This is a genomic window from Deinococcus soli (ex Cha et al. 2016) (assembly GCF_001007995.1).
Taxonomy (GTDB): domain Bacteria; phylum Deinococcota; class Deinococci; order Deinococcales; family Deinococcaceae; genus Deinococcus; species Deinococcus soli.
The window spans coordinates 1,937,501-1,995,171 of sequence record NZ_CP011389.1; the positions used below are offsets into that span (position 1 = coordinate 1,937,501).

General features: G+C 69.7%; 46 protein-coding genes, 4 tRNA genes and 1 riboswitch (1 of these 51 cut by a window edge). Of the genes, 33 read left to right on the forward strand and 17 right to left on the reverse strand.

Annotated features, from left to right (window positions below; all coding sequences use genetic code 11):
- Positions 1-50: 50 nt before the first annotated feature.
- The 3 genes from SY84_RS09625 to SY84_RS09635 all read right to left on the reverse strand — a co-directional run bounded on the left by SY84_RS09625 (position 51) and on the right by SY84_RS09635 (position 336).
- Positions 51-127, reverse strand: a tRNA-Arg gene (locus SY84_RS09625).
- Positions 128-160: 33 nt separating this feature from the next.
- Positions 161-234 (reverse strand) — tRNA-Gly (locus SY84_RS09630).
- Between the two features lie 25 nt (positions 235-259).
- Positions 260-336, reverse strand: a tRNA-Pro gene (locus SY84_RS09635).
- Between the two features lie 98 nt (positions 337-434).
- Here SY84_RS09635 and mqnP point away from each other — a divergent pair.
- The 6 genes from mqnP to SY84_RS09665 all read left to right on the forward strand — a co-directional run bounded on the left by mqnP (position 435) and on the right by SY84_RS09665 (position 5,296).
- Positions 435-1,316, forward strand: a complete 882-nt coding sequence (gene mqnP, locus SY84_RS09640; RefSeq protein WP_046843832.1) for a menaquinone biosynthesis prenyltransferase MqnP — start codon at positions 435-437, stop codon at positions 1,314-1,316.
- The gene (locus SY84_RS09645) at positions 1,298-1,630 is read left to right on the forward strand and encodes a hypothetical protein (protein WP_081424561.1); all 333 of its coding nucleotides are present in this window, start codon (positions 1,298-1,300) and stop codon (positions 1,628-1,630) included. Before mqnP ends, SY84_RS09645 begins: the two co-directional genes overlap by 19 nt.
- A gap of 10 nt (positions 1,631-1,640) precedes the next feature.
- Positions 1,641-2,102, forward strand: a complete 462-nt coding sequence (locus tag SY84_RS09650; RefSeq protein ID WP_046843833.1) for a hypothetical protein — start codon at positions 1,641-1,643, stop codon at positions 2,100-2,102.
- A gap of 124 nt (positions 2,103-2,226) precedes the next feature.
- Positions 2,227-2,844, forward strand: a complete 618-nt coding sequence (locus SY84_RS09655; RefSeq protein WP_245621309.1) for an adenylate/guanylate cyclase domain-containing protein — start codon at positions 2,227-2,229, stop codon at positions 2,842-2,844.
- A 45-nt stretch (positions 2,845-2,889) separates the two neighbouring features.
- Positions 2,890-3,567, forward strand: a complete 678-nt coding sequence (locus SY84_RS09660) for a response regulator transcription factor (RefSeq protein WP_010887388.1) — start codon at positions 2,890-2,892, stop codon at positions 3,565-3,567.
- A gap of 70 nt (positions 3,568-3,637) precedes the next feature.
- Entirely contained in the window at positions 3,638-5,296 is a 1,659-nt protein-coding gene (locus SY84_RS09665; protein ID WP_046843834.1) for a sensor histidine kinase, read from the forward strand.
- Positions 5,297-5,366: 70 nt separating this feature from the next.
- On the opposite strand, the gene SY84_RS09670 is transcribed toward SY84_RS09665, so the two are convergent.
- The 3 genes from SY84_RS09670 to SY84_RS09680 form a co-directional block, all read right to left on the reverse strand.
- Positions 5,367-6,269 (reverse strand): ROK family protein, encoded by a 903-nt coding sequence (locus tag SY84_RS09670; protein WP_046843835.1) that lies wholly within the window; start codon positions 6,267-6,269, stop codon positions 5,367-5,369.
- A 158-nt stretch (positions 6,270-6,427) separates the two neighbouring features.
- Complete coding sequence (locus SY84_RS09675; RefSeq protein ID WP_157882948.1) at positions 6,428-6,775, reverse strand: hypothetical protein; 348 nt, start codon at positions 6,773-6,775, stop codon at positions 6,428-6,430.
- Entirely contained in the window at positions 6,775-7,215 is a 441-nt protein-coding gene (locus SY84_RS09680) for an acyl-CoA thioesterase (protein WP_046843836.1), read from the reverse strand. The genes SY84_RS09675 and SY84_RS09680 overlap by 1 nt, the downstream gene beginning before the upstream one ends.
- Before the next feature lie 221 nt (positions 7,216-7,436).
- Here SY84_RS09680 and SY84_RS09685 point away from each other — a divergent pair, with 221 nt between their 5' ends.
- Complete coding sequence (locus SY84_RS09685; RefSeq protein WP_245621310.1) at positions 7,437-7,814, forward strand: cell division protein FtsB; 378 nt, start codon at positions 7,437-7,439, stop codon at positions 7,812-7,814.
- A 67-nt stretch (positions 7,815-7,881) separates the two neighbouring features.
- On the opposite strand, the gene lon is transcribed toward SY84_RS09685, so the two are convergent.
- From lon to SY84_RS09710, 5 genes are all read right to left on the reverse strand, one after another.
- Positions 7,882-10,317 (reverse strand): endopeptidase La, encoded by a 2,436-nt coding sequence (gene lon / locus SY84_RS09690; protein WP_046843838.1) that lies wholly within the window; start codon positions 10,315-10,317, stop codon positions 7,882-7,884.
- A 139-nt stretch (positions 10,318-10,456) separates the two neighbouring features.
- Positions 10,457-11,665: an ATP-dependent Clp protease ATP-binding subunit ClpX gene (gene clpX, locus SY84_RS09695; protein WP_046843839.1), complete on the reverse strand. Its 1,209-nt coding sequence runs from the start codon at positions 11,663-11,665 to the stop codon at positions 10,457-10,459.
- Positions 11,662-12,273 (reverse strand): ATP-dependent Clp protease proteolytic subunit, encoded by a 612-nt coding sequence (gene clpP, locus SY84_RS09700; RefSeq protein WP_157883080.1) that lies wholly within the window; start codon positions 12,271-12,273, stop codon positions 11,662-11,664. Before clpP ends, clpX begins: the two co-directional genes overlap by 4 nt.
- 66 nt (positions 12,274-12,339) lie before the next feature.
- Positions 12,340-14,064, reverse strand: a complete 1,725-nt coding sequence (locus tag SY84_RS09705; RefSeq protein ID WP_157882949.1) for a hypothetical protein — start codon at positions 14,062-14,064, stop codon at positions 12,340-12,342.
- Positions 14,065-14,290: 226 nt separating this feature from the next.
- Positions 14,291-15,964 (reverse strand): ribonuclease J, encoded by a 1,674-nt coding sequence (locus SY84_RS09710; RefSeq protein ID WP_046843842.1) that lies wholly within the window; start codon positions 15,962-15,964, stop codon positions 14,291-14,293.
- A 260-nt stretch (positions 15,965-16,224) separates the two neighbouring features.
- Between SY84_RS09710 and SY84_RS09715 the strand changes: the two genes are divergently transcribed.
- Genes SY84_RS09715 through SY84_RS09725 form a run of 3 tightly spaced genes read left to right on the forward strand, consistent with a single transcriptional unit; the run spans position 16,225 to position 19,609 of the window.
- Entirely contained in the window at positions 16,225-16,890 is a 666-nt protein-coding gene (locus tag SY84_RS09715) for a response regulator transcription factor (protein ID WP_081424562.1), read from the forward strand.
- 2 nt (positions 16,891-16,892) lie between these two features.
- On the forward strand, positions 16,893-19,163 hold the full coding sequence (locus tag SY84_RS09720) for a PAS domain-containing sensor histidine kinase (RefSeq protein WP_245621311.1): 2,271 nt from the start codon (positions 16,893-16,895) through the stop codon (positions 19,161-19,163).
- Positions 19,160-19,609: a response regulator gene (locus SY84_RS09725; protein WP_046843844.1), complete on the forward strand. Its 450-nt coding sequence runs from the start codon at positions 19,160-19,162 to the stop codon at positions 19,607-19,609. The genes SY84_RS09720 and SY84_RS09725 overlap by 4 nt, the downstream gene beginning before the upstream one ends.
- A gap of 349 nt (positions 19,610-19,958) precedes the next feature.
- Here SY84_RS09725 and SY84_RS09730 read toward each other — a convergent pair whose 3' ends face one another.
- On the reverse strand, positions 19,959-20,969 hold the full coding sequence (locus tag SY84_RS09730; protein WP_046843845.1) for a serine hydrolase domain-containing protein: 1,011 nt from the start codon (positions 20,967-20,969) through the stop codon (positions 19,959-19,961).
- A 132-nt stretch (positions 20,970-21,101) separates the two neighbouring features.
- On the opposite strand from SY84_RS09730, the gene SY84_RS09735 reads away from it, so the two are divergent.
- The 3 genes from SY84_RS09735 (at position 21,102) to speA (ending at position 24,396) form a co-directional block, all read left to right on the forward strand.
- The gene (locus tag SY84_RS09735; protein WP_157882950.1) at positions 21,102-22,163 is read left to right on the forward strand and encodes a sensor domain-containing diguanylate cyclase; all 1,062 of its coding nucleotides are present in this window, start codon (positions 21,102-21,104) and stop codon (positions 22,161-22,163) included.
- Between the two features lie 13 nt (positions 22,164-22,176).
- Positions 22,177-22,252 (forward strand) — tRNA-Asp (locus tag SY84_RS09740).
- A gap of 236 nt (positions 22,253-22,488) precedes the next feature.
- Positions 22,489-24,396, forward strand: coding sequence for a biosynthetic arginine decarboxylase (speA, locus tag SY84_RS09745; protein ID WP_046843846.1), 1,908 nt, complete (start codon positions 22,489-22,491; stop codon positions 24,394-24,396).
- Between the two features lie 46 nt (positions 24,397-24,442).
- Here speA and SY84_RS09750 read toward each other — a convergent pair whose 3' ends face one another.
- From SY84_RS09750 to SY84_RS15910, 5 genes are all read right to left on the reverse strand, one after another.
- Positions 24,443-24,730: a hypothetical protein gene (locus SY84_RS09750; RefSeq protein WP_046843847.1), complete on the reverse strand. Its 288-nt coding sequence runs from the start codon at positions 24,728-24,730 to the stop codon at positions 24,443-24,445.
- A gap of 171 nt (positions 24,731-24,901) precedes the next feature.
- The gene (locus SY84_RS09755) at positions 24,902-25,315 is read right to left on the reverse strand and encodes a hypothetical protein (protein WP_046843848.1); all 414 of its coding nucleotides are present in this window, start codon (positions 25,313-25,315) and stop codon (positions 24,902-24,904) included.
- A gap of 1 nt (position 25,316) precedes the next feature.
- Positions 25,317-28,388, reverse strand: a complete 3,072-nt coding sequence (gene carB, locus SY84_RS09760) for a carbamoyl-phosphate synthase large subunit (RefSeq protein WP_046843849.1) — start codon at positions 28,386-28,388, stop codon at positions 25,317-25,319.
- Between the two features lie 96 nt (positions 28,389-28,484).
- Positions 28,485-29,099, reverse strand: a complete 615-nt coding sequence (locus SY84_RS09765; protein WP_046843850.1) for a LysE/ArgO family amino acid transporter — start codon at positions 29,097-29,099, stop codon at positions 28,485-28,487.
- A 20-nt stretch (positions 29,100-29,119) separates the two neighbouring features.
- On the reverse strand, positions 29,120-30,175 hold the full coding sequence (locus SY84_RS15910) for a GGDEF domain-containing protein (protein WP_052751103.1): 1,056 nt from the start codon (positions 30,173-30,175) through the stop codon (positions 29,120-29,122).
- Positions 30,176-30,295: 120 nt separating this feature from the next.
- Between SY84_RS15910 and SY84_RS09775 the strand changes: the two genes are divergently transcribed.
- From SY84_RS09775 to ung, 20 genes are all read left to right on the forward strand, one after another.
- Positions 30,296-31,420 carry a pyridoxal phosphate-dependent aminotransferase gene (locus SY84_RS09775; protein WP_046843851.1) on the forward strand — a complete coding sequence of 375 codons (1,125 nt, stop codon included), beginning with the start codon at positions 30,296-30,298 and terminating at the stop codon, positions 31,418-31,420.
- 81 nt (positions 31,421-31,501) lie between these two features.
- Positions 31,502-31,978, forward strand: coding sequence for a hypothetical protein (locus SY84_RS09780; RefSeq protein ID WP_046843852.1), 477 nt, complete (start codon positions 31,502-31,504; stop codon positions 31,976-31,978).
- A gap of 279 nt (positions 31,979-32,257) precedes the next feature.
- Positions 32,258-33,046: an IS5 family transposase gene (locus SY84_RS09785; protein WP_046844987.1), complete on the forward strand. Its 789-nt coding sequence runs from the start codon at positions 32,258-32,260 to the stop codon at positions 33,044-33,046.
- Positions 33,047-33,077: 31 nt separating this feature from the next.
- Positions 33,078-33,551 carry a hypothetical protein gene (locus tag SY84_RS09790; RefSeq protein WP_046845109.1) on the forward strand — a complete coding sequence of 158 codons (474 nt, stop codon included), beginning with the start codon at positions 33,078-33,080 and terminating at the stop codon, positions 33,549-33,551.
- A gap of 305 nt (positions 33,552-33,856) precedes the next feature.
- Positions 33,857-35,083: an argininosuccinate synthase gene (locus SY84_RS09795; RefSeq protein ID WP_046843853.1), complete on the forward strand. Its 1,227-nt coding sequence runs from the start codon at positions 33,857-33,859 to the stop codon at positions 35,081-35,083.
- A gap of 462 nt (positions 35,084-35,545) precedes the next feature.
- Positions 35,546-36,028, forward strand: a complete 483-nt coding sequence (locus SY84_RS09800; protein WP_046845110.1) for a GNAT family N-acetyltransferase — start codon at positions 35,546-35,548, stop codon at positions 36,026-36,028.
- The gene (locus tag SY84_RS09805) at positions 36,025-36,540 is read left to right on the forward strand and encodes a GNAT family N-acetyltransferase (RefSeq protein ID WP_245621312.1); all 516 of its coding nucleotides are present in this window, start codon (positions 36,025-36,027) and stop codon (positions 36,538-36,540) included. Before SY84_RS09800 ends, SY84_RS09805 begins: the two co-directional genes overlap by 4 nt.
- The gene (locus SY84_RS09810) at positions 36,537-36,938 is read left to right on the forward strand and encodes a hypothetical protein (protein WP_157882951.1); all 402 of its coding nucleotides are present in this window, start codon (positions 36,537-36,539) and stop codon (positions 36,936-36,938) included. Before SY84_RS09805 ends, SY84_RS09810 begins: the two co-directional genes overlap by 4 nt.
- Positions 36,939-37,111: 173 nt before the next feature.
- Complete coding sequence (argH, locus tag SY84_RS09815; protein WP_046843855.1) at positions 37,112-38,509, forward strand: argininosuccinate lyase; 1,398 nt, start codon at positions 37,112-37,114, stop codon at positions 38,507-38,509.
- A gap of 54 nt (positions 38,510-38,563) precedes the next feature.
- Complete coding sequence (locus SY84_RS09820) at positions 38,564-39,049, forward strand: GNAT family N-acetyltransferase (RefSeq protein ID WP_046843856.1); 486 nt, start codon at positions 38,564-38,566, stop codon at positions 39,047-39,049.
- Positions 39,050-39,193: 144 nt separating this feature from the next.
- The gene (locus SY84_RS09825; RefSeq protein ID WP_046843857.1) at positions 39,194-39,643 is read left to right on the forward strand and encodes a GNAT family N-acetyltransferase; all 450 of its coding nucleotides are present in this window, start codon (positions 39,194-39,196) and stop codon (positions 39,641-39,643) included.
- A gap of 25 nt (positions 39,644-39,668) precedes the next feature.
- The gene (locus tag SY84_RS09830) at positions 39,669-40,196 is read left to right on the forward strand and encodes an N-acetyltransferase (protein ID WP_046843858.1); all 528 of its coding nucleotides are present in this window, start codon (positions 39,669-39,671) and stop codon (positions 40,194-40,196) included.
- A 71-nt stretch (positions 40,197-40,267) separates the two neighbouring features.
- Positions 40,268-41,932 carry a hypothetical protein gene (locus tag SY84_RS09835; protein WP_245621313.1) on the forward strand — a complete coding sequence of 555 codons (1,665 nt, stop codon included), beginning with the start codon at positions 40,268-40,270 and terminating at the stop codon, positions 41,930-41,932.
- A gap of 76 nt (positions 41,933-42,008) precedes the next feature.
- Positions 42,009-43,193 (forward strand): glutamine-hydrolyzing carbamoyl-phosphate synthase small subunit, encoded by a 1,185-nt coding sequence (carA, locus tag SY84_RS09840; protein WP_046843859.1) that lies wholly within the window; start codon positions 42,009-42,011, stop codon positions 43,191-43,193.
- Between the two features lie 132 nt (positions 43,194-43,325).
- Positions 43,326-43,411: riboswitch (cyclic di-GMP riboswitch) on the forward strand.
- A 55-nt stretch (positions 43,412-43,466) separates the two neighbouring features.
- Positions 43,467-43,988, forward strand: a complete 522-nt coding sequence (locus SY84_RS09845; protein WP_046843860.1) for a hypothetical protein — start codon at positions 43,467-43,469, stop codon at positions 43,986-43,988.
- Between the two features lie 29 nt (positions 43,989-44,017).
- Entirely contained in the window at positions 44,018-46,009 is a 1,992-nt protein-coding gene (locus SY84_RS09850) for a DUF11 domain-containing protein (RefSeq protein WP_046843861.1), read from the forward strand.
- 142 nt (positions 46,010-46,151) lie between these two features.
- On the forward strand, positions 46,152-49,043 hold the full coding sequence (locus SY84_RS09855) for a DUF11 domain-containing protein (protein ID WP_052751104.1): 2,892 nt from the start codon (positions 46,152-46,154) through the stop codon (positions 49,041-49,043).
- Positions 49,044-53,861 (forward strand): DUF11 domain-containing protein, encoded by a 4,818-nt coding sequence (locus tag SY84_RS09860; protein WP_046843862.1) that lies wholly within the window; start codon positions 49,044-49,046, stop codon positions 53,859-53,861.
- Between the two features lie 13 nt (positions 53,862-53,874).
- A complete protein-coding gene (locus SY84_RS09865; RefSeq protein ID WP_052751105.1) occupies positions 53,875-56,490 on the forward strand; it encodes a DUF11 domain-containing protein in 2,616 nt (871 codons plus the stop codon).
- A gap of 128 nt (positions 56,491-56,618) precedes the next feature.
- A protein-coding gene (gene ung, locus SY84_RS15915; protein WP_052751106.1) for a uracil-DNA glycosylase crosses the window boundary here: on the forward strand, positions 56,619-57,671 show its beginning. It continues 1,224 nt past the right edge of the window; only the first 1,053 of its 2,277 coding nucleotides appear in the window; the start codon lies at positions 56,619-56,621; its stop codon lies beyond the right edge, outside the window.

The following is a 57,671-nucleotide window of genomic DNA, read 5'->3' on the forward strand; positions in this document are numbered from 1 at the left end:
TTCCAGTCATGCAGCGCACCCTCCGCCCGGTGAAGGGGGAGGGTGCCGCGTGGCGCGCCCTGTAGGACTCGAACCTACGACCGACCGCTTAGAAGGCGGTTGCTCTATCCAGCTGAGCTAAGGGCGCATGAAAAAGGGCTCCCGGGTGGGGGAGCCTTCCTGGAGCGGGATCACGGATTCGAACCGAGGCCAGAAGCTTGGAAGGCTGCTGTGCTACCACTACACCAATCCCGCTGGGTGCGTCGTGTCGTCGGGGGGATGGTCGAGGCGACAGGATTCGAACCTGCGACCCCTTGGTCCCAAACCAAGTGCGCTACCGGCCTGCGCTACGCCTCGTCACCTGCTTCCCCGTCGAACGCGCGTCGTGAACTATAGCAGACATTGCGCGCCGGGAGGGGGTGTTGTGTGGGTGTGGGGCGTATGCTGCGTGACTGATGAGTGGCGTGCGCGTGAAGACGTTCCTGGATCTGGTGAAGTTCGAACACACGGTGTTCGCCCTGCCCTTCGCGTACGCGGGCATGCTGCTGGCGAGCATGCAGGCCAGCGGGACGGGCTGGCCGGGGTGGCACGTGCTGGTGTGGGTGACGGTGGCGATGGCGGCGGCGCGCACCGCGGCGATGGGGGCGAACCGCGTGATCGACCGGTTCATCGATGCGCGCAATCCGCGCACGGCGGGGCGGGAGGTGCCGAGCGGGAAGGTCAGTCCGGCGCAGGCGTGGGCGCTGGTGGTGGTGAGTCTGGTGGTCATGGCGTTCGCGGCGGCGCAGCTGAACCCGCTGTGCCTGGCGCTGCTGCCGCTGGCGGTGGTATTCCTGATCGGCTACCCGTACACGAAGCGTTTCACGTGGCTGTGCCACGCGTGGCTGGGCGTCACGGACGGCGCGGCGGCGGCCGGAGGCTGGATCGCGGTGACGGGGGAGTTCGCGCCGGGCACGTGGGTGCTGTGGGCGGTCGTGATCTTCTGGATGATCGGCCTGGACGTGATCTACGCGACGATGGACCGCGACTTCGACGTGGCGAACGGCATCCGGAGTATTCCGGCTCGGTTCGGGATTCCCCGCGCGCTGCGCATCGCGGCGGCCAGTCACGCGCTGACGTTCGCGCTGCTGCTGCTGGTGGGGGTGGTGACGGGCGCGAGCTTCTGGTATTACCTCGCGGCGCTGGTGATGGGCGGCATCCTGCTGTTCGAGCACCGGATCGTGAATCCAGGGGATCTGGCGCGGGTGAACGTGGCGTTCTTCGACGCGAACATGTGGCTGGCGCTGACCATGCTGGCCGGTGTGGTGGTGGACGTGGCGTGGCGCACCCTGACCTGAGCGCACCTGACCTCCCGGCGGGGCAGGAGAGCCTGGACTGGGTACCGCTGGACGCCGCGCGGGCCTTCGTGGACGGCGACGAGCGCTGGGCGGCGGTGCTGCTGGCCCGCGCCCGCGACGCGCAGGCGGCCGGGAGTGTGGCGTGGGCGCGGCTGGAGCGCCTGCACGGCCTGAGCCTGATTCACGTGCAGCGCGAGGTCGAGGGGACCTTCGCGCTGGAGCGGTCGGACGCGCTGCTGGACGCGGCGGGTGCCGCGCGCCCAGATCTGGAGGTGCTGGAGGCGCGGGCCGCGTCGGGCGCGGCCGAACGCTAGACTGGCGCGCATGACGGAAGCGGCGCGGGCGGGCGTGACCCTGGAGACCTCGGAGCGGGAGTTCGCGGCGCGGTACGCCGAGTTCGCCGCCGAGGGCACACTGTACCCGTCGCGGGAGGGCAGTCCGCTGCTGGAGTTCGGGGTGGCAGGCCGGGTACTGTACCTGTTTGACCGCAGCGGGCCGTACGCGGCGGCGCCCGGCGCGGCGCGGCTGGTGGTGCACGGCGTGCTGGAACCTGCGGGGCTGCGGCTCCTGACGGCGCAGGAAGAACTGCGGGAGCAGCTGCACGCGCTTGGGGTCTCCGGCGTGGAGGGCCGTGGGGTGGTGCTGTCGGTGGGGCGGCAGGTGGTGGTGGTGCGGGCGCGGCTGCCGCTGGTACTGGGCGCGTTCGGGCCGCTGCCGGGGGTGCAGCCGGGCGACTGGGTGGTGTTCCGCACGGTGCCGCCACTGCACGGGTTCATGGCGCCCTGAGGGGCGGGTGGTTCAGACCTGTTGGCGAATGGCAGGCCTCTGTATCCACTTGGGTGACGGAATGGGGAATTTATCGCAACAAGTCACTTTAACGTTGAAATGAAAAAAGCTTCCCTTTCCCCTCATGCTCATTCATGATGAAAGCACCTCCATGAACGAGTCGCTGCTTCCCCTCCCCGGTCCCCAGGACCAAGCCACCCCGGCCTGCATGGTGCTGGTCGATCTGGTGGGCAGCACACGTCTGGCACGTCACCTGCCGCTGGGCAACTACACCGCGCTGATGGCTGAATTCGTGCAGGTCATGATCCTGACCCTCGAAGCGCGCGGCGGGCAGGTCCTACAACACCAAGGTGACGCCGTGCTGGCCTGGTGGCCCGCCGCGCAGGCCGCGCACGCCTGCGCCGCCGCGCAGGAGTCCCACGGGCGCGCTGCGCGCCTCACACTGGCCGCGCGGCTGGGCCAGACGCTGCGTGTGCGCGCCGGGATCTCCGCCGGGGACGTCCTGATGGGCGTCGTGGGTGGCCAGATGAGCGCCTACGGTCTGCCCGTGAACTATTCCCGCCGCCTGTGCGACGCCGCGCAGGCCGGCCAGACGCTCGTATGCGACGAGGTTCTGCGTCTCGCACCGGCGCTCGTGAGTGAACTGTGTCCGCCGCTGGACCTGCGGGGATTCGGGGACGACTGCCGCGCGCACCGCCTGCTGGCCCCGGCAGCGGCGGGCACGCGCATGAAAGTTGATTAAGCGCCGAGGCGGCCTTCTCATGAGAACGCTCCATAGACTGCGGGCATGGAACGCAAGCCCCTGGTTTTAGTCATCGAGGATGAGAAAGACATCGCCCGGTTCATCGAACTCGAACTCGCGGCCGAAGGATACGCCACCGAAGTCGCCTTCGACGGCGTGACCGGCCTCTCCAAATTCCGTGAAGTCAACCCCGACCTCGTCATCCTGGACCTGATGCTTCCCGTTCTGGACGGCCTGGAAGTCGCGCGGCGCATCCGCAAGACCAGCAACACCCCGATCATCATCCTGACCGCCAAGGACGGCATCCAGGACAAGGTCGAGGGCCTGGACTCCGGCGCGGACGACTACCTGATCAAGCCGTTCTCCATCGAGGAACTGCTCGCCCGCGTGCGCGCCCACCTGCGCCGCGTGAACCCGGCCGTGACCGGCGAGGTCCGCGTGGCCGATCTGGTCATGAACCTCGACGGGCGCGAGATCTTCCGCGGTGGGCGCCGCGTGGAACTGTCCGCCAAGGAATTCGAACTGCTCGAACTGCTCGCCCGCAACCCCGGCAAGGTGTTCTCCCGCTTCGAGATCGAGGAGAAGGTCTGGCCCGAGTACACCGGCGGCAGCAACGTCGTGGACGTGTACATCGGTTACCTGCGCCGCAAGCTCGAGGAGGGCGGGGAGCGCCGCCTGATCCACACCGTGCGCGGCGTCGGGTACGTCCTGCGCGAGGAGTGACCGCCGCCGCTCTCATGGGGCGGGCCTCTAGACTGTCGCGTATGAGCGGCCTGCCTTCCCGGAGCCCTGCATGACGCTGCGCTGGCGCCTCACGCTGTTCTACACGGCGCTGCTGGCCTTCCTGCTGACCGGGGTGGGCGTCATCACGCTGTACATGATGCGCGTGAACCTGATCGGCGGGATCGACACGGAACTTCAGAACACGTACAAGCAGTTCGTGACGTACCTCGTGCGGCCCATCGGAGCGGCCGACGAGACCGCGCGCCTGCCCACCGACCAGCAGCAGCTCAGGGCCCAGCGGCTCCAGGCGGAGCAGTTCAGCGAGCAGAGCAGTCTTGTCAGCCAGATCGGGCAGGCGAAACTGCTCGCCCGCTACTATTTCCCGAACTCCAGCGTGGCGGTCGAGGACCTGTCGTTCTATACCCGCCAGACCCTCATCGACGACCTGAAGGTCGCCCGGACCGCACAGGAGAAACGCGAGCTGTTCGCGTACCTCGCGGGGCTGCGTGGCACCTCGCGCCGCTCGCTGGCCGTGGACATCCAGCGGCCCATCACCCTGACCGACCGGGAACTGGAGGCGCTGATCAACGCGACCGACGGGCGACTGCATCTCAACCGCCTGATTGCCGACGCGCCCAACCGTGAACCCACCCTGATGCGCCTGCTGGTCGTCCTGGGGCCCCTCACGAATAGCGAACCCCGCCGCGAGGTGGGCCTCAGCGGCTTCGAGAGCGACCCCCCCCTGGGCATCGTGTACGTGGCCCGCAGCCTCGGCACCGTGCAGAAGACCCTGGACGATCTGCGGCAGGTGGTCATGCTGCTGTTCCTGACCGGGCTGGCCACCGCCGGGACCGGCGCGTACCTGCTGGCCGGGCAGGCGCTGCTGCCCCTCAGGCGCGTCCAGCGGGCCGCCGAGCGCATCGGCGGGCAGAACCTCACCGAACGCGTCCCCGTCCCGCAGACCGGCGATGAGGTCGAGTCCCTGGCGACCGCGCTGAACGCCATGCTGGGCCGCCTGGAGGGCAGCTTCGAGGCGCAGCGCCGCTTCACCAGCGACGCCAGCCACGAACTGCGCACGCCCGTCACGGCCATCAGCGGGCACGCCAGTTACCTGCTGCGCCGCACCAACCCCACCGGGCAGCAGCAGGAGAGTCTGAAGATCATCCAGAGCGAATCCGAACGCCTGACCAACCTGATCGCCAGCCTGTTGCAACTCGCCCGGTCCGACAGCGGCGCCCTGACGCTGCAGCGCGGCCCGGTGTTCTCGGCGCTGCTGCTGTCCGACATCGTGCGGGAACTCGCGCCGCTGGCGCAGGCGCAGCACACCACCCTGACCAGCACCGGCGAGGACGTCACCTTCGAGGCGGACGCCGACCGCCTGAAGCAGGTGCTCATCAACCTGGTCAGCAACGCCCTGAAGGCCGGAGCGCAGACCGTCACGCTGCGCAGCGAACGCGTCGGCGCGGAGGTCCGCCTGAGCGTGCAGGACGACGGGCCCGGCATCCCCGAGGATCAGCTGGAACGCCTGTTCGACCGCTTCTACCGCCTGGAGGACAGCCGCAGCCGCGACCAAGGCGGCGCGGGCCTGGGCCTGAGCATCGCGCGCGGCATCGTGGACGCCCACGGCGGCCGCATCTGGCTCGACAGCGAGGTCGGTCAGGGCACCACCGCGCACGTGCAGCTGCCGGTCGGGAACGTCCCGGAACTCGACCTGGACGACGTCCCGTAACGCGAGAGAGGCAGGGCCGCCGGACATGAACAGTCCGGCGGCCCCGCCCTGTGGCGTGACCCGTGTGGCGTTACCCGTGCCGGGCGGCGAGGGCCGCGCCGATCACGCCCGCATTGCCGGCGAGCTGCGCGCGGCGGATCGTGACGGGCGCGAAGCCCTGCGCGTACTCGTCCGCGGCGGCCTGCACGCCGTGGAAGAAGTAATCCCCGACGCTGGCCACGCCCCCACCGATCACGAAGACCTCCGGGTCGATGGTCTTCTGCAGGTCCGCCAGCGCGATGCCGATGTACCGCAGCGCCTGACCCACCACGCGCCGCGCGGCCGGGTGGCCCTGCTGCGCCAGCTGGAAGGCCTCGGCGGTGCTCACGTCGCGGTTCAGGGCGAAGCTGGCGTCCCGCGCGATGGCCGTGCCGCTCGCGACGGCCTCCAGCGCGCCGTCCAGGCCCGCGCCGCTCACCGGGCCGCCCGGGAGGGCCGTGATGTGCCCGATCTCCCCGGCGATGCCGTGGCGGCCGCGCCAGATGCGGCCGTTCAGGACGATGCCGCTGCCGATGCCGGTGCTGACCGTCACGTAGATGCTGCTCTCGGCGCCGCGCGCCGCGCCCAGGTGCGCCTCGGCCAGCGCGGCGGCCTTGGCGTCGTTCTCCAGCACCACGCGCTGCCCCAGGCGGTCCCGCAGACCGTCCACCATGGGCACGTCGGTGAAGCCGTAGATGTTCGGCGCGAACTTCACGCGGGTGCGGTCCGCGTTCAGTGGGCCGGGGATGCCCACGCCGATCAGGCGGGCGTCCGGGTGGCGCTCCTGCAGGCGGCGCACGTCGCCCGCGATGGCGTCCAGGACGCTCTCCCAGCCGGTGTCCGGGGTAGGGATCACGTGGGCGCTCAGCAGTTCGTCGCCGCGCAGGACGCCACTGGCGATCTTGGTGCCGCCCACGTCGATGCCGATGCTCAGGGGTTCAGTCAGGTTGGTCATGGGAACTCCGAAGGAAATGAAAGCGGGGAAAAACAGCGCGCGGGAGGCGGGAGCGCTTCCAGCCTCGCCCGGGGCTCACCACGGGGTGAACCGGGGAGCGACAGCTCGCCCCGGCGCCGGGCCGCGCGTCCGGACAGGTGACACTCTGCCCCTGCAATCTACCCCGCCTGACCGCCGCCCGGCCCGGCGTCCTCTGCACGGGTGGCCTCCGCCCCGCTCGACCCGGACTCCGCCCCAGCCTCCTCCTCTTCATCGAAGCCCAGCAGGACCAGCGCCTCGGGCAACTGCACCTCCGGCACGTACAGGCCCACGTCGCCCATGTACCCGCCCGTCTCGATTTCGATCACGGGACTGCCCATCGACCACTGGAAGGGTGTGCGCACCACGCTCACCACGCCCCCCTCCATGAGCGTGCGCCGCCAGCCCTCGGCCAGGAGGCGCGGCAGGGTGTCCACCCGCACCCACGGGTCCCCCTGGTACAGCACCCGGTCCTCGAACGTGGCCATCAGCGCACGCTCCGGTGCGCGACACGCGACGCGAAGTCCTCCGGCAGCGCGCGCGGCACCCCCTGCTCGTCCACGCGGACCTGCACGGACCGCGCGAACGCGCACGGCACCCCGTCTGCCAGGATCAGCGCGACACTCGTCCAGCTCGTGCGGCCCACCCGCTCGACCAGCGTGTCCACCGCCACCTCCTGCCCCTGACGGATGTCCCGCACGTAATCGATCTCCAGGCGCGCCAGGACCGAGCGGTCATCGGCCTGCCCACCCACCTCGCGCGACAGGCCCATGCGACCCACTTCCAGGAATTCCGCGTAGCGGGCGTTGTTCACGTGCCCCATGGCGTCCAGATCCCCGTAACGCAGCTGGATGACGCTGCGGCTCGCGTCCCCCCAGTTCAGCGCCGGGAAACGCGAGGCGGCAGGGGCGGCAGAAGTCTCACTCATGCGGACCAGTGTAGACCCGCCCGCCACCGCGACCTCCCCACGCGCCCGTCACGCACGGGCGCGGGAGCAGGGCTCCGAATTACGGCATCAAAAGTCTGTCGTTCTGATGCCTCCATTCTCTGCTTCTCAGCTGTTCCAGTCCGTCCTGCTCGGTAAAATTCACTCGCTTCGCTCGGCCCTGACAACACTGCTTTCATGACAAATGCTCTATGCTGCGCGGCGTGACCGACCTGCCCCCCCCACCACCGCCACGGCGCGACTGGTGGCGGCGCCTGCAACGCCTGCCGCTGAGCATGATCCTCGCCAGCGTCCTCCTGGGCCTGGGCATCGTGCAGCTGACCTTCCAGCTGGGCAACAGCCTGTACCGCACGACCACCTGGAGCCGCGACACCCAGGACACCCGCGCCCGCATCCAGACCCTGGAACGCGACGTGCAGGAACTACAGGACGCCGTGCAGGCCGCGCGGACCCCCGAACGCCTGCGGGAACTCGCCCGCTGCCGAGGCTGGGTGGGCACGTCCGAAGAGGTCGTGGTTTCTCGCGACGCGCCCGCCCCGGGCACCCCCACCGAGACCTGCAAGACGCTCCGCGTGCCGTGACGTCCGGCGAGAAAGAGGAAGCGGCGATCAGGGACTGCCCCCGATCGCCGCTCCTCTCTGCCTGCCCTTACGCGCCGGGCTGCGTGGCGCTCTTGCTCAGGGGAACCGGGATGTTGCCCTTGTCGTCCTGCGGCTTGGGCAGCAGCAACAGGTCCAGCACCTGACCCACCCGCTCGAAGGTGTGGATGCGCAGCTCGCCGCGGATGCTCTCGGGCACGTCCTGCAAGTTCGGCTCGTTGTCCTTGGGCACGATCACCTCGCGGATGCCGCCCTGGTGCGCGGCCAGCAGCTTCTCCTTCACGCCGCCGATGGGCAGCACGCGGCCGCGCAGGCTGATCTCGCCGGTCATGGCGACGTCCATCCGGACCGGGCGAGCCGTGATGGCGCTGATCACGGCCGTGGCGATCGTGATGCCCGCGCTGGGGCCGTCCTTGGGCGTGGCGCCGTCCGGGAAGTGCACGTGCAGGTCCATGGTCTTGTGGAACTCGGGGTCCGCGCCGTACTCGGCCGCGTGGGCGCGCAGGTACGCGATGGCCGCGCCGACGCTCTCCTTCATGACGTCGCCCAGCGAGCCAGTCATGACGATCTTGCCGCTGCCGGGCGTGGCCAGGGCCTCCACGAGCAGCATGGTGCCGCCCACGCTGGTCCAGGCGAGGCCCTGCGCGACGCCCACCTGGGGTTCTTTCTCCATCTTGTCGGGGCGGTGTAGCGGCACGCCCAGGTAGTCGGGCACCTGCGCGGCGTCGATGACCTTCAGGCCGTCCCAGGGCTGCTCCAGCAGTTCACGCGCGGCCTTGCGGGCCAGCTTGCTCACCTGACGGTCCAGGTTGCGCACGCCGCTCTCGGCGGTGTACTCCTCGACGATGCGGTTCAGCGCGGCGTCCGTGATCTCCAGGCGGCCGGTCAGGCCGTGCGCCTTGATCTGCCGGGGCACGCGGTAGCGCCTGGCGATCTCGACCTTCTCGACCTGGGTGTAGCCGGGGATGTTGATGATCTCCATGCGGTCCAGCAGGGGCCGGGGGATGGTCTGGAGGCTGTTGGCAGTCGTGATGAACATGACCTGGGACAGGTCGTACGGCACTTCCAGGTAGTGGTCCTGGAAGGTGTGGTTCTGCTCGGGGTCGAGGACTTCCAGCATGGCGCTTGAGGGGTCGCCGCGCCAGTCGCTGCTCATCTTGTCGATCTCGTCCAGCAGAATCACGGGATTCGTGACGCCCGCGTTCTTCATCGCCTGGATGATCCGGCCCGGCATCGAGCCGATGTACGTGCGGCGGTGGCCGCGGATCTCGGCCTCGTCGCGCACGCCGCCCAGCGCCATGCGCACGAACTTGCGGTTGAGAGAACGGGCGATGCTCTTGCCCAGGCTGGTCTTGCCGACCCCGGGAGGGCCCACGAGGACCAGGATCGGGGCGCGCAGCTCGGCGTCATCGGTGCGCTCCTCAGCGGTGCGCTCCTTGCGGGCCTCCTCGGTCTCGCCGGGCTTGTGGGTCAGCTGACGCACGGCCAGGAATTCCAGGATGCGGTCCTTGACGTCACCGAGCGCGTAGTGGTCGGCGTCGAGGATCTCGCGGGTGCGGGCGATGTCGAGGATCTCCTCGTCGCGCTTGCTCCAGGGCACGTCAACGAGCCAGTCGATGTAGTTGCGCACGACGGTGCTCTCGGGGCTGCCGCCGGGGGTGCGTTCCAGGCGCGTCAACTCCTTGAGGGCCTTCTCCTTGACGCTGTCGGGCATCCCGGCGGCCTCAATCTTCTCGCGCAGCGCCTCCACCTCGGCCGGGCCGTCCTCGCCGCCGCCGAGTTCCTTGCCGATGGCCTTCATCTGCTCGCGCAGGTAGTACTCGCGCTGGTTGGCGTCCATCTGCTCCTTGACGCGCCCCGCGATCTTCTTGTCCATGTTGAAGCGCTCGGTGTCGCGCGACAGGAACTTCAGGGTCGCCTCCAGCCGCTCGCGCAGGCCCACGGCCGCCAGGATCTCCTGCTTCTCCTCGGGCGTCCAGGTGGCGTGGTGCGCGACCTGATCGGCCAGCGCGCCGCCGTCCGTCAGGGCCTTGATGCCCTCGAGCTGGTAGTTGTCCAGGCGCAGGTTCTTGTTCTGGCGCTGGTACTCCTCGAAGGCCGACTTGATCTCGCCGATCAGCACGGGAATCTCGCGGCTGTCGTCGGCGGGGGCGGGGCGGGTCTCGGCGCGCACGCGCAGGTAGGCGCTGGGGACCTCGTCGAGCACGGCGGCGCGTTCCTGCGCCTCGATGAGCACCTGGTAGGTGTTGTCGGGCATACGCACGACCTGCTTGATGACGGCCAGGACGCCCATCTCATACAGTTCGGCGCGGGTGGGGTCGTCGGTGCGGGCGTCCCGCTGGGTGAGCAGCAGCACGCGGCGGTCGCTGGCCTGGGCCTCGTCGACGGCGCGTTTGCTCTTGGGGCGGCCCACGTCGACGTTCATGGTGACGCCGGGCAGGATCACGATATTTCTCAGTGCGACGACGGGAAGTTCCCAGATCATGCTTGCTCCTTAACGGCCGCGCGCTGGGCGCGGGAATACTTGAGTGTATCGCGGAGGGTCATGAGAGAGACACCCCCGCACGGTGTCCACAGAGTGTAGGGACTGGTGCGGGGGCGTGCTGTAACCTCAATCGCTATGCTCAGGCAGACTTCTTGAGTCCCTTAGACTCAAGCAGCTCCATCGGGGTGTCGATATGCACCGCGTCGAAGCGCAGCTCCTTCAGGCCCTCCACCGGCAGCTCGAACAGCAGGTCCGTCATGGCCTTCTCCAGCACCGCCCGCAGTCCGCGCGCCCCGGTCTTGCGCTCCCGGGCGCGGCGCGCCACCTCGCGCAGCGCCTCGTCCGTGAAGCTCAGGTCCACGTCCTGGAAGCCGAACAGCGCCTGGTACTGCGACGCGATCGCGCCCTGTGGCTCGGTCAGGATGCGCACCAGCGCCTCCTCGTCCAGATCCTGAAGCTGCACCACCAGCGGCAGACGCCCCACGAACTCCGGGATCAGCCCGAACTTCACGAGATCCTCCGGCAGGAAGCGCAATTCTTCCTTCTCGTCGCCCTTGTGCTCGGCGCCGAAGCCCACTGCGCGCACGTTCGTGCGGCTGCGGCCGATGTCCGCGATGCCGTCGAACGCGCCGCCCACGATGAACAGGATGTTCTTCGTGTTCACCTGCACGAGCTCCTGCTGCGGGTGCTTGCGGCCCCCCTGCGGCGGCACCTGCGCGACCGTGCCCTCGATGATCTTCAGCAGCGCCTGCTGCACGCCCTCACCGGACACGTCACGGGTGATGCTGGTGCCCTCGGACTTGCGGGCGATCTTGTCGATCTCGTCGATGTAGATGATCCCGCGCTCGGCGGCCGCCACGTCGTACTCGGCGGCCTGCAGCAGACGCACGATGACGTTCTCCACGTCGTCCCCCACGTACCCGGCTTCCGTCAGGGTGGTCGCGTCGGCAATCGCGAAGGGCACCTCCAGCATCTCCGCGAGGCTGGACGCCAGCAGCGTCTTCCCGGTCCCGGTCGGTCCGATCAGGAGGATGTTGCTCTTCTGCAGGTTCACGTCCGGATGCGCCAGCCGCTGGTAGTGACTTACGACCGCCACCGCCAGCGCCTTCTTCGCCTCGTCCTGACCGATCACGAACTCGTCGAGGTACGCCTTGATCTCGCGCGGGGTGGGCAGCTCGTCCAGGCTGAACTCCGCGCCGCCCTTCGTGCGGTTTTGCTTGACCAGCTCATGCGCCCGCTCGGTGCACTCGTTGCAGATGAACGCCGCGCGGCCCGGCGCCTCGATCAGCTGCGCGATCTGCGGATGCTGCCGCCCGCAGAACGAGCAGCGGTCCCCTCCCTTCGTCATACGATTCCCTCCTGCGCCCGCGTGCGGTCCACCACGCTGTCGATCAGGCCGTACTTCATCGCCTCGTCCGGCGACATGAAGTAGTCGCGTTCCATGTCCCGCATCAGCTTGTCGTGCGGCAGGCTGGTGTGCTCGTGGTAGATGCTGACCAGCTTGTCGCGCAGGTGCAGCACCTCCTTGGCCTGCACCTCCAGGTCCGGGGTGTTCCCGCGGAAGCCCGCCGACCCCTGGTGAATCATGATCCGGCTGTTCGGCAGCGCCATGCGCTTGCCCTTGTCCCCGGCCATCAGCAGCACGCTGCCCATGCTCATGGCGATCCCGACGCAGATCGTGCTGACCGGCGCCTTGATGTAGCGCATGGTGTCGTAGATCGCCAGGCCCGCGTACACCTCGCCGCCGGGGCAGTTGATGTACATCTGGATCTCCTGCTCCGGGTTCTGGCTGTCCAGCAGCAGCAGCTGAGCCACGATGGTGTTCGCCATCTGCGACTCGATCGGCGTGCCCACGAAAATAATCCGGTCCTTGAGCAGACGGGAGTAGATGTCGTACATCCGCTCGCCGCGCCCGGTCTGTTCGATCACGTAGGGAATCACGCTCATGGCAGCGATTATCGCACGGCGCAGGAATGCGAACGTAGGCGAACCCTGACTTCACCTCACCGTGCGCCGACCCACCTATTTGAGGGCGTCCGCCACCAGCTTCGCGGCCCGCAACCGGCGCTCATTGTCCGACAGACCCTCGGTGTTGGCCAGCTCCGTGAACTTCTGGGACAGGTCCTCGGGCAGATTCACATACTTGACTACCTTTTCGCCCACCTGGTAGGCATGACTGAGCTGCACGATCACGCGCCGCGTGCCCACGCTGTAGTGGCCTGGCGCGAACACGTCTGGGGTCACCACCCGCCCGAACGCCAGCGCATCTTTCAGTATGGCCAGCCCCTTCCCGGGATCGACCTTCTCGTGATTCGCCAGGGCCTGCGTGACCCCCACGGCATTCCTGGTACCCTCAACCAACCGTTTCGATGCCTCCAGGACCTCCTTGGCCCTGCCCTTGGGAGCGAGCCCCCCGCCGAATTCCAGCAGGCTCACGACCGCGTCCGCCGCGGCCTCCGTGTTGTCCTCGCCCCGGTTGTACTGATCGGCAGCCTTCAGACTGGCCGACCCGGCCGACAGCAGCACAGTCGCTATACCCATCGGTGTGGAGATCGGTGGAATCATGGCCAGCAACTTCGTGATTTCGGCCAGCTGATCGATGTTCTCTGCCGCCAGAGCAAGTTCGGACGCTCCCTTCTGAAGTGTGCCCGACAGGTTCGCGTGCCCCTCAACCTCAAACCGCAGCGTTCCGAACCCGTGTGGGCACTTCTCGGCGTACTCCTGCATGGCCGTCATGAACGACCCGTACACGTCGTCCGGTTTCTCGAACGGGCGGCCGTTGTACGCGCGGACGCGGTTGGCATCCTCCGGGGTGTTCATGGGCGGCAGTTCTACGATCCGGATGAACCTCTCGGTGCCGCGGATCATGGTCGCCATGAACAGGCGCAGGTGCACATCCTTGCCGTCATTCTGGCTGAGGGCGGCGTGGATCCGGGTCACGCTCCGGTCACTGTCAGCCAGGCTGCTGCCCATGTCGGCTGGGTTGCCCATCTTCGGGAAAATATTGGGCAAATTGACAGCGTCGCGTAACGCGGCCGACTTGGCACCTACGGCTGATTTATCGGGGCTGATGGAGGCTGCGTTGTCAGCGTTCTGCTCTGGTAAGAGCTGTAATTCCTCTTCCAGCGAGCCCAGCGGCAGCTCTTCCTTGTGGCGATCAAGGAGGGCGCGGGTGTAGTCCTCTGCGCTGGACACCGTGAACTGATACTCATCACGTGCCACCACCGTTTCATGCGCGGCACCGACCGGCATGCTGTCCTGCGCAGCCTGCTCGGCGCTGCCCTGCACCTGGGTGCGCACCGTCCCGTCCGGCCCGCGTTCGTCGAAGCGGTACCAGGGGCCGCCCACGTACGGGTTTGATGAATGCGCCTCATTCGTTCCTGGCTGGTGTGCGTCTCTCTGGCCACTGGCCTCGGGTGGTGGGAAGCGCAGACGCGGGGTACCCAGCCGATGTGGGCGCGTGCCGACAGCCAGCGCGTCAGCATGAGGCTTGGATGGGTGCGGACTGTCGGTCTGCACCAACGTGCATTCCATGACGTATTGACCGGGTGCCAGGCCGGCGTCCACCTGATACTTATGGCCGGTTCCGCTCTTCACAGTCTCGAACGAGGCCCCTTTGTCTCGTTTCAGTGTCCAGTGACAATCGGTCCTGCGTTCCTTGGAGAGTTCACCCGTCCACACCGCTGCCTCGAACTGCGCTTTCTGGTGTGTGCCCAGGCTGTGCCCGTGCCCGGGGAGGATCGTCACGCGCCAGTGCGGCTGCGCCGACCTCTCCAGTGCGGGGGCCTGCCTCGCCTTGGCCCGTGCGCCTGCGTCCCGCAGCTGCCGCCCGACTTCCAGTGGAGGGCGGCTGGCCGGTGCAGCTGGTGTCGGCACAGCTGGCGTGGGCGTCCGATTGCGCGGCGCCTTGCGTTCCCGGGATGTGAACATGACCCGCATCGTACAGGGTGCGGGTCGTGAAGTGACGGGCAGGTCAGTCGACGATCAGGGGGATCAGGACGGGGTTGCGGCCGGTGACCTTGCGCACGAAGCGGCGGACGGCGCCGTACATGTCGTCGCGGACGTCCTCGAGGCGTTTCTTTTCGCGCAGGCCCTGTTCGATGGCGTCCAGGGCGACCTTGCGGATCTGCGCGTCGAGTTCGCGGTTGGCGCGCACGAAGCCGCGCGAGACGATCTCGACGTGGGGGGTGGGGTGCAGGACGGCGGTCATGATCAGGATGCCTTCCTGGCTCATGTTCACGCGGTCGAGCAGCACGTCGTCGCCGATGTCGCCGACGCCCAGGCCGTCCACGTACACGGCCCCGGCGGGCACGGTGCCCGTGACCTTGAAGTCGTCCTGGCTGACGCGGATGACGTCACCGTTGCGGGCGATCAGGGTGCGCTTGGGCGGGCGGGGCAGGGTCTGCGCGAGGCGGGCGTGGTTGATCTGGTGGCGGGGTTCGCCGTGCCAGGGCAGGAAGTACTTGGGCCGCGCGAGGTTCAGGATGGTCGCGAGTTCCTCCTGGCTGCCGTGCCCGGAGGCGTGTACGCGGTAGTTCGGGGGGTAGTAGACGTCCACGCCGATCTCGTACAGGCGGTTGATGACGAGGTTCACGGCTTCCTCGTTGCCGGGGATGGGGTTGCTGCTCAGGATGACGCTGTCGCCGCGGCGCAGCGCGATCTTGGCGTGGTTCCCGAACGCCAAGCGGGACAGGACGCTCATGGGCTGGCCCTGGCTGCCCGTGCAGACGTACAGCACCTGCTGGTCCTGCAACCCGCCGACCTCGTCGCTGGCCAGGAACGGTTCGGGCAGTTCCATGTAGCCCAGGGTCTGGGCGACCTGCGCGTACTTGATCATGCTGCGCCCTTCCATGACCACGCGGCGGCGCTGGCGGTGGGCGATGTTGATGACGTTCTGCACGCGGTGCACGTTCGACGCGAAGGTCGTGAGGAACACGCGGCCCTTCAGGCCCGCGATGAGGGTCTCGAGGTTACGGGCGACCTCGGCCTCGCTGACGGTGCGGCCCTGACGTTCGGCGTTCGTGGAGTCACTGAGGAGCAGCGTGACGCCGTCCTTCCCGGCCTGCTCGATGCGGGCGAGGTCGCTGGTCTTGCCGTCGCTGGGTTCCTCGTCGAGCTTGAAGTCCCCGGTGTGCATGACGACGCCGGCGGGGGTGGTGAGCAGGTACCCGGCGTTGTCGGGGATGGAGTGGGTCATGCGGAAGAACTCGACCTGGAAGTGCGTGCCGATCTTCACCTTGTCGCTGAGGTCCACCTCGCGCAGGTCCACCTCGCCGTCCTTGATGCCGAACTCGGAGAGTTTCTCGCGCACGAGGCCCAGGGTCAGGCCCGCGCCGTACACCGGCACGCGCGGCAGCCGGGGCAGGATGTACGGCAGCCCGCCGATGTGGTCCTCGTGCCCGTGGGTGAGGATCCAGCCCTTGATCAGCCCGGCGTTCTGCTGCAGGTAGTCGATGCGGGGGATGATCAGGTCGATGCCCATCTGGTGGCTCTCGGGGAACGCGAGCCCGGCGTCGACGACCATGATCTCGTCTTCGTAACGGTAGGCGGTGATGTTCTTGCCGATCTCGCCCATCCCACCGAGCGGGATGACTTCGAGGTGTGGGGCCGCGCCCTCGGGGCGGGGGGCCTTGCTGGGGTTGCTCATGGGGACTCCGGTGGCCTGCCTGCGGGGCAGGGTGTGAGAGAAGGCGGGGCCAGTGAATGCGGCCTGAGTGAGTGGATTGTGTCGCCCGTCGTGAACCGCCGCGGGGGCGGTCCGGGGGGGCGAAGTGCGTTCAACGTACCACACCGCATGAGGGCGGCAGGGGTGACCAAGTGACGACCGGGTCATTTCCGGAAGTGCAAGGGGGCTAGATCAAGAAAACATCATGAAGGCCACCGCGCGCGCGGCGGTATCATGGTCCGGTGACCCCGCAACGCATTCTCATCATCGAGGACGACCTGGACATCGCCAACGTCCTGCGCATGGACCTGACCGACGCCGGCTTCGAGGTCGACCACGCCGACTCTGCCATGAACGGCCTGATCAAGGCCCGCGAGGAGCAGCCCACCCTGATCCTCCTGGACCTGGGCCTGCCGGACTTCGACGGCGGGGACGTCGTGCAGCGCCTGCGCAAGAACAGCAGCGTGCCGATCATCGTCCTCACCGCCCGCGACACCGTGGACGAGAAGGTGCGCCTGCTGGGCCTGGGCGCTGACGACTACCTGATCAAGCCCTTCCACCCGGACGAACTGCTCGCCCGCGTGAAGGTGCAGCTGCGCCAGCGCACCACCGAGAGCCTCACCATGGGCGACCTGACCCTGGACCCGCAAAAGCGCCTCGTGACCTTCAAGGGTGACGAGCTGCGCCTCTCGCCCAAGGAGTTCGACATCCTGGCCCTGCTGATCCGCCAGCCGGGGCGCGTGTACTCCCGCCACGAGATCGGGCAGGACATCTGGCAGGGTCGCCTGCCCGAGGGCAGCAACGTCGTGGACGTCCACATGGCCAACCTGCGCGCCAAGCTGCGTGACCTCGACGGCTACGGCCTGCTCCGCACGGTGCGTGGCGTCGGTTACGCCCTGCGCGGCTGACCGTGACCCTTCCCGACGCGGGCAGCGCCGCGTTCCAGACCCTGGACGCCGCCGCGCTGCTCGCCGCGCTGCCGGACCCGGTCGCGCACCTCACGGCTGGCGGGCAGGTCACACTGAACCGCGCCGCGCAGGCCCGCATGGCGCAGACCGGCAGCGGCGACTGGACGGCGCTGTTCCAGCCCGGCAGCGTCCCCACCATCCAGGACGCCGTGCAGGCCGCGCTGCGCGGCGAGACCCGGCAGGTGACCGTGCAGGTCGTGGACACCGTCGCGCCGGGCCTGCTGACCGTCGCCTCCGCTTCTGGCGGCGCGCTGCTGCACCTCCATGTGGCCCGTGACCCGCTGGAGGTCGCGCTGGAACTCATGGACGGCCTGGGCCTGGGTATGACCGTGCAGGCCCCGGACACCCGCATCCTGCTGGTCAACGACGCTGCCACGCGCATCCTGGGGCTGACCCGCGAGCAGCTGACCGGCCGCGACTCCATGGACCCGGAGTGGCGCGCCATCCACCCGGACGGCACCGACTTCCCCGGCGAGACGCACCCCAGCATGCAGGCGCTGCGTACCCTTCAGGTGCAGCGCGAGGTGCCCATGGGCGTGTACCACCCGCAGGAGCAGGACTGGCGCTGGTTGCAGGTCACCGCCATTCCCCGCCGCGCGCCCGGCGCCACGCAGGCCAAACAGGTCACGACCGTCTTTGCGGACATCACCGAGAAGCAGGCCATGCAGACCGAGATGCGCCGCCGTGAACGCCGCTACCGCTCACTGGTCCGCGCCACCAGCCAGATCGTCTGGGACGCCTTCCCCGACGGGGACTTCCAGCCGCCACAGGCCGACTGGGAGGCCTTCACCGGGCAGAGCCCCGCGCAGTACCGCGGCGTGGGCTGGCTGGACGCCCTTCACCCCGACGACCGCGCCCACACCATCGCGGATTGGCAGCGGGCCGTGCGCGACGGGGACCTGTACAGCACCGAGCACCGCCTGCGACGCGCCGACGGGCAGTACGTGCCCATGCAGGTCCGCGCGGTACCCGTCACGGACGAACGCGGGCAGCTGGTCGAATGGGTCGGCACGCACAGCGACCTGAGCGCCATCCGCGAGGCCGAGCAGGCCCTCAGGGCCCTGAACGCCGAACTGGAAGGCCGCGTGCAGCAGCGCACCGAGGACCTCGCGCGTGTCACACGCTTCAGCACCCTGCTCCTCACCGCCGCCGGGGAGGGCATCTTCGGCCTGGACGCGCGCGGCATCACCACCTTCGCCAACCCGGCCGCAGCGCGCATGCTGGGCTACAGCATCGAGCGCATGATCGGGCAGCCGCAGCACGATCTGGTCCACCACCACCACGAGGACGGCGCCCCGTACCCGCTGGCCGACTGCCCCATCCACCAGACCCTGCTGGACGGCCAGACGCGCCGCGTGGAACGCGACGTCATGTGGCACGCCCAGGGCCACGCCGTGCCCGTCGCGTACGTCGTCACCCCCACCCACGACGAGCAGGGGCAGACCAGTGGCGCAGTCGTCATGGTGCAGGACATCACCGAACGCATCCGCGCGCAGGGGCAGCTGCAGGACCTCATCGAGGACCTTGAGCGCAGCAACCAGGACCTCGAACAGTTCGCGTACGTCGCCAGCCACGACCTGCAAGAACCCCTGCGCACGATCGGCAGTTACACCGAACTCCTCGCGCGGCGCTACCAGGGGCAACTCGACCCGCGCGCCGACCAGTACCTGCACTTCATGCAGGACGCCGTGGACCGCATGCGCAGCCTGATCCAGGACCTGCTGGGGTTTGCCCGCCTGAGCCGCGCGGACCTGACCCTGACCCCCACCCCGCTCGGTGACCTGATGCGTAGTGTGCAGCAGAACGTGCAGGGCACCCTGGACGCCGACGGCAGCTCACTGACCTGGGACACCCCGGACCAGGTCATGGGCCAGGCGTCACTGCTCACGCAACTCCTGACGAACCTCGTCAGCAACGGCCTGAAATTCCACCGGCCCGGCGAGACGGCGCACGTGCAGGTCACGTCCCGCCGCGAGGGCGACATGATCCACGTGCAGGTACGCGACAACGGCATCGGGATCCCACCCGAATACCACGCGCGGATCTTCGAGATCTTCCAGCGCCTGCACCGCCGCGAAACGTACGCAGGCAACGGCATGGGCCTCGCCATCTGCCGTAAGATCACCGAACATCACGGCGGCCGCATCTGGCTCGACTCCAGCCCTGATCAGGGCAGCACCTTCCACCTGACCCTCCCGGCGGTACCCTCATGACCCACGACACCGCCACCGACCGCATCGAGATCCTGCTCGTCGAGGACAACGAACCCGACGTGCTGCTGACCCTGGAGGCCTTCGAGGACGCCCGCGTGCCCAACCGCATGCACGTCGCCCGCGACGGCGTCGAGGCGCTGCGCTTCCTGCGCCGCGAGGGTGAATACGCCGCCGCGCCGCGCCCCGACGTGATCCTGATGGACATCAACATGCCCCGCAAGACCGGCCTGGAAGTCCTTGCGGAGGTCAAGGCCGACCCGGCGCTGCGCAGCATCCCGGTCGTGATGCTGACCACCAGCCAGGCCGAGGACGACGTGCGCGCCTCCTACGAGCGGCACGCCAGCGGCTACGTGGTCAAACCCGTGGGCTTCGAGAACTTCCTGGGCGCCATGCGCGCCTTCGAGTCGTTCTGGCTGACCTTCGTGCGCTTCCCGCCCCGCGCCTGAACCGCTCCCCGCACGCGCCCCCTCCAGCCCCACGGGGCGCGGGGGGCGTTGACGTGACGCCCGTGGGCGCCGCACTCTCCTGGCCTGCCGCCGCTCGGCGAGTCCCGCAGGGGGAGAGGGAGCAGCGGAACGCGATCACGCTGGAGGCGAGTCACCTTACTCCCGTATCACAGCAGAATTCAGGAGGATTGACGGTACCTTCAATCCTCCTGAACGAGCAGAGCGAGCACCTGACAACACCGGCGGTTGGAAGTGAAATTGAAGGGCGTGGTGTTGGCCCCATGGTGGAACTGGAAACCGCTGTCAGAGGTCTCGAGGGTGTCCCACTCCCTTTGAATTCTGTCTGCGGTCAGGGTTCCAGCAGCGCGCGCAGCAGGGCCGGGACGGCCGCGCGCGGCCCTAGCAGGGGCACCCCGCCGCGTGCCAGGACGACCACCACCGCGCCCCGGTCCAGGTGCACGCCCAGGCCCGTGCGGGTGCCGCGCGCCACGCCGTCATGCCAGCGCACCCCGCCCGGCAGCGCCTCCCGCGCGAACCAGCCGGGCGCGACGCCCTCCACGCCCGGCGGGAGGCCCGGCACGCGCCGAGCGTCCCGCCACGCGCCCCCCAACTGCCCGGCCAGGTGCGCCGCGCCGAAGTTCAGGAGGTCGTCGGCCGCGCCGAACAGGCCCCCGGCGCCCACCAGCGGCCCGAAGCCCGTCACCTGCCCTCCGGTCAGCAGGCCCGCGCCGGGCCGGACCACGTCCGCCGGGGCGAGGGCCGTGACGCGCAGCCCCAGCGGGCCGGTCACATCGCGCCGCAGTGCCCGCGCGTAGCCGTCCGCGCTGAAGGCCTCGCCGGCCGCGCGCGCCGCCGCCAGGCCCAGCAGGCCCACGCCGAGATTCGAGTACTGGAACCGCGCGCCGGGCCGCGCCCAGCGGCGCACGCTCTGCACCACCGCGCCGGGGCTCATGGGGCCGTACGGGTCGTGGAAGTGCGTGAACGTCGTCACGCCCACCCGCGCCGGGTGCAGCGGCACGCCCGCCGTGTGCGTCGCTAGGGTCCACGCGGTCACGTGGCGCGGCACGCCCCGCAGCGGCCCGCCCAGCGCCGCGAGGGGCGCGTGCCAGTCCAGTGCCCCCCGGTCCACCAGCAGCCCGGCCAGCGCCGCCGTGAACGGCTTGCTGACGCTGGCCAGTTCGAACACCCCGCCGGGCGCGACCCCACCCACGCCCCGCACCACCCGCGCGTCCCCGCGCGCCGCGCCCACCACGCCCCCCTGCGCGAGCGCGGCGCGCAGCGGCGCCCGGTAGGCCGACAGGTCCCGGCCCAGCACGCCGCCCAGGTCACGCAGGGCCTCCCGCCACGGGTCACGGAACATGGCCCGCAGCGTATCCTGACCGGTTCGGCGCCGCCCTTCATGTTCGCCGCGCGCGCGCCTGTCAGAGTGGCGCCACACCCGGCCCCCTACGCTGCGGGCAGCCGGACCTCGCCCGGCCGCACCGGAGACCGCATGCCGCACCGCACCCACATCCAGGACCCTGCGCCCCTGCATGATCAGGTGGGCCGCCTGTACTTCCGGGTGGTGCTGCCCGCCGCGATGGTCGCCCTGACCCTCAGCAGCGCCGGGCAGGACAATCCGTTGCTGCCCCTGCTGACGCTCCTGGCCGCGCTGGGGGCGGCGCTGCACCTGCTGCTGCCCGCGCGGCTGCGGGACGCGGTGCGGTACGGGTTCGCGGTCATGGCCATCGCGTTCGTGCTGGGCGTGACCGCGCTCGGGCACCTGCTGGGCCTGCGCGGCACGCCGGCGCAGCTGTCCGTGGCGCTGCTGTTCACGCCCGCCACCCTGATGGCCTGGACGCTGCTGTTCGCCGACCGCCCCCGCACCGCACTTGTTCTGAACGTCACCCTGACGCTGAGCATGACGCTGCTGGTGTGGCGCTGGCAGGCGCAGGGCCTGCAGGCAGGACCGCTGCTGAACCTGCCGCTGCTCGTGGCGGTGATCGGCGCGGCGGTCGTGTACTACGCGCTGACGTTCGCGCACATGAACGCCCGGTACCACGCGGGCGAGCAGGAACGCATGCGCGACCCGCTGACGGGCCTGCTGAACCGCCGCGCGCTGAACGAACGGCCGGGCGCGCAGGGGACGCTGCACGTGGCCGTGCTGGACATCGACCACTTCAAGCGCGTGAACGACACGCACGGGCACCTCGCGGGGGACCGGGTGCTGCGCGCCGTGGCGGACGTCATTCAGGACGCGCTGGCCGGGCACGGTGAGGCGTACCGCTGGGGCGGCGAGGAATTCGTGCTGCTGCTGCCCGCCGGGAGTGACGCCCCGGCAGTGCTGGAGGGCGTGCGGCGCGAGATCGCCGCGCGGCAGTTCACGGGCGGGCAGCGCGTGACGCTCAGCGCCGGACTGACCCGCCTGGGTGACGGGGAGGACCTCGGGCGGGCCTTCGAGCGGGCCGACGCAGCCCTGCGCGCCGCGAAGGACGCCGGGCGGGACCGGGTGGTGCTCGCCGCGCCGGGAGGGCCGGGCACCGCGCCGCTTGACAAGCGCGCGCTGGGCCGGTAACCTTCTCTCCGCTGGTCCGGTAGTGTAGCGGTTAGCATATCTGCCTGTCACGCAGAAGGTCGCGGGTTCAAATCCCGTCCGGACCGCCAGCACAGGAAGCGCCTCGGTGAATGCCGGAGGCGCTTCTTTCCTTATGATCCGTGCCCGTCGGCGGCGGTCAGCGCGTGACCCTGGAACATGAAGGCCGCAAAGAGGGCGGGGGATACACGCGGGCGCGCCGGTTTGCCGTATCATGCGCCCGGTTTCGCACGGCGTCCGCGAGCTGCGCTCTGCTCCGAACCCCGCGCACGGCGAGCCTATCCCCACCGGAGGAGGACGCCCCTCAATGACGACCCCAGCAAGTTTTTCCACCACCGACGCTGCCGAACTGTACCAGGTGCCCAACTGGAGTGGCGGGTGGTTCCGCGTGTCCGACAAGGGCCAGGTGGAGGTCACCCCCACCCCCGGCCTGCACGCGCCCCTGCGCGCCATCGTGGACGAGATCGTCGACCGGGGCGAGAGCCTGCCCGTCATCCTGCGCTTCCCGCAGGTGATCACCGGCCGCGTGAAGCACCTGAACGAGGCGTTCGGGAAGGCCATTGCCGAGTACGGCTACACCGGCCACTACCAGGGCGTGTTCCCCATCAAGGTCAACCAGCGCCGCGTGGTCGTCGAGAGCATCGCCGCCGCCGGGTACGACTACGCGCACGGCCTGGAGGCCGGCAGCAAGGCCGAACTCGCGCTGTGCCTCGCGCAGCGCATGCACCCCGACGCGCTGCTGTGCTGCAACGGCTTCAAGGACGACGGGTTCATCAAGCTGGCCCTGTGGGGCCGCACGCTCGGCAAGAACGTCGTCATCACCATCGAGAAGTACAGCGAACTCGACCGCATCCTGAAGCAGGCCAAGGCGCTCGGCGTGCGCCCCGCGATCGGCGTGCGCTTCAAGCTGCACGCGCGCGGCAGCGGCCAGTGGGAGGAATCCGGCGGGGATCAGGCGAAGTTCGGCCTGAACGCCTACGAACTCCTGCGCGTCGTCGAACGCCTGAAAGAAGAGGACATGCTCGACAGTCTGGTCATGCTGCACACCCACATCGGGTCGCAGATCACCGACATCCGCCGCGTGAAGGTTGCCGTGCGCGAGGCCACGCAGACATACGCGGGCCTGATCGCCGCCGGGGCGCAGCTGAAGTACCTGAACGTCGGCGGCGGCCTCGGCGTGGACTACGACGGGTCGAAGACCACCTTCTACGCCAGCATGAACTACACCGTGCAGGAGTACGCGGCCGACGTCGTGTACACCGTGCAGGAAACCTGCAAGGCCCGCGAGGTGCCCGAACCCGTGATCGTCAGCGAATCCGGCCGGGCCCTGACCGCGCACCACGCCGTGCTGATCCTCCCGGTCGTGGACGTCACCGGTCCCACCCGCGACCTCGAGGACCTCGCCCCCGCCGACGAGAACAGCCACCAGATCATCAAGGACATGGAAGACATCCTGGCGAACATCACCGCCCGGAACTACCGCGAGTCCTACAACGACGCCGTCGGCGACAAGCAGACCCTCCACAACCTCTTCGACCTCGGCTACGTCACCCTGCAAGACCGCGCCCGTGGCGAGGCGCTGTTCAACGCCATCCTGCGCAAGGTCGCCAAACTCATCCAGAACGAGAAATACGTCCCGGACGAGCTGGAAGACCTCCAGAAGGTTCTGGCGGACAAGTACATCTGCAACTTCAGCCTGTTCCAGAGCCTCCCGGACAACTGGGCCATCCAGGCGCTGTTCCCGATCGTGCCGCTGGACCGCCTGAACGAGAAACCCACCCGGCAGGCCACCCTGGTCGACATCACCTGCGACAGCGACGGCAAGATCGAGAAATTCATCGACCTGCGCGACGTCAAGGCCACGCTGCCGCTGCACGAACCCGGCGACAAACCCTACTACCTGGGCGTGTTCCTGATGGGCGCCTACCAGGACGTGCTCGGCAGCGCCCACAACCTCTTCGGGAAGGTCAGCGAGGCGCACGTCACCCTGCGCCCCGGCGGCCGCTTCCACATTGACCTGTTCGTGCGCGGCCAGAAGGCCCGCCGCATGATCGAAAGCATGGGCTACGAGGAACCCATGCTGCGCGACAGCATCGAGGATCAGGCCGACGCCGCCATCAAGAACGGCATCCTGACCAACGAACAGGAACACGAACTCCTCGAAGACTACGGCGAGGAACTCCTGGGGTACACGTACCTCGAATACGAGAACTGAGCAGGGAACCAGCGGCGGCCAGGAATCGCCTCCTGGCCGCCGCTCTTTACCGCAGCAGGCGCTGCGCCCGCCAGAGCAGCCACGCGGCCGTCACGCCCCCCAGCGCGCCCAGCACCATGGGCCGCAACGGGTCCTGTTCCCCCCGCTGCGCCGCATGCACCGGTACCGGGTGCCCCAGGTACCACCCACGCGCCGGGCGCCCCCGCACCTCGAACCCGGCCGCCAGCCCCGACAGCTGCCCGCGCAGCACGTCCCCGGCCATCGGATGCCCGTGCCCGGTCGCAGCCAGCGCCGGGCTCAGCGCCTCCAGGCCACGCACCGACGCGGCCCCCACCGAACCTTAGGCCGAACCAACAGCCACCGCAGAAAAAACGAAAGGCGCGGAGTGGACAGAGCGGGCACCGCCTGCCCCCGGTGGAGTGGGGGAGACGGGTGAACCGTCCAGTGGCCCAGTCCGCCCCCCTTCACCACCCCGCGCCCCAGCAGAAGCGCGGACATGTTGAGTTCAGAGACCCATCCACACCACAAGTCGCGCCGCTCGCTCGTTTGCCTCGTGGGCCTGTGCGAAGGCGTGCCATGCGCGGATGAAGTCCGTTTCCGCGTACTCGTCGTAGGCGTGCGGGGGGATGCGTTCGCGTTCATCGGCAGTCAGCCACAGCGCGGCGTTCAGCAGCAGCGGGAGTTCCTGCGGGGTGATGAATGTCGCCCCGCAGACCTCTCGTGGGTAGGCGGTCACCTGTGCGTCGTATCGGTCGCGCAGGACTTCGGAGACGTCGGGGGGCAGGCCCCGGTCTGCGAGGCCTGCCCCATGGAGTGCCTGCCGGAAGTGGCGGACTGATCCGATCTCGAAGGTGGCGACGGGCCACCAGTGGCCGCCGACCTCCCTGATTTCGCAGTGGAGGTCGGCGGTGAGGCTCATGTCAGGCGTTCACCCATTCCTGAAGGCTCTTGACGTTCAGCGCGTCGTTTTTGGCGGCGGCGATGGCTTTGGCGGTCCATTCGGCGGCTTCTTTGGTGCTGACGATGGGCACGCCGCGTTCCAGCGCGGTGCGCAGGTACTCGCTGCCGGTCACGTCGATCAGCAGGTTCGGCAGCTGGTCGGTCTGTTCGCGGGTGACGGTCAGACCTGCCGCCTGCAACTGAGCGGCGATGTCGTCCAGGCCGTCGCCGAGCAGCAGGGCGGTGCCGCTGGTGGGGAGGTTGTTTTTCGCGCCGATCTGCGCGCGGTAGAACGCGCGGTACGGGTCGGTGTCGATGCCCATGCTTTCGCCGGTACTTTTCATTTCGGGGCCGAGGGTGGGAATGACGCCCTTGAATTTCAGGAACGGCAGGTGCACTTCCTTGACGCTGTACATGGGGGGGGTGGGGGTGTCGGTGAGGCCGATCTGCGCGAGGGTGTGGCCGACGGCGATGCGGGCGGCGCTCTTGGCGAGGGGGTGGTTCACGGCCTTGCTGACGAAGGGGACGGTGCGGCTGGCGCGTGGGTTCGCTTCGAGGATGTACGCGGTGCCGTCCTTGATGGCCCACTGGACGTTCATGAGGCCCCTGACGCCCAGTTCCAGCGCGAGGCGTTCCGTGTCGGCTTTGACGCGCGCCAGGATGGCGGGGTCGAGGGTGACGGGCGGGAGGATGCACGCGCTGTCCCCTGAGTGCACCCCGGCGGCTTCGACGTGTTCCATGATGCCCGCGACGACGGCGGTCTGCCCGTCGCAGAGGGTGTCCACGTCGAGTTCCAGCGCGCCTTCGAGGAACTGGTCGAGGAGGATGCTGGGTTGCCCTTCGACGGCGGCGTACACCTCGGATAGGTACGTGGTGAGTTCGTCCATGGAGCGGACGGTGCGCATGGCGCGGCCCCCGAGGACGTAGGAGGGGCGGGCCATGAGCGGGAAGCCGAGTTCCGTGGCGAGCGCGGCGGCCTGATCCGGGGTTTCGGCGACCTTGCCCTTGGGTTGGGGGAGGCCGAGGCGTTCGCACAGGGCGTTGAAGCTGGCGCGGTCCTCGGCTTCGTGGATGGTTTCGGGGCTGGTGCCGATGATGGGTGCGCCGGCGTCCGCGAGTCGCCTGGCGAGCTTCAGGGGCGTCTGTCCGCCGAGTTGCACGATCACGCCGACGGGTTTCTCGTGCTCGACGATGTTCATGACGTCCTCGAACGTCAGCGGTTCGAAGTACAGGCGGTCGGCGGTGTCGTAGTCGGTGCTGACCGTTTCGGGGTTGCTGTTGACCATGATGGTCTCGTACCCGGCTTCCTGGAGGGCCCAGACGGCGTGGACGGTGGCGTAGTCGAATTCGACGCCCTGCCCGATGCGGTTGGGGCCCGATCCCAGGATGACGACCTTGGGTTTGTCGGTGCTCGTGACCTCGTCCTCCCACTCGTAGGTGGAGTAGTGGTAGGGGGTGAAGGCCTCGAATTCGGCGGCGCAGGTGTCCACGGTCTTGTAGACGGGCGTGGCTTTCGCTTCCTTGCGCAGCGCGCGGACGTCCAGTTCGCTCAGGCCGACGATCTCGCCGATGCGGGCGTCGCTGAAGCCCAGGCGTTTGACCTCGCGCCAGATCTCGTACTTCCACTCCTCGATGGGACCCAGCTGCGTGATCTCGGTCTCGGCGTCGATGATCTCCCTGAGCTGGCTGAGGAACCACGGGTCGATCTTCGTCGCGTCGAACAGCGCCGCCGTGGTCTCGCCGCGGCGCAGGAGTTCCAGCACGGCTTCGAGGCGGCGGGGGTTGCCGTACAGCAGCCCACGCAGGTCGTCGTCGCTCATGGCGGCGAAGGCGCCGCGTACGTCGGACTCGATGCTGCGCATGGCCTTCTGGAGGCTCTCTTTGAAGGTGCGGCCGATGGCCATGACCTCGCCCACGCTGCGCATCTGGGTGCCCAGTGCGTCGGGCGTGCCGGGGAACTTCTCGAACGCGAAGCGGGGGATCTTCGTGACGACGTAGTCGATGCTGGGTTCAAAGCTGGCGGGCGTGGACAGGGTGATGTCGTTCTTCAGTTCGTCAAGGTGGTACCCGACCGCGAGCAGCGCGGCGATCTTGGCAATCGGGAAGCCGGTCGCCTTGCTGGCCAGCGCGGAGGAGCGGCTGACGCGGGGGTTCATCTCGATGACGATCACGCGGCCGTCCTTGGGGTTCACGGCGAACTGGATGTTGCTGCCGCCGGTGTCCACGCCGATCTCGCGGATGATCGCCAGGGACTGGTCGCGCAGCCGCTGGTACTCCACGTCACTGAGGGTCTGCGCGGGTGCCACCGTGATGCTGTCACCGGTGTGGACGCCCATCGGGTCGAAGTTCTCGATGGAGGTGATGATCACGACCGTGTCGGCGTGGTCGCGCATGACCTCCAGCTCGTATTCCTTCCAGCCCAGGATGCTTTCCTCCAGCAGCACGCTGGTGACGGGACTGTCGCGCAGGCCGCCTTCTGTGATCGCCAGGAATTCCTCGTAGGTGTGCGCGATCCCGCCGCCCGTGCCGCCCAGCGTGAACGAGGGCCGGATCACGATGGGCAGGCCGATCTGCTTCTGGTACTCGACGGCTTCCTCCATCGAGTGCACCATCTGCCCGCGCGCGGTTTCCACGCCGATCTTCTTCATGGCCGCCTGGAATTCCTCGCGGTCCTCGCCCTTGCGGATCGCGGCGGCGTTCGCGCCGATCAGTTCCACACCGAACTGCTCAAGCGTCCCGTCGGCGTTCAGGTCCATGGCGAGGTTCAGCGCCGTCTGGCCGCCCAGGGTGGGCAGCAGCGCGTCCGGGCGTTCCTTCTCGATCACGCGGCGCACGAACTCGGGCGTCAGGGGTTCCAGGTACGTGGCGTCCGCCAGGTCCGGGTCGGTCATGATCGTCGCGGGGTTGCTGTTCACCAGCACCACCCGGTAGCCTTCCTTCTTCAGGGCCTTGAGGGCCTGCGTGCCGGAATAGTCGAACTCGGCTGCCTGCCCGATCTGGATGGGGCCGCTGCCGAGAATCAGGATGGTCTGGAGGTCAGTACGCTTAGGCATTCCAGAGAATGAGCCTAACACGCCGCGCCCCCCGAAAGGTAAGCCGTATGCAAACTTATGCAGTCATCCGGGACAGCCGCGCTCCTGCAGCGCCCCTCATGGCAGGCGCAGGCCCAGCAGCAGCCCCGCCGCGGTGCCGAGCAGCGTCACGCCGATCACGGCGTCCAGCACCCGCCACGCCCCGGGCCGCGCCATCACCGGCGCCAGCGTCCGCCCTGCCAGCGCCAGCGTGAAGAACCACGCCCAGGACGCCAGGACCGTGCCCGCCAGGAACGCCAGCCGCGCCCCGCCGTCCAGGCCCGCGCTGGCCCCGCCGATCAGCACCACCGTGTCCAGCAGCGCGTGCGGGTTCAGCAGACTGAAGCCCAGTGCCGTGCCCACCACCGCGCCGGGCGTGCCCGCACCCACTCCACTGACATGCAGGGCCGCGCCGCCCACCCACGCGCCGCGCAGGGCCCGCAGGCCGTACCAGAGCAGGAACGCCGCGCCCAGCCCCGTCCCGGCCAGCACCAGCGCCGCCCTACCCGCCAGCAGCCCGCCCACCCCCAGCACCCCCAGCGTGATGAGCAGCGTGTCGCACAGCGCGCAGGCCAGCGCCGCCAGCAGCGCGAACCGGCGCGTCAGGCCCTGCCGCAGCACGAACGCGTTCTGCAGACCGATCGCCACGATCAGGGACAGGCCCAGGCTCAGGCCGCGCAGCAGGGGAGGCACAGCGCCGACTGTAGCGCCCGTCAGGCGGCGACCTCCACGGTGTCGCGTCCGGCGCGCTTGGCGGCGTACAGGGCCTCGTCGGCCCGGCGCAGGGCGCCGTGCAGGGTCTCGTGCGGCGCGAGTTGCGCCACCCCGCAGCTGAGCGTGATGGCCCCCGCGACCGGGTGCCGGTGACTGCGCAACTGGGTCTGCAGGCGCTCGGCAGCGGCCCGGGCGGCGCCCGCGTCCCCCCGGATGAGTAGCAGGAATTCCTCGCCGCCCCAGCGCAGGACGCGGTCATCGGTGCGCAGGGTCGCGCGGGCCGCGCGGGCCACGTGGCGCAGCACGTCGTCCCCGACGTCGTGCCCGTGGGTGTCGTTCACGCGCTTGAAGTGATCGAGGTCGAAGTACACCACGCTGTGCGTCCGTCCCGGGGCGCGGTTCCAGTCGTCCAGCGCGCGCCGTCCGGGCAGGCCGGTCAGCGGGTCGCGCAGCGCCTGCGCCGAGCGGCGTTCGGCTCGGGTGACGGCCAGCGCGTAGCGGAGGCGCAGGTGCTGCTGAAGCGTGATGACGGTCAGCAGCGCGGCGTGCATGAGCAGCATCTGCAGCCAGGCATTGCCGTTGTCCTGCCGCAGGCCGTGCGGCACGTCGGGATGCGTCCAGTAGGCGGCGCCCAGCGCGACCAGCACCAGCAGGTACCCGCCGGAGACGGCCAGGGCCGCGCGGGGCGGCAGGGCCAGGGACGCCACGATGTACGGCAGCGCCAGCCAGTACGAGTAGCCGCTCAGACCGTGCGCGGTGTGATCCACGAGCAGCACCTGATGCATGCGGTACGTGGCGGCCAGCAGTTCGCCGCCCAGTTCCAGCAGCCCGATCAGCTGGAACTGGTGTGGAGCGCGCCGCAGCCACAGGACGTACCCGGTGTGCTGGATCAGCAGCAGGGTCAGCAGGATCTGATCCGTGGGGCCCACGCGCAGCGGACCGCTCAGGGCGAGGGTGCAGGCGGTGGTCAGCAGCAGGCAGACCTGCACGGCCAGCAGGCCTGCGTGGCGGTACTGGGCTTCCGGCGTGCCGTCCGGAATGCGGAGCCTGCGCATGATCGTCATTGTGCGGCGTCGACTCTGACGGCCGAATGACTGAACGTGGAATGAACTGGGCGGCCGGGCTGTCTGCATGCCCCGCCGGGGCGCGGCCGCGCCGGGTGCAGACTGACCGGTATGCCACACCTGCACGGGCGGGCCGCCGCCCAGGAGAGCGTCTTCGCGCGCATGAGTCGCCTCGCGGCGCAGCGGGGCGCGGTGAATCTGGGACAGGGCTTCCCGGGTACCGCGCCGCCCGCGTTCCTGCTGGACGCCGCGCGCGGCGCGCTCGGCCGCTTCGACCAGTACGCGCCCCCGGCGGGCCTGCCCGCTCTGCGGGACGCGCTGGGCGCCGACCTGGGCGTGGACGGCGCGGACGTGACCGTCACCTGCGGCGCGACCGAGGCGCTGCACCTTCTGGCGCTGGCCCTGCTGGGTCCCGGCGACGAGGCCCTGATGCTCGAACCCGTCTTCGACGTGTACCTGCCGCAGGTGGCGCTGGCGGGCGCGACCGGCGTGACGGTACCCCTGACGCTGGACGCGGCGCGCGGCTGGCAGTTCAATCTGGGCGCACTCGCGGGCGCCGTCACGCCCCGCACGCGGGCGCTGCTCCTGAACAGCCCCTTCAACCCCACGGGCACGGTCTTCACCGAAGAAGAACTCGCCGGGATCGTGGCGCTGGCGCGGCAGCACGACCTGTGGATCATCAGTGACGAGGTCTACGACGAACTGTACTTCGGCCCGCGCCCCACCCCGCTGCGGATTCTGGCCCCCGAGCGGACCTTCACGGTCGGCAGTGCCGGGAAGCGGCTGGAAGCCACCGGCTGGCGCGTCGGCTGGATCGCCGCGCCGCCCGGGGTCACGCCGGGCGTGCTGGGTCTGCGGCAGATCACGAGTTTCAGTGCGCCCGCGCCGCTGCAGGCGGCGGTGGCGGCGGCACTGCCCGTCGCGCGCGACGCCGGCTTCTACGACGGGCTGCGCGCGGGCTACGCGGCGCGCATGACCCGGCTGGCCTCGGGCCTGCGGGACCTGGGCGCCACCGTGTTCGAGCCGCGCGGCACGTACTTCCTGACGGCCCTGCACCCGCACTGGACTGCGGACTCTCTGCTGGACGCCGGGGTGGCAGTCATTCCCGGCGGGGCATTCTACGCGCGGCACGCCGCTCCGGCAGGCCTGACCCGCTGGGCCTTCTGCAAATCGGACGCCGAGATCGAACTGGCCCTGACCCGGCTGGCCGCCCGGCCAGAGCTGACTGACGTGTGAGATTGTAATAAAGGTGACATCAGCGTTCTGTAAGGGATTTTCCCTTATGAAAACCAGGAGCGCGCGTCTATGCTCCAGGACATGAAGACCACGCTGCTTGGCCTGCTGACCCTCACCGCCCTCTCCGGCGCCTCCGCCGCCACCTACATCGGCGGTTCGATCGGCTCCGGCGCCACCATCCACTACCAGACCGACCTGACCGGCTCCAGCGCCATGCGCTACGGCCTGAACCTGGACGCCACCGCCTTCAACTTCAACCGCCTGACCATCGGCGGCAGCGTCGACTACCTGGGCGACTTTACTGGCACCGGCTCCGCGCTGGGTGGCCTGACCCCCTACTACGGCCTGGGCATCGGCGCGGGCGTCGCGCTGGGCAACGGCAGCGGCGTCGCCGTGTACCCCCACGGGACCCTGGGTCTGCGCTACAACGTCACCGACCCCCTGAGCTTCTTCGTGGAAGGCAGCGTCGGCCCGGTTCTCACGATCGGCGGTACCGACAACAGCGGCGTGTACTTTGGCAGCAGCGCTCGCATCGGCCTGAACTACCGCCTGCCCTGATTCATCCCGCAGGCAAAAAGGGGGAGCGTCCACGTGGCGCTCCCCCTTGTCGTGTTCATTCCTGTTGTCGCCGCACTGGGCTGGCGGTGCTGCCTGCCGGAGTAGGGCGGACCACCCTGTGTAGGCGCTGCACGCCGACGTGAACTGATTTCAGGCACGACAGTTGTCTAGGGTGATGCACGACTTGAGGACTTCTCATGAGAGAGCTGACTCTAAGAGCGTGTTTTAAAAGTGCCTGAATGACAGCGCAGCGGGCCAGGTTCTGGCCCGCTGATGTTGATGAGACGACAACGGTATACCAGCGACCTGACCCGCCAGCAGTTTAAACGCCTCGAACCGTTGTTGCCGACTGGCAAGGCCGGGGGCCGACCCCGCACGGTGGATCTGTATGAGGTGATGTGCGCGATCATGTATGTACTCCAAAACGGCTGCGCCTGGCGCAATCTGCCTCATGATTTCCCAGCCTGGGAGACCGTCTACGGCTACTTCCGACGGTTTCAGTACGACGGCACGTGGGAAGCGGTGAACCGCTTCCTGGTCAGACGTACACGGCGCAAGGCCAAACGCGATCCGGAGCCGAGTGCGGGCAGTATCGACTCCCAGACCGTGCGCTGTGCGCCACAGGCGGGGATACGCGGTGTGGACGCGGGCAAGAAGACCAATGGGCGCAAGCGGCATCTGGTCGTGGACGCCCTTGGACTGCTGCTGGTGGTCTATGTGACGGGGGGTGGCGTGCAGGATCGGGTCGCAGCCCCGATCCTGCTGGGCATCCTCGCCAAACGCCATCCGCGCCTGAAGCACATCTGGGCGGATGGCGGTTACTTAGGTGAAGTGGTGACGTGGGCCGAGAAGGTCCTGGGCTGGGTGGTGGAGATCGTTCACGGCATCAGCGGACAACGAGGCTTCGTTGTCCGCCCACGGCGCTGGGTCGTTGAGCGTAGCTTGGCTTGGCTGACCCGCTGTCGTCGCCTGACCCGAGATTTCGAAGGGCGGCCAGAGACCACCGAAGCGTGGTGCTATCTCGCCAGCATTCGACTCATGTTGCGCCGTCTTGACCCCGCTGCCTAAAGCTTTTAAAACACGCTTTAAGGTCATGGTCATGAAGAAAGTGATCCTGGCCACTCTGTGTCTCACCGTTCTCTCCAGCGCCGGCGCCTCCGAGAAGGTCGGGGCGTATCTCTTCGGCGTGCAGTACCAGCGCGACACCAACGCCACCGACGCCCTGCGCTTCGGGCTGGGTCTGCCCTTCGCGGGCGTCTTCGTGGGTGGCGGCGCCGTGGCCCTCAGCGGCGACGCCGCGTTCCTGCGGCACACTGCCCCGGCCACGGAACTCGTGCAGCCCTACTACGGCGGCGGCCTGGGCCTGGGGACTGTGTTCGCCACCAGCGGCGGCACCACAGCGGGCGGCGTGAGCCTGTACCCCCACGTGCTGGGCGGCGCGAACTTCAACGTGACCAGCCAGCTGAGCCTGTTCGCGGAAGGGTCGGTCGGCCTGGACGCCTGGATCGGCACCGGCAGCGCCGTGACATTCGGGTACGGTGTGCGCCTGGGCGTGAACTACACCATCCGCTGATCCACGTTCAGGTGCAGACCTGAATCTTTGTTCTGACGGGAGTCGCTTGCGGGTGGCTCCTGTTTTTCGTGGTGGGGGCGGCTGGGCTGGACACGTCGCTTGACCCTCTGCGCGCCCCCTGCTAGCCTTTCGTGCATAGCTATACGCAATCTGCGTATAACCATACACGCATATGCAGACCCTGACCTCCCGACGTTGAAGCGAACCGCCTGACCCCACACCGGGGTTCACAGGCGGCGCCTTCACGCCGGGCGGTCTTGTGCCGCGCCTTGCACCCCCTTCACGCAGACAGGAGACAATCAGTCATGACGAAAGAAAAGATCGTGCTCGCGTACAGCGGCGGCCTGGACACCAGCATCATCCTCAAGTGGCTCCAGGCGGAGAAGAACTACGACGTGGTCTGCTTCACCGCCGACCTCGGCCAGGGCGACGAGGTCGAGGAAGCCCGCGTCAAGGCCCTGAACACCGGCGCCGTCGCCGCCTACGCGCTGGACCTGCGCGAGGAATTCGTCCGGGACTACGTGTTCCCCATGTTCCGCACCAGTGCCCTGTACGAGGGCTACTACCTGCTCGGCACCAGCATCGCCCGCCCGCTGATCGCCAAGAAAATGGTCGAGATCGCCGAGAAGGAAGGCGCCGTCGCCGTGTCGCACGGCGCGACCGGTAAGGGCAACGACCAGGTGCGCTTCGAGATGACCGCCTACGCCCTGAAGCCCGACATCGTCACCGTCGCCCCCTGGCGAGACTGGACCTTCCAGGGGCGCGCCGACCTCGAAGCCTTCGCCCACGAGCACGGCATCCCGGTCCCCACCACCAAGAAGGACCCCTGGAGCACCGACGCCAACCTCCTGCACATCTCCTATGAGGGCGGCATTCTGGAGGACCCCTGGGCCGAACCGCCCGCCCACATGTTCAAACTGACCGTGGACCCCACCGAGGCCCCCAGTGAGCCCGAGTACGTGGAAGTCGAGTTCCTGAACGGCGACCCCGTTGCCATCAACGGCGAGCAACTGAGCCCCGCCGCGCTGCTGGCCAAAGCCAACGAACTGGGCGGGAAGCACGGCGTGGGCCGCCTCGACCTCGTCGAGAACCGCTTCGTCGGCATGAAATCACGCGGCGTGTACGAGACGCCCGGCGGCACCGTCCTGTACCACGCCCGCCGCGCCGTCGAGAGCCTCACCCTCGACCGCGAGGTCCTGCACCAGCGCGACGCGCTGAGCCCCAAGTACGCCGAACTCGTGTACAACGGCTTCTGGTTCGCCCCCGAACGCGAGGCGCTGCAGGTGTACTTCGACCACGTCGCACAGTCCGTGACCGGCACCGCCCGCCTGAAGCTGTACCGCGGGAACGTCATCGTCGCCGGACGCAAGGCCCCCCAGAGCCTGTACGACAAGGACCTCGTGAGCTTCGAGGCGGGCGGCGACTACAACCAGCACGACGCCGGCGCGTTCATCAAACTCAACGCCCTGCGCATGCGCGTCCAGGCCCGCGTAAAAGCCAAAGCCGACGCCAAGGAACCCGCCCAGGTCTGACCCTGAGGGGCGCACGACCATCTCTGCACCGCGAGGGAGGAACGCCGTGAAACCACAAGCACCATTCAAACGTCGGATCCTCCTGAGCACGAAAGGGCGCACCAGTCACTACGTGTGCTTCGACTGCCGGAAACAATTCGCCAAGCCGACCAGTTCAGTTGTGGTTCGTGACGCGCTGGGTAAACCGATGCGTTCTGGGGTCGGCTTCGACTCCGGAGCCGCGGAATTCAAGTGTCCGCAGTGTGGTCAGCCCATGACCCACCTGGGCAAGAACTTCAGAGCGCCCGTTCAGAACGATGCAGAGGGATGGGAAGTCGCACGCCGTCTGGTGAACGCTGGATTCAGGTACGCCCACACCTGGAGGCCATACCCGACGCGTCTCCGGGACGTTACGGCATTCATTGAGCAGAACAGCTGCAAATCCGCAGGTGAACGTCTCCTCGACCAGTGGAAGGGTCAATCGTGACCCTGCCCGCCGGGTTCACCCTGCGCCTCGCCACGCCCGCCGACGCGGCGCTCATTCAGGCGCAGCGGGACGCGATGTTCGTGGACATGGGCAGCGACCCCGCGCGGCTGGCCGCCGTGCACGACGCTGGGGTGGCGTGGCACGCCCGGACCCTCGCGGCGGGCACGTACACCGGGCTGCTGATCGAGGGTGGGGGAGAGGTGATCGCCGGGGCGGGCATCCTCTGGACCGACCTGCCCCCGAACGCCGACACGACCGCCACGACCCGCGCGTACGTGCTGAACGTGTACGTGCAGCCCGCGCACCGGGGCCAGCGGCTCGCCCGCGCCCTCATGCAGGCCGCACTCGCGGAGTGCCGCGCGCGCGGCGTGGACATCGTGACCCTGACCGCGTCGGACGCCGGGCGCCCCACGTACGAGGCGCTGGGTTTCACGCCGCAGGCCGAACTGAAACTCCTGATCCCGGGAGGACCGCTGTGACCCTGCGCCCCGTGAACCCAGACGACATCCCCGCCTTCCACGCCGTCATGATGGCCGCCGGGATGGACCCCCGCTCCAGCTGGGTCCGCACCACGCCCGCCGACCTCGAACGGTCCCTGCTGGCCCCCGGCTCGGGCGGCTTCCTGGCCGTGGGCGCAGGAGAGGTGCTGGGCTGCGTCGGCTACCGCCCGGACGGCGACCGCACCCTGACCCTGAACAAACTCGCGACCGTCCCGCAGGCCCGCCGCCTGGGCGTGGGCCGCGCCCTGGTGCGCGAGGTCGAACACGTCGCCCGCATGGGCGGGTACGGGCGCGTGCTGCTGGCAGTCAGCCAGTTCAACCTGGACGTGCTGCCCTTCTACGACCGGCTCGGGTACACCGTCACGGACGAACTCTACGCGCACGCCCACCCGGACAGCCCCGCCCCGGTGGTGCTGGTGAAAGCGGTCCGGGCAGAGGAATCCGCCCCTGACCGCCCGATTCCGCCTCCCTCTGACAAGGACGCCCCATGACCCGACCCCACGGCCGCCCGACCTCCCGCGTCACGCTCATGATCACCTTGGCACTGACCGTGTCTCTCGCGTCGTGTGCGCCCTCCGTGCAGACCGGACCGGCGGCGGTGCGGCCACCGGACATCCGCCTGGGGGCCGCCATGCTGTTCGTGCCCCGCGTGAACGTCGCGCAGTTCACCGAGGCCACGCCCGACGACCAGTTCGTGATCTTCCCGGACTGCCGCAACGGTGTGGTGGCCGCTGCCGACGTGAAACGCTTGGGCGTGGAGCGGGCCGCCACAGCCTGCCGTGAAGCGGTCACGCGGGAACAGCAGAAGACGGTCACGGTCGGAAACGCGCTGCCCGTGATGCTGTCGGCGGCAATGATCTTCTTTCTGTATGCCCTCGGCCTCTTGTGATCCCGTGGGCACTGGTCACGCCCGGGCCGGGAAGAATGAGGGCGCGCCCATCCGGACAGCCCCGGCCCGGTGGTGCTGATCAAATCTCTTCTCTCCCTCCCCACCTGTGGGGGAGGGGCGGGGTGGGGGGCGTGTGACCCACGTTCCCGCCCGGTTTCAACCGAGGACATGACATGACGAATACGCAGGACAAAAAACTCTGGGGTGGGCGCTTCGCGGAGGCGACGGACGGGCTGGTCGAGCGGTTCAACGCGTCGGTGGGTTTCGATCAGCGGCTCGCGGAGCAGGACATTCGCGGCTCGCTGGCGCATGTGGCGATGCTGGGGCAGGTCGGCATTCTGACCGCCGAGGAGGTCGCGCAGATCACCGACGGGCTGAATGCCGTGCTGGCCGATATCCGCGCGGGGAATTTTGAGTGGCGCCTGGACCGCGAGGACGTGCATATGAACGTCGAGGCGGCCCTGCGGGACCGGATCGGGCCGGTGGCCGGGAAGCTGCACACGGCCCGCAGCCGCAACGATCAGGTGGCGGTGGATTTCCGGCTGTTCACGAAGGAAGCCGCGCTTGATCTGGCGGACAAGACCCGCGCCCTGCGCGCGGTGATGCTCGCGGAGGCCGAGAAGCACCTGGAAACCGAGGTGATCCTGCCCGGCTACACGCACCTTCAGGTGGCGCAGCCCATCCTGCTGAGCCACTGGTTCATGGCGTACGTGGCGATGCTGGAGCGCGACGAGGGCCGCTTCCGGGACGCCGCCGAGCGGATGGACGAGTCGCCGCTGGGCAGTTCGGCGCTGGCGGGGACGCCCTGGCCGGTGGACCGGCACGCGACGGCTTCGGCGCTGGGCTTCGCGCGGCCCACCGCGAACAGCCTGGACGGGGTGGGCAGCCGGGACTTCGCGCTGGAGTTCCTGTCGGCCTGCGCGATCCTGTCGGCGCACCTGTCGCGCCTCAGTGAGGAACTGATCCTGTATTCCACGTTCGAGTTCGGTTTCATCACCCTGCCGGATTCCCACACGACGGGATCGTCGATCATGCCGCAGAAGAAGAATCCGGACGTGTCCGAACTGGCGCGCGGCAAGGCGGGCCGCGTGTTCGGGAACCTGATGGGCCTCCTGACGGTCGTGAAGGGCACGCCGCTGGCGTACAACAAGGACCTCCAGGAGGACAAGGAGGGCGTGTTCGACTCGTACGACACGCTGAGCATCGTGCTGCGCCTGTACGCCGAGATGATGCCGAAGACCGTCTGGCACGCCGACGTGACGCGCGCCGCCGCCGCGCGCGGCTACAGCACGGCCACCGACGTCGCGGACTTCCTGGCCCGGCAGGGCGTCCCGTTCCGCGAGGCGCACGAGGTCGTGGGCGGACTGGTCGGCGTGGCCAGCCGCAGCGGGCGGCAGCTGTGGGACCTCACCGACGGGGAACTGCGCGCCGCGCACCCCCTCCTGAACGCGGAGGTCGCGCAGTCCCTGACCGTCGAGGAGAGCGTCCGTGGGCGCGCCAGCTTCGGCGGGACCGCCCCGCACCGCGTCCGTGAGGCCATCGAGCGCGCCAGAGCCCGCCTGAACTCCTGACTCCGTCCCTGATCCGTCCCCCGCCCTCTGTCCCGGTCCCCCTGGAGGAACCCCATGACCCTGACTGACATGCACGTGAAACTTCGTCAGGCCGCCCCGGCGGACCTGCCCACCGTCCTGGATCTCCTGACCCGCTGCGGCCTGCACACCAGCAGCGTGGATCTGGGCGCGGGCACATACTGGATCGCGGATCTGGACGGCGTGCCCGGCGGCTGCATCGGCCTGGAGCACGGTCAGGGCGTGAGCCTGATCCGCTCGACGGCGGTGGTGCCCGAGGCCCGCAGCCAGGGCCTGGGGCGCGCGCTGGTGCGCTCCGCGCTGACGCACGCCAGCCTGCGCGGGGACCGCACGGTGTTCCTGTTCAGCTCGGAAGCCGGGGATTACTGGACGCGCTTCGGCTTCCAGCCATCAAGCGCCGCCGAGATTGCGGGGGCGCTGCCGGACGTGCCACAGGTGAAAAGTGGCCTGAGCAAGGGCTGGATCGACGAGGAACTCGTGTGGCGGCTGGACCTGCCGCAGCCCGAGGTGACGCAGGGGTGAGCAGCTTCCCTCCGCGCCACCTGACCCGGCGTTCCCTGTGGCAGTGCTTCCACGCGGCCTTGCGCTATGCTGTCGCCACGCAACACCCGTGTCGACCTGCGGTCACCGAGACCGCCGAGCTTTCTTTCATTGAAGGAGCAGCGCATGACCGATTCCGTGCACGTTCGAATGGCGACCCCCGAAGACAAGGACACCGTGACCCGCGTGTTTCACGACGCGGGCCTGGACACCGAGGCGGCCCTCGCGGGCGGCACCACGTACTGGGTGCTGGAGCGGGGCGGGCAGCCGATCGGTGCGATCGGCCTGGAGCACGGGGACGGCGCGTCGCTGCTGCGCGGCGCGGCGGTGCTGCCCGAGGCGCGCGGTGGGGGGTTGGGGCGGCGGCTGGTCATGAGCGCCGTGGAGTACGCCCAAGGGCGCGGGGACCGCGCGATCTACATGTTCAGCCGGGGCGGGGACTGGAGCACGTTCGGCTTCACGCAGGTGCCGCTGGCGGTCGTGATGGGCGAACTGCCCGACGCGCCGCAGGTGCAGGCCTACCGTTCGCGCGGCGAGCGGCCCGGCGGCACCACCTGGATGCGCACCCTGAGCTGAATCCCGCCACCCGGGGGGGGCGCGCGTGACGCTCTCCCTGGACTCCATCGCGGTGCCGGACATCCACCCGGACGCACCCCTGTCGTTCCGCAAGGCGCGGCTGTCGGACATTGACGCGATTCATGAACTGATCGGGTACTGGGCGGCACGTGGGCTGATGCTCGTGCGGTCCAAGGCGCTGCTCGCCGAGACCATCCGTGACTTCCATCTGGTGCTGGCCGAGCCGCACGAGGGGCGGCCCGGCGGGCTGGGCGGCGTGTGCGGTCTGCACATGCTCGCTCCCGATCTGGCCGAGGTGCGCGGCCTGGCCATTCACCCGAACATGCAGGGGCGCGGCCTGGGGCGGCAGCTCGTGGCGGCGTGCGAGGCGGAGGCCCGCGCGATCGACCTGCCCGCGCTGTTCGCGTGGACGTACCAGCAGGGTTTCTTCGAGAAGTGCGGGTTTACCCGCATCGAGAAGACGAACCTGCACCCGAAGGTCTGGAGTGAATGCCAGCGCTGCGCGTTCTTCGAGAACTGCAACGAGATCGCCATGTACCGGGAGCTGCGGTGACCGGACGGGCAGCCGGGACACCGCCGCAGGTGAGGCACCACCCATCCGGGGGGGAAGGTAGGCTCTGGGGCGTGACCCGCTTCCTGCCCGCCCTGACCGTCTCCGCCCTCCTGACCGCTGGTGCTGCCCACGCACAGACTGTCCGCCCCCTGGCTGAGGGCCTGCCCGCCGGGGCGCTGCTGACCCTGGAAACGCATGGCGCCGCGCCTGCGTTCAAACGGTTCTTCGGCGTGGCGGACCGCCTGCTGAGCAGCACCGACCTGGGTGAGGACGGCGGCAGCATGCTGGGCGTGGCGCAGGCGGTGCTGGGCGACTCGCTGGGCCGAGAGGGGATCGCCGGGGTGTTCAGCGTGCAGGGGAGGAAGGGGGCCTTCGAACCCGCGCTGCTGGCCGTGACCCGCTCGGGCCCCCTGACGGACGAACTGCTGGGCGAGCTGCTGCCCGAGAAACCCGGCGCGCGGGTGGGCCGCTACACCTTCTCCCGCGTGGACGGGATGTTCGCGGGCGCCTCGAACGGGCTGGTGTACGTGTCGAGCGACAAGGCCCTCCTGATGGCGTACCTGGGCCGCCTGAGCGGCAAGGCCGCCCCGACCCTGGCGTCCTCCGCGCCGTACGCGGCGGCGCAGCGCGCGGCGGGCACGCAGGAACTCGGCGTGTACGCGAACTTCAGCGCCGCCGCGAAGGTCATCCGCTCGCAGCTGGCGCAGGTCATGCTGCCCCGCCTGCTCTCCCCGGTCGTGGACGCCCTGGACACCCTGGGCCAGTTCGCGGGTGGCCTGACCACCACGGCCGGCGGCTGGACGACCGCCAGCGCGCAGGTCGTGAATCAGGCGGGCAAGGACAGGCCGCTGGCCCGCATCCTGCTGGATACCACCGACTTCGGCGTGCAGAACGTGATTCCCGCCAGTGCCGAGGCCGTGCAGGCGGCCGCCTGCCACCCGGACACCGGCGCGTACCTGGGCCGCTGGTTGACCCGCGTGGACCTCCTCGAACCGTTCGGGTTCCTGACCGACAGCCAGCTCGCCAGTCACCTGGAGCAGGCCGGGCGCTACCTGGGGCACGAGTGCGTGCAGGTGACGCTGGCGGGCGGACTGAAGGCGGGCCTGAATCAGGAGGACCCGCTGGCGTCCCTGGCAACCAGCGTGTCGTACCAGCGGGTCACGGACCGCGCGGCGGCCGACGCGCACCTGCCCGAGTACGCCCGCAGCGTGAACGAGGCGCTGGACGGCCTGCGCGGCACCGTGAAGTCCCTGGCGAAGTCCGGCATGGACGCCCTGATGGACGACGCCATGGCCGACGTGGACCCCCGCGCTCTGATGCTCGGGGCGGGTATGGCCGGGGCCAGCCAGGGGCTGGACGAGTCCCTGAAGGGACTGAAGATGGTCTACGCCTTCCGGGGCGAGTACCTGATCACCGCGTTCAGCCAGGAGGCGCTGGACGCCGCGCTGGAAGGCGGTCCCGTGCTGGCGGACGACGCGGCGTTCCGCGCGGCAGGCCTGAGCATGCAGGGCTCGGCGGGCTGGTCGTACCAGCCGAACCCGGCGGACCTGACCGCGCAGGACCTCGCCGGGATGCTGCCCAGGGAACTGAGCGGCGACAGGGCACTGAGCGGCATGTTCGCCGGGGCCATGACGGGCGCGGCGGACCTCATCAACCGGTTTGATGGAACGACCTCACAGCGCTCCGTTTCGGGGAATGTCATTATCGGCAAGGCGAGCGTGCGCTACCGCTGGTAACCCCCCCCGGGGGGACCACGGTGCCGCGCAGAGCTGAGCCATGAAACGCGTCCGGAGAGGCGCGAATGGAGGAAGCATGATCAGGAAAGAACGGGCCATCCTGGCTCTGGAAGACGGCACCGTGTACCGCGGGTACGCGTTCGGGCACCGCGGCGAGACCGTGGGCGAGGTGGTGTTCAACACCTCCATGACCGGGTACCAGGAGATCATGACCGATCCCTCGTACAACGGGCAGATCGTGACCATCACGTACCCGCACGTCGGGAACTACGGCGTGGCGATCTACGACATGGAGAGCAACAAGCCCTACGTGCGCGGCTTCATCAGCCGCGAGTTCAGCGGCGAGTACTCCAACCACCGCGCGCAGCAGTCCCTGGAAGCGTTCATGCAGCAGTACGGCGTGGTGAGCATCCAGGGGATCGACACGCGCGCGCTGGTGCGGCGCCTGCGCACGGGCGGCGTGGTCAAGGGGGTCATCGCGCACCGCAGCTACACGCACCCGGAAGATCCGTACGGTGAGTTCACGCCCGCCGAGGAAGCCGTGTACGTGGGGCGCGCCCGTGACCATCAGGACATTGACGGCCACGACATGACCCGCGAGGTCACGACCGCGCTGCCCTACGCGTTCCCCACCCTGCGGCACGGCAAGCGCGTGGTCCTGATGGACTTCGGGATCAAGCACACCATCATCGAGCGGCTGGCCGAGGTCGGCATCGAGCCGATCGTGGTGCCCGCCCACACCACCCCCGCGCAGATCATGGCCCTGCAACCGCACGGACTGTTCCTGTCCAACGGCCCCGGTGACCCCGCCCCGCTGGAGTACGCGCACAAGACCGCGTGGGAACTCATGGGGCTGCTGCCCACCTTCGGCATCTGCCTGGGGCACCAGATCCTGGGGCTCGCGGCCGGCGGGAAGACCTTCAAGATGAAGTTCGGGCACCGTGGCGGCAACCAGCCGGTGAAGAATCTCTTAACGGGCAATGTGGAGATCACCAGCCAGAACCACGGGTACGCGGTTGATATCGACTCGATTCCCAACGGGGCCTTCGTGCCCACCCACGTGAACCTGAACGACGGCACCCTCGAAGGCATGGCGCACAGCCGCTACCCGGTGTTTTCCGTGCAGTATCACCCGGAAGCCAGCCCGGGGCCACACGACAGCCGTTACCTCTTTGACCGCTTTATCGAGGAGATCGACGCCTTCGACGGGGGCAACGGTACCCCCATTGTGAAAGCCAGCGCAGGACGTCTGGGGGTTTGACAATCCCCCGCTGGGACAACATGATGGACGAGATGCGCAGGTGAGAAATTTCATATTGTTCACGCGGTCAGTGACAAGCGTGTGAACACGGTGAAGTGAGACCAGCATCCTCGGGGACGGTCCCCGGGCCAGCAGCTGTTCCGGAGCAATGAATCATCTGGCGCACACGGGCGCCTCAGCCAGATGAGGAGCGAGTGGCGCGACCGACAGAACGGTGGGAGTGATCCCCCCAGCTGTCGGTCAATTTTTTTTTCGCCCCGGAGGTGCCCCGGCGTGCAGCGCCTGATTCCCCCCATCCTCTTTGTCCTCACTCTGGCGCAGGCCCAGCAGACCACGCCGCCGGCCCAGCCGGCCGCGCCGCAGAACGTCACCTTCACCCTCACGCAGGATCTCGTCAAACGCAGCGCGGACAGCAGCGGCAAGGTCACCGAGACCATCATCGCCGCGCCCAGGACCGTCCTGCCCGGCGACATCCTGCGTGAGGAAGTCACGCTGCGCAACGTCTCCGGCCGCCGCCTGGGCCAGCTGAACGTCACCGTTCCCGTCCCGCGCGGCACCGAGTTCAGCGTCCTGACCACCCCCGCCGGCGAGCGCTGGAAGGTCACGTACTCCACCGACAGCGGCAAGACCTTCAGCGCGCAGCCCAGACGGACCGTCACCGCCACCGAGAACGGCCGGCAGGTCACGCGCGAGGTCCCCATCCCCACCAGCAGCTACACCACCGTCCGCTGGACCGTCACCAGCCTCAGCCCGGACGAGACGCTGAAGTTCAGCTTCCGCGTGAAAGTCAAGTAACGCCCCCGCCACCCCTACCGGAGGAAGCCATGAAGAAACACTGGACCCTGACCGCCCTGATCGCCCTGACTGCCGGCACCGCGCACGCCGCCGGCACCGCCGCCGGAACGGTCATCACCAACACCGCCGAGATCGTCTTCACGCCCGAAGGCAGCACCACCCCCAACCCCCCCGTGCCCTCCAACCCCGTCACCACCACCGTGCTGCCGGTGCCCAGCTTCACCATCCTGCAGAACGACGGCAGCGCCGACGTCACCACCCCCGACTACACCCGCCCCGGCCAGACCGCCACCGCCCGCCCCGGCGACACCGTCGTCTTCCCGTACACGCTGACCAACACCGGCAACGTCCCCAACGAGTCCTACGTCCTGACCAACACCCCCGACCCCAGCGGAACCGTCAAGACCCCCACCGGCGTCGCGTACTACCCGGCCAGCGCCGACACCAGCGGCGACGGCACCCTGAGCGCCGCCGAGATCGCCGCCGCCACGCCCATCACCAGCATCAGCGGCGTGAACCAGGACCAGGCCGTCAAGTTCTTCCAGGTGTACACCGTTCCCACCGCCGCCACCAACGCCGACAAGTACGGCGCTGACCCCACCGGTACCCGCCAGGACAACCCGGCCTTCAACAACGACCCCAGCGTGCCGCGCGACGCCAACAACTCCAACGTCACCACCGTGGACCGCAAGGACGCCACCGTCATCGGACCGAAGGCCGACCCGGACGGCAACGGCAACCCCACCACCGCCCCCTACAGCAGCCCCGAGGGCATCACCATCACCCCCAGCGCCAGCGACACGCAAACCGCGCAGGCCACCACCAGCACCACCACGATCACCTTCACGAACACCGTCCAGAACACCGGCAACCGCGCCGACGTGTTCGACATCACCACCGCCACTGCGGGCTTCCCCGCCGGGACGACCGTGACGCTGCTCAAGCCTGACGGCACCCCCCTGACCGACACCGATGGGGACGGCGTGCCCGATGCGGGCCGCCTGAACCCCGGCCAGACCGCCGACATCCTGGTCAAGGTGACCTTCCCCGCCGGCAGCGCCCCCACGGCACCCGGCACGCTCCCCACCGTGACGGTCACCAGCACCAGCAGCAACGACCCCAGCAAGAAGGACGACACCAGGGACATCGTGAACCTGCCCGGCCTGTCCTTCGGGAACCCCACCCCCACCCCCGGCGGCGACCCCACCATCCCCGGCACGCCCGAGGCGGGCCAGCCCGGCAGCCCCACCAGCCCGGTCCTCCCGCCCAGCACCTGCACGGCCGGCAGCCCGGCCATCCGCTCCACCATCGCGCTGGAGATCGCCAACCTGGGCAGCGCGCCCGACACCTTCGACGTGAGCGGCACCGCGACCATCAAGCTCACCGACGGCACCAGCCGGGACGTCGCCGTGCAGTACTTCGTGGACACCAACGGCAACCGGGCGCTCGACACCGGTGAACCCGCCCTGACCGACACCAATGGCAACGCCGTGGCCGACACCGGCGTGCTGGCCCCCGGCGCGGAAGTCAAGCTGATCGCCGCCGTGGACGTGCCCTGCGCCGCCGCCGCGCAGACCATCACCCTGAACCAGACCGCCAAGTCCCCCACGACCGGCGTGACCGTGCCCGACACCAACGACACCATCGTCGTCGGGAAGACCCCGGTCGCCGCGCCCACGAAGAGCGTCGACAAGGCCGAGGCCCGCCCCGGCGAGACGCTGACCTACACCATCTTCGGGAAGAACACCAGCAACGCCAACGTCACCAAGGCGTTCATCCGCGACACCCTGCCCACCAACACCACGTACGTCCGCTTCGCCGCGACCAGCACCGCGGCCGGCACCATCCTGTACTCCACCAACGGCACCACCTGGAGCGCGACCCCCATCGCCGCGCCCCAGGCCGACGGCGTGACTGTGTACGCCGGGGTGGACACCAACGGCAACGGGACCATCGACACCGGCGACGTCCTGGCCCCCGGCCAGAGCATCACCGGCACCTTCGTGGTGACCGTCAAGTAACCCCTCCAGGCGCGCCCGCCCCGATTGCGCGGGCGCGCCCCACCGGGCAGGGGAGACCCCCGGCCACACCTTTTTTCCTCCCCTGTCCCGCCCACAACAGCAGAAACCACCTTCACCGATCCCCCTCATTCCGGGAGGCCCCGTGCGAAACCCCCCACTTCCCTCCGCAGCACTGAAGCTGCTGGCTCGCCTGACCCTGGCGCTGCCCCCGGCGCTGCTCGGCGCGGCCCACGCCGCCGGTACCCCCGCCGGCACCGTCATCCAGAACACGGCGACCCTGGAATTCACGCCGCCCGGCGAGCCGCCCGTGCGCGTGCCCACCCCGCCCGTCACGACGACCGTGCAGGCGGTCTGCTCGGTCAGCGCCCTGCCCAACGGCACGGTCGCGCAGCCCGGGCAGAGCGCGGCGCTGCTGCCCGGCGAGAGCACCACCTTCCGGTACGTGGTCACGAACACCGGCAACGCTGCGAACACCGTGACGCTCGGCGTGCGGCCCGACGTGGCGTCGCAGTTCACGCCCGGCGACCTGAGCGTGCACCGCGACGCGAACGGCAACGGCCAGATCGACCCGGACGAGGGGGCCCTGACCAGCCTGACCCTGGGCGCCGACGCGGGCGCCACGCTGCTCGTGCGCGCGACCACGCAGGCCAGCGACCGCGGCGCGGCCTACCCCAACCTGCTCGTCCGCTGCGGCAGCAACGTGCGCGGCCTGGACGGCGAGACCGACGAGGACAACGTCGCGCGCCTGACCGTCAGCGACCCGCCCGCCCTGACGCTGGAGAAGACCTTCACGCCCGCCACGCTGCGCCCCGGCGACGAGACGACCGTCACCCTGACCGCCCGCAACGCGGGCAACGGCCCGTCGCGCGCCGTGACCGTCACGGACGTCCTGAACACGCCCGAACTGCGGGACTTCGTGTTCGTGAGTGGCAGCGCCCGCCTGAGCGGCAGCGCCGCCCCGGCCGCCACGGCCGAGTACAGCGCCGACGGGCAGGCGTGGCAGGCCGCCGAGACCAGCCCCGTCGCGGGCATCCGCGCCCGCGTGGACAGCCTCGCGCCCGGCGCGACCCTGACCCTGACCTTCCGCCTGCGCAGCCCCGAGGTGACCGGCACGCGCCGCAACGTCGCGCAGCTGCGCAGCGGGGACATCAGCGTGGACGCCCCCGCCGACGTCACCCTGCGCTACCAGCCGCTGATCGCGCTGGGCCCGCTCGGCAACCCCCAGGCACTGCCCGGCGGGGAACTCAGCAGCGACGACCTCCAGCGCAGGGCCAACGCGCTGCTGAACACCGAGGTCTGCTTCCCGCACACCGCGCAGAACCTCGGCGACCGCACCGACATCCTCACGGTCAGCGGCCGCGTCGAGACCGGCGAGGGCACCCTCCGCTTCACGGAGCGTGACGGGACGCCCATCGCCGAACCCTTCCGCACGGACCTCGCGCCGCAGGGCACGAAGGACTTCAACGCCTGCTACGTGCCCACCCGGGCCAACGTCAGCTCCGCCACCGAGGCCTTCCGCGCCGTCCTGACCGCCACGAGCAGCCGCGGCGCCGCCGACAACCTGACCGTGGACGTCCTGACCACCGTCGCGCCCCTGACCCTGAACCCCGTCAAGAGCGGCGACGTCAGCGGACTGGTGGAACCGGGGCAGCTGCTCACGTACCACCTGCGACTCACGAACACCCAGAGCTTCCCCCTGACCGACGTCGTCGTGCGCGACTCGCTGCGCAACCTGCTGGTGTTCGACGCCAGCGGCACCCTGATCCGCACCGACCTGCTGGACTTCGTCAGCGCCGACCAGGGCGGCACCCTGGAGGGCGAGACGGTCGTGTGGCGCCTGGCCCGCCTGGACCCCGGGCAGAGCTTCGACCTGACCCTGCAGGTCCGCGTGCCGCAGGGCACCCCGGACGGCGCGCGCGCCGTGAACGTCTTCACGGTGAGCAGCGGCGAACTGCCCGACCCCGTCCCCAGCAACCCGGTCGTGAACGGCGTGTTCCGCAGCGGCAACCTGACCCTGGTCAAGACCAGCAGCCCCGCCGTGGTCGCCTACGGGCAGACCATCACGTACACCTTCACCGTCACGAACCGCAGCGCGACCGGCGTCCTGGAGGCCCTCAAGGTGCAGGACACCCTGCCCGCCGGCCTGACCTACGTGGAGGGCAGCAGCCTCCTGAACGGCACCGAGATCACCCCGGTCGTCACGGGCCGCACGTACGTCTGGGAGATCCCCGGCCTGGCGCCCGGCGCGAGCGCCGTGATCACCTTCGACGCGGTCGTCACGCCCGACGCCGGGACGCAGATCCGCAACAGCGCCATCGCCACCGCCGTGAGCAACAACGGCGAGACGCAGACGCCGCCCAGCAGCGCCGTGAACACCATCGACCCGCTGATCTTCGGGCGCAACACCGCCGATCTGGTCGGGTACGTGTTCCAGGACGTGAACCGCAACGGCATCTACGACCGCGCCGTGGACGTCCCGGTCCTGAACGCCCGCGTGATCCTCGCCGGTGGCCGCGCCGCGCTGACCGACGCGCAGGGCCGCTACCACTTCCGGAACCTCATGGAGGGCGAGGCGGCGCTGCGACTCGACCCGAACAGCGTCGCGCACGCGCCCCTGAGCGTCCCGCAGGACGCCGGACGGCCCGGCAGCCGCCTGATCTACGTGCGGAACCTGACCAGCGCCGACTTCCCGCTGGCGCCCGACGCCGGCGACATCGCCGTGGTGCGCGACACCACCCTGCGCGTGACGAGCACCCTGCCGCTCCAGACGCCGCAGACCCTGACTGTCCGCAAGCAGGTGTTCGAGCAGGAGCCCGGCGTGTACCTCGTGCAGCTGACCCTGGGCGCCAGCGCCGAGCTGAGCGGCGTGGAACTGAATGACCCTCTGCCCCAGGGCGCCGAACTGCTGGACGGACAGAACGCCCTGACCTTCACCACCCTCCCCGGCGGCGAGCGGATCCTGACCTACCGCTTCCGCTGGGCCGGGGATCTCAAGGGCGCCGTGACCGACCCGGCCGCCCGCTGGAGGTACTGAGTGAAACGCGCCATCACCACCCTGACCGCGGCCCTGCTGGGAACGGCCGCCGCGCAGGACATCGCCACCTCGCTCCCCCTGACCTCGGTCGGTGACCGGCTCATGTGGACGGTCGGGGATCAGGATCTGCGTCTGGTCGTGGGCCTCAGTTCGCGCGTGCAGCTCGACGTGTACGGCGCGCAGTTCGACCCGGCCGACTACCGCACCCCGGACCAGTACGGCGACGAGAACTACGACCCCGCCCCCAAACTCCCGGTCGGCAGCACCTTCACGCTGCTCGGCGCGGACGGGCAGGTCGTCCGGCAGCAGGAATTCGGGCAGGGCGCGCAGGACTGGCAGACCTTCCTGAACAGCGACCTGCAGGCCGGCACGTACACCCTGCGCGTGCGCACCCAGGGCAACGGCAAGAACACCTTCGCGCTGCGCCTGACGTCCGTCAGTGCCGCCGTCGAGGCCGACCACCTGAACGTCACGGTGCGCAGCAACGACTGGGTGCCCGCCCTGAACGTCTACAACCCCGGCGGGCCCATGAGCATCCGCATGTACGACGGGGACGGCCCCGGCGAACTGCAGGGCGAGCTGCGCGACGCGCAGGGCAACGCCTACCCCGTCAAGGTCAGCGGGCAGCTCCAGTGGGACGAGATCAACGTGCCCGAGGACCAGGGCAACTACACCCTGTACCTGCGTCAGCCGCCCAGGACCTTCCAGTGGTCGAACTCGGTCGGCTTCGAACTGAGCACCGGCCCGATCAAGATCGTCACGGCCGACACCACCGGCAAGCTGGATATCCGGGCCGAACTGGTCCTCCCGGACGAGACGCTGCCCACCCAGGCGAACGTCACGGTGGGTGAACAGACCTACGCGGTCAATGGGCAGGCCGGGCCCTTCACGCTGCCCGCCCGCGAGTACCCCGTGCAGGCCGAGCCGGTCAAGGGAGCCGAGGTCAGCGTCAACGCGCCCGCCGCGACCGTCACGAAGGGCCAGACCGCGCGCGTGGCCGTGCAGGTCAAACCCAGCCTGAACCTCAGCTTCACCGCCGACAAACCCGAGGTCTGCGTGGGCGACGTGGTGACCTTCACCGCGCGCGCCACCACCGACTTCGAGCGGCAGACCCTGCCCGCCAGCCTGCGCGTGGCGCTGCCCGCCGGGTTCGAGGCGCAGGGCGAGACGAGCGTCACCGCCCGCGTGGACGCCGCCCACCCCGGCGTGCTGACCTTCGAGGCCCGCGCCGTGGCCGCCACGCAGGGCGAGGCCCGCGCCACCCTGGCCCCCTGGAACCAGACCCGGACGCTGGGCGTGCAGGTGCTGCCCAGCGCCACCCAGATCGAACTGCGCCGCGCGCCGCTGGCCGCGACCCTCCCCGGCGAGACCGTCACCGTGACCCTCACGCTGCGCAACACCAGCGCCGCGCCCGCCCCCTTTGAGCTGACCGACCAGCCCGGCGAGACCCTGGAAGCCCTGGACCCCACCAGCTTCAGCGGCGAACTCCAGCCCGGCGAGGAGAAGACCCTCAGCTACCGCGCCCGCGTCAAGGGGACGGGCGGCGAGCAGGGCCAGCTCAGCGCCACCCTGACGAGCAACTGCGCCACGCAGCAGGTCGTGGGCGGCACCATCGGCGTCACCACGCCCCCGCCCCCCGCGCCCACCCCGGTCGTCACGCAGACCCGCGAGAGCACGGTCCGCATTCCCTACGACGTGCCCACCACGCGGAACGCCACGCAGGTCATCGTGGCGCACCAGCCGCCCGCCGGGGCCAGCTACGTGCCCGGCAGCAGCCAGCTGAGCGGCCGCCCCCTGGCCGACCCGCAGGTGGGCGCCAGTGGCAAGCTGTACTGGACGACGCCCGGCGCACCCCGGGGCGTCCTGACCTACCGCGTCACGCACGAGGGCAGCCTGCCCGCCCTGCAGAGCCCCACCCTGGTCGGCCGGTACGCCGGGGGCCAGGTCAGCGTCCTGGTCGGCGAGGGTAACCTGGACGACCTGAGCGCCCTGCAACCGGTGGCCGTCGCGCAGACCCGGGAGAACGGCGGCGCGCTGAAGCTCCCGCTGGACGGCGCGGTGTACCGCGACCGCGACCGCGTGACCGTCGTGGTGGAAAGCCCCGAGGGCAGCGAGGAACTGCCCCGCATCAACGGCGTGCCGGTCGATCCGGCCAGCCTGGGCCGCAGGGCGGTGGACGCCGAGCGCGGCACGCAGCGCCAGGAGTTCTACGGCGTCGCGCTGCGCAGCGGCGAGAACACCCTGACCTTCGCCGGGCAGACCGTCCGCGTGAACCTGGCGGGCACGCCCGTCAGCGCCGAATTCAGCGGCCAGCAGCTCATCGCCGACGGCGTCACGCCCATCCGCGTCGGCATCCGACTGACCGACGCCGCCGGGATCGGCACCGCCAGCGGCAACGTCACCGTGCAGGCCACCCTGGAACCCACCCAGCCCGACGCGCAGCCCCGCGTGGTCAGCTACCAGGTGAAACTGACCGACGGCGAGGGCGTCCTGGAACTCGAACCGCTCGCCGCGCCCGCCCACTTCGACGTCCGCGTGCGCCTGGGCGACCGCGTGATCAGCAAGGGCTTCGAGGCGCTGCCCAGCCGCACCCGCGTCGGCATCGGCATGCTCAGCGTCGGCGGCATCCTGGGAAGCAGCGGCGTCGCCGCCGGGGAAGCCCGCGCGCAGGGCTACCTGGAAACGCCCATCGGGGACGGCAAACTGTACATCGCGGCCAGCGGCGCCCTCACCGCTGACCGCACCGCCAGCGGCCCCACCACCGTCCGGCAGGACCGCGACCAGGGCCTGCCCACCACCGCCAACCCCCTCCAGCGCTACCCCACCCACGGCGACAGCAGCACCGAGACCGTGCCCCTGCAGGGCATCGACCCGGTCGCGGCGCGCTACGAGCACCCGGCCTTCTCGGTCAGCTACCGGCAGGCGCCGCTGCCCATCGACGTGTTCACCGTCGGCGTCACGCCCACCGCCCTGAGCGGCTTCACGCGCGGCGCCCCCGCCCAGCTGTCCGGCTTCGTGGCCGCGCTGCCCGGCGACCTGAAACGCGTCACGCTGGACGCCAACGGCCTGCGCGCCCTGCCGCTGCCCGACCAGGACCTCGCGGCCGACAGCGAGACCGTCACGCTGCTCCTCACCGACCCCGTGACCGGCGCGCAGGACCGCCGCCCGCTGGCCCGACTGAGCGACTACACCCTGGACCCCGCCGCCGGCGTCCTGTACCTCCAGCGGCCCCTGAATCTCCTGGACGACCAGGGCCGCACCGTGCGCGTCGAGCTCAGCTACCGCCTGAACGACCCGCTCGGCGCGCGCACCCTCGCCTGGGGCGTGCAGGGCAAGTACCGCGTGACCGACACCCTGAGTGTCGCGGCGGCCGCCGTCAGCCTGGACGGCGTGACCAGCGTCGGCGCACGCGCCCGCTACGACGACGGGACGCGCCGCGCCGACCTGCTCGCCGCGTACGCCGCGCAGGGGACCCTGGTGGACGGCAGCGCCAGCGTGCAGGGCGACCGCTTCGCCCTGAGCGGCAGCCTGCACTACCAGACCCCCGGCTACGCGGGCCTGAACGCCAGCACGCCTGGCCTGGGTGCCGCCGCGGACGCCAGCTACCGCCTGACCGACCGTTTCGCGCTGAACGCCCGCGCCACCTACGCCGCCACGCCCGCCGCCGGCAGTACCCCCGCCACCAGCGGCGGTACTGCCGACCTGCGCGGCCTGTACACCTTCTCGCCGTTCACGCTGGGCGCCGGGATCCGCGCGGGCTTCGGGGACCAGCAGGGCGTGGCCGCCATCGTCAGCGCCGCCTACGCCCGCAGCGGGCTGGGCGTGCAGGTCGACCACGTGCAGGCCATCAGCGGCACGCTGGACACCACCACCACCGTCAAGGCCAGCGTCCCCGTCGCCGAGAACGTCACCCTGACCGCCCGCGACGACATCACCTGGGGCGAGGGACAACGCGCCAGCCTGGGCCTCACCACCCGCCTGGGCGGCACGAACCTCAGCGTGAACTACGACCTGCCCGGCGCGGACGGCTGGGGCAACCGCGCCCGCATCGGCGTGGACACCACCCTGCCCGTCAGTGACCGCGCGGCGGTGGACCTGCGCGGCAGCCTGATCCTCGACACCGACGGCGACCCCCGCAATGACAGCAGCTGGAACGCCGGGGTGGGCGTGCGCTACAAGGCCGACACCCTGAGCGCCACCCTGGCCGCCGACGCCGCCCGCACCGACGCGGGCTTCAGCGTGGCCCTCAAGGGCGGCGCGACCTACAGCGTCAGTGACCAGCTCACCGTCAGCGCCGAAGGTCACCAGATCTTCGGTGTGGGCGCCGGGGCGAACCACGCCGTCTCGGGCGCGCTGCGCGCCGGGCCCTGGCAGGGCCTGAGCTACCTGCGCTACAAGGACGGCGCGCTCGCGGGCGGCACCCCGGAACTGATCGGCGAGGCGAACGTCGAGTACCACGTGCCCCGCTACGCCCTGCGCGCCGGACTGGCAGGCCGCGCCCTGCTGGCCCAGCCGGGCAGCGCCACCTACCAGGGCAGCCTGAGCGGCACGTACTACGTCACGGACCGGCTGGGCCTGGGCCTCGCCGCGCGCGGCCTGGTGCAGCCCGCCACCGGCAGCACCCTGCTGAGCGCCGGAGTGGAAGCCAGCTACCGCGCGCTGCCCGGCACCTGGCTGACCCTGGGGTACAACCCGGTGGGGTTCCAGGGCATCGGCACGAACGTGTACACCCGCCAGGGCGCGTACCTGCGCCTGGACCTGATGCTCGACGACGGACAGAGTCCCGCCCCCGCGCCCGACACCACCGGGGGGCGCTGACGTGAGGCCCCGCATGCACATCCTGACCACCCTGCGGCGCCTTCTGCCGCTGGCCGCCCTATCCAGCCTGAGCCTCGCCGCCGCGACCACCTGCACCGCCGCCGCGCCCTGGGTGCAGAGCTTCAACAGCAACGCCGCGCTGGGCAGCGTGCAGAACCATGCGTACGTCACGGACGTGAACACCGTGACGAACACCGCCGGGAAGTACACCTTCTGGAAGGACATCGACCGCACCGGCAACGGCGGCTACGCCCTGTACCTGAACGTCGCCAACTTCGAGGGCAAGAGCGGCGCGCTGCTCACCACGCCCCGCGTGCTGTTCCAGCAGGTCGTGAACGTCCCCACCGGGTCGCGCCTGACCTACCAGAACTACGCCCGCACGCACGCCACCACGCCCAGCCAGCTGCGCTACGAGTTCGTGGACACCGCCACCGGCGCCCTGCTGGCCAGCATGAACGGCAGCGTCCTGACGACCGGGTACACCCTCCAGAGCGTGCCCGCCTTCAGCGCGCCGGGCAGTCAGGTCACCGTGAAGGTCCTGACCCTGAAAGACGGCGTCAGCGGCGACGCGAACGTCCTGAAACTCGACGACCTGCAACTCAGCTGCGCGCCCCAGCCCCAGCTGACCCTCACCAAGGGCAGCAACGGCCCCTGGACCGTGAACCAGAGCGGCGCCGCGTACACCCTGACCGTCACGAACAGCGGCAGCGCGGCCACCTCGGGCAGCGTGACCGTGAAAGACCAGCTGCCCACCGGGATCGGCGCGCCCGCCTCCTTCACGCCCGCGACCGGCTGGACCTGCACCACCAGCGCCGGACTCGTGACCTGCACCGGCACCCCGAACCTGACGGTCGGCGCTACCGCCACCTTGAGCGTGCCCGTCACCGTCGCCGCCGAGGCGGCCGGGACGGTCACCAACCGCGCCAGTGTCGGCGGGGGCGGCGACCCCCACCCCACCCCCGACCCCGGCACCTGCACGGGTACAGGCGGGCAGTGCGCGGTGAACACCACCACCGTCACGACCACCGCGCCCGTCTGCTCGAAGGTGTACGCCCTGGCCGTCGCGCCCGGCGGCACGAACCTGAGCGGCGTGACCATCAACGAACTGGACGTCACCACGAATGCGGTCGGCACACAGATCGCCGCGCTGAGCGGCACCGGATCCGCGATCACCTCAGCCACGCTGGGCGTGTCACCCGACTCGAAACGCTTCTTTGTCGCCGCGGACGGCAGCAACCGCCTGTGGGTGTACGACACCACCCTGCGCGGCTGGTACGGGGGCGGCACCTTCACCGGCGTGAGCGGCCGACTGGTCCGCATGGCCGTCACCGCCGGCGGCACCGGCTACGCCATGGATTCCGGCGGGAACATCTGGTCGTTCGCGACCGGCAGCGGCAGCGGGTACGCCGTGACGTCCCTGGGCGCCCTGACCAGCACCTCCAGCGGCGCGCCCAGCTTCAAGGACAACGGGGACTTCTTCGCGGACAGCAGCGGCAAACTGTACATGATCAGCGCCGTGACCGGCTCGAACGCCATCGACCTGTGGCTGGTCACGCCGTCCGGCAGCAGCGCCAGCGCCGAGTACCTGGGGAACTTCAGCAGCCCCGCGCAGGACTCGCAGTTCAACGGGATCGCCGCCGCGCCGGGCGGCATCTACGCCCGTGACAACCTGGGCCGACTGGTGAAACTGGACCTCGCCAACGTCACGTACACCCCGGTCGGCACGGCCACGCTGGGGTCCACCGACCTGGCCAGCTGCACGTACCCGGTCCTGGCCCCCAGCCTGAACGCCGTCAAGAGCGTCACCAAGGTCGCGGGCACGGGCGGGGACAAGGTGCAGCCCGGCGACACCCTGGAGTACCGCGTCGTGATCCGCAACGGCGGCACCCTGCCCGCCGGGGGCGTGACCTTCAGCGACGCCCTGCCCGCCGGAACGACCTACGTGCCCGGCAGCGCCCGCGTGAACGGCGCGACGAGCACCGTCACGAACGGCGCGGGCACCAGCCTGGGCGGCGCGGCGTACCCCTTCGCGCAGCCGGTCGGCATCTGCTCTGGGCCGACCACGCCCTGTACCACGCAGGTACTGAAGATCGACAGCACGCCCGCCACGCTGGACAACGAGGCGGTCGTGACCTTCCGCGTGACCGTGAACGCACCCGCCAGCTACCCGGCCAGCGTGCGCAACACCGCCCTGGTGCGCTACGCGGGCGGCCCGAACGGTGGCGTGCCCAGCAACGAGGTCGTGACGCCCGTCTTCGAACCGGCGCGCCTGACCGTCACGAAGACCGTGCAGAACCTCACGCGGGGCGGCCCGGTCGGTACGAGCAGCAGCGGTAACCCCGGCGACGTCCTGGAGTACTGCATCGCCACGACGAACGTGGGCGGCCTGAACGCCACGAACATCAGCTTCAGCGACATGGTGCCCGCCAACACGGCCTTCCAGGTGGGCGGCTTCGCGGCCGGGCAGGACATCCGCGTGGTCACGCCGACCGGCACGGCGTACTACACCGCCGCCGCCGACGGGGACGCCGGACTGCTCAGCGGCGGGAAGGTCACGGTGCAGGGCGGCAGCTTCGTGCTGGCCCCCGCCCAGACCGTCACGATCTGCTTCCGCGCCAGCATCCAGTAGAGGCCAGCCGAGCCGCGGGCCGCTTCCCGGACGGGGGGGGCGGCCCGCGTTCACGTGTCCTTGAGGCGCGCTGAAGACGGGGCGCGGGCGTACCGTCCCGCCTGGCCGGGTGGGGGAGAGTGACCGCTATGCTCGGCGGCACCCAACTCGTGTGGTTCAAGAAGGACCTGCGCGTGCACGATCACGCGCCGCTCGCGCGGGCCGCGGAGCGTGGGCCGGTCCTGCCGGTGTTCATCTACGAGCCCGAGCAGCTGACGTACGAGGAGTTCGCCGGGCACCACCTGACGTACCTGAACGAGTCCCTGCGGGAACTGGACGCCAGCCTGCGCGCGCTGGGCACCCCGCTGGTCGTGCGGGTGGGCGAGGCGGTGGCTGTCCTCGACGAGCTGCGCGAAGCCCACGGCGTGACGGCCGTGTGGGCGCACGAGGAGACCGGCAACGGCGTGAGTTTTCAGCGCGACCGCCGGGTGCGGGCCTGGGCGCGGGCGCGCGGGCTGCCCCTGACGGAACTGCCGCAGAACGGCGTGATCCGCCGCATGAGGAACCGCGACGGCTGGGCCGCCACCTGGGAGGAACGGCTGGGTGCCCCGCAGGTCGCCGCGCCCGCGCAGCTGAGCGGCGTGGACGCCGACCCCGGCGGCCTGCGGACCCACGCCGAACTGGGCGTGCCCGCCAGCGCGAAGACCATCCCGCCGGGGGGCCGCGCCGCCGCGCTGGACACCCTCGACTCGTTCCTGACGGCGCGCGGCGTGAACTACATGCGCGAGATGAGCAGCCCCCTGAGCGCCGAGAGGAGCTGCTCGCGCCTGAGTGCGCCACTGGCGTTCGGGACCCTCTCGCTGCGGGAGGTGCTTCAGGCGACCCGGCAGCGCCTCGCGACCGTCAAGGGTGACCCCGAGGCCGACCCGCGCTGGGTGCGGTCCCTGCGCTCGTACGAGTCGCGGCTGCACTGGCACTGCCATTTTCTACAGCGCCTGGAAAGCCAGCCGGACATGGAATTCCGCACCCTGAACCGCGCCCTGGACGGCCTGCGCGAGCACGAGTGGACCCCGGACTTCTTCGACCGCTGGCAGGCCGGGCAGACCGGCTACCCCCTGATCGACGCCTGCATGCGCATGCTGCGGGAAACCGGCTGGCTGAATTTCCGCATGCGCGCCCTGCTCGTCAGTTTCGCCACGCAG

Excerpts from the sequence above, each read along its gene's own strand:
- SY84_RS09755 (WP_046843848.1), bottom strand. The coding sequence starts at position 25,315 with ATGAGCCTCACCGCCGACCTCCACTGCGAAATCAGGGAGGTCGGCGGC.
- SY84_RS09865 (WP_052751105.1), top strand. The coding sequence starts at position 53,875 with ATGCACATCCTGACCACCCTGCGGCGCCTTCTGCCGCTGGCCGCCCTA.
- SY84_RS09655 (WP_245621309.1), top strand. The coding sequence starts at position 2,227 with ATGCTCATTCATGATGAAAGCACCTCCATGAACGAGTCGCTGCTTCCC.
- carB (WP_046843849.1), bottom strand. The coding sequence starts at position 28,388 with ATGCCTAAGCGTACTGACCTCCAGACCATCCTGATTCTCGGCAGCGGC.
- SY84_RS09735 (WP_157882950.1), top strand. The coding sequence starts at position 21,102 with ATGCCGCACCGCACCCACATCCAGGACCCTGCGCCCCTGCATGATCAG.
- SY84_RS09665 (WP_046843834.1), top strand. The coding sequence starts at position 3,638 with ATGACGCTGCGCTGGCGCCTCACGCTGTTCTACACGGCGCTGCTGGCC.
- SY84_RS09825 (WP_046843857.1), top strand. The coding sequence starts at position 39,194 with ATGACCGATTCCGTGCACGTTCGAATGGCGACCCCCGAAGACAAGGAC.
- SY84_RS09810 (WP_157882951.1), top strand. The coding sequence starts at position 36,537 with ATGACCCGACCCCACGGCCGCCCGACCTCCCGCGTCACGCTCATGATC.
- clpX (WP_046843839.1), bottom strand. The coding sequence starts at position 11,665 with ATGACGAAGGGAGGGGACCGCTGCTCGTTCTGCGGGCGGCAGCATCCG.
- SY84_RS09780 (WP_046843852.1), top strand. The coding sequence starts at position 31,502 with ATGAAGACCACGCTGCTTGGCCTGCTGACCCTCACCGCCCTCTCCGGC.
- SY84_RS09725 (WP_046843844.1), top strand. The coding sequence starts at position 19,160 with ATGACCCACGACACCGCCACCGACCGCATCGAGATCCTGCTCGTCGAG.
- SY84_RS09680 (WP_046843836.1), bottom strand. The coding sequence starts at position 7,215 with ATGAGTGAGACTTCTGCCGCCCCTGCCGCCTCGCGTTTCCCGGCGCTG.
- argH (WP_046843855.1), top strand. The coding sequence starts at position 37,112 with ATGACGAATACGCAGGACAAAAAACTCTGGGGTGGGCGCTTCGCGGAG.
- SY84_RS09850 (WP_046843861.1), top strand. The coding sequence starts at position 44,018 with ATGAAGAAACACTGGACCCTGACCGCCCTGATCGCCCTGACTGCCGGC.
- SY84_RS09775 (WP_046843851.1), top strand. The coding sequence starts at position 30,296 with ATGCCACACCTGCACGGGCGGGCCGCCGCCCAGGAGAGCGTCTTCGCG.
- SY84_RS09820 (WP_046843856.1), top strand. The coding sequence starts at position 38,564 with ATGACCCTGACTGACATGCACGTGAAACTTCGTCAGGCCGCCCCGGCG.
- SY84_RS15910 (WP_052751103.1), bottom strand. The coding sequence starts at position 30,175 with ATGCGCAGGCTCCGCATTCCGGACGGCACGCCGGAAGCCCAGTACCGC.
- carA (WP_046843859.1), top strand. The coding sequence starts at position 42,009 with ATGATCAGGAAAGAACGGGCCATCCTGGCTCTGGAAGACGGCACCGTG.
- SY84_RS09730 (WP_046843845.1), bottom strand. The coding sequence starts at position 20,969 with ATGTTCCGTGACCCGTGGCGGGAGGCCCTGCGTGACCTGGGCGGCGTG.
- SY84_RS09670 (WP_046843835.1), bottom strand. The coding sequence starts at position 6,269 with ATGACCAACCTGACTGAACCCCTGAGCATCGGCATCGACGTGGGCGGC.
- mqnP (WP_046843832.1), top strand. The coding sequence starts at position 435 with ATGAGTGGCGTGCGCGTGAAGACGTTCCTGGATCTGGTGAAGTTCGAA.
- SY84_RS09795 (WP_046843853.1), top strand. The coding sequence starts at position 33,857 with ATGACGAAAGAAAAGATCGTGCTCGCGTACAGCGGCGGCCTGGACACC.
- SY84_RS09660 (WP_010887388.1), top strand. The coding sequence starts at position 2,890 with ATGGAACGCAAGCCCCTGGTTTTAGTCATCGAGGATGAGAAAGACATC.
- SY84_RS09675 (WP_157882948.1), bottom strand. The coding sequence starts at position 6,775 with ATGGCCACGTTCGAGGACCGGGTGCTGTACCAGGGGGACCCGTGGGTG.
- SY84_RS09650 (WP_046843833.1), top strand. The coding sequence starts at position 1,641 with ATGACGGAAGCGGCGCGGGCGGGCGTGACCCTGGAGACCTCGGAGCGG.
- SY84_RS09785 (WP_046844987.1), top strand. The coding sequence starts at position 32,258 with ATGAGACGACAACGGTATACCAGCGACCTGACCCGCCAGCAGTTTAAA.
- speA (WP_046843846.1), top strand. The coding sequence starts at position 22,489 with ATGACGACCCCAGCAAGTTTTTCCACCACCGACGCTGCCGAACTGTAC.
- SY84_RS09790 (WP_046845109.1), top strand. The coding sequence starts at position 33,078 with ATGAAGAAAGTGATCCTGGCCACTCTGTGTCTCACCGTTCTCTCCAGC.
- SY84_RS09710 (WP_046843842.1), bottom strand. The coding sequence starts at position 15,964 with ATGAGCAACCCCAGCAAGGCCCCCCGCCCCGAGGGCGCGGCCCCACAC.
- lon (WP_046843838.1), bottom strand. The coding sequence starts at position 10,317 with ATGATCTGGGAACTTCCCGTCGTCGCACTGAGAAATATCGTGATCCTG.